This is a genomic window from Variovorax raffinosi (genome assembly GCF_051216615.1).
Lineage (GTDB): Bacteria > Pseudomonadota > Gammaproteobacteria > Burkholderiales > Burkholderiaceae_C > Variovorax.
Genome location: NZ_JBPJZR010000002.1, coordinates 1015844 through 1071811 on the forward strand (window position 1 = coordinate 1015844; position 55968 = coordinate 1071811).

General features: G+C 67.5%; 54 protein-coding genes (2 of these 54 only partly in view). 26 read left to right on the top strand and 28 right to left on the bottom strand.

Annotated elements, in window-relative coordinates; translation table 11 throughout:
* The 4 genes in view from ACSFB7_RS10645 to ACSFB7_RS10660 are tightly spaced (at most 23 nt apart) and all read left to right on the top strand, a layout consistent with a single transcriptional unit that may run on beyond the window.
* Positions 1–798, top strand: the 3' portion of a protein-coding gene (locus ACSFB7_RS10645) for an ABC transporter ATP-binding protein (RefSeq protein ID WP_435469750.1). 45 nt of this gene lie to the left of the window's left edge; only the last 798 of its 843 coding nucleotides appear in the window; the start codon falls outside the window, past its left edge; it ends in the stop codon at positions 796–798.
* A 14-nt stretch (positions 799–812) separates the two neighbouring features.
* On the top strand, positions 813–1772 hold the full coding sequence (locus tag ACSFB7_RS10650) for an MlaD family protein (protein ID WP_435469752.1): 960 nt from the start codon (positions 813–815) through the stop codon (positions 1770–1772).
* Between the two features lie 20 nt (positions 1773–1792).
* Positions 1793–2515, top strand: a complete 723-nt coding sequence (locus ACSFB7_RS10655; RefSeq protein ID WP_435469754.1) for an ABC-type transport auxiliary lipoprotein family protein — start codon at positions 1793–1795, stop codon at positions 2513–2515.
* Positions 2516–2538: 23 nt separating this feature from the next.
* Positions 2539–2760 carry a hypothetical protein gene (locus ACSFB7_RS10660; protein ID WP_435469756.1) on the top strand — a complete coding sequence of 74 codons (222 nt, stop codon included), beginning with the start codon at positions 2539–2541 and terminating at the stop codon, positions 2758–2760.
* A 12-nt stretch (positions 2761–2772) separates the two neighbouring features.
* Here ACSFB7_RS10660 and ACSFB7_RS10665 read toward each other — a convergent pair whose 3' ends face one another.
* The 3 genes from ACSFB7_RS10665 to ACSFB7_RS10675 all read right to left on the bottom strand — a co-directional run bounded on the left by ACSFB7_RS10665 (position 2773) and on the right by ACSFB7_RS10675 (position 5502).
* Positions 2773–3789: a hypothetical protein gene (locus tag ACSFB7_RS10665; protein WP_435469758.1), complete on the bottom strand. Its 1017-nt coding sequence runs from the start codon at positions 3787–3789 to the stop codon at positions 2773–2775.
* 103 nt (positions 3790–3892) lie between these two features.
* Positions 3893–4639: an SIR2 family NAD-dependent protein deacylase gene (locus tag ACSFB7_RS10670; protein ID WP_435469759.1), complete on the bottom strand. Its 747-nt coding sequence runs from the start codon at positions 4637–4639 to the stop codon at positions 3893–3895.
* A complete protein-coding gene (locus tag ACSFB7_RS10675; RefSeq protein ID WP_435469761.1) occupies positions 4636–5502 on the bottom strand; it encodes an IclR family transcriptional regulator in 867 nt (288 codons plus the stop codon). The genes ACSFB7_RS10670 and ACSFB7_RS10675 overlap by 4 nt, the downstream gene beginning before the upstream one ends.
* A 157-nt stretch (positions 5503–5659) precedes the next feature.
* On the opposite strand from ACSFB7_RS10675, the gene ACSFB7_RS10680 reads away from it, so the two are divergent.
* The 6 genes from ACSFB7_RS10680 to fahA all read left to right on the top strand — a co-directional run bounded on the left by ACSFB7_RS10680 (position 5660) and on the right by fahA (position 12238).
* Complete coding sequence (locus ACSFB7_RS10680; RefSeq protein ID WP_435469763.1) at positions 5660–6619, top strand: MBL fold metallo-hydrolase; 960 nt, start codon at positions 5660–5662, stop codon at positions 6617–6619.
* Between the two features lie 143 nt (positions 6620–6762).
* Positions 6763–8400 (top strand): FAD-dependent oxidoreductase, encoded by a 1638-nt coding sequence (locus ACSFB7_RS10685; RefSeq protein WP_435469765.1) that lies wholly within the window; start codon positions 6763–6765, stop codon positions 8398–8400.
* Positions 8397–8606 carry a DUF2783 domain-containing protein gene (locus ACSFB7_RS10690; protein WP_435469767.1) on the top strand — a complete coding sequence of 70 codons (210 nt, stop codon included), beginning with the start codon at positions 8397–8399 and terminating at the stop codon, positions 8604–8606. The genes ACSFB7_RS10685 and ACSFB7_RS10690 overlap by 4 nt, the downstream gene beginning before the upstream one ends.
* A 53-nt stretch (positions 8607–8659) precedes the next feature.
* A complete protein-coding gene (gene hmgA, locus ACSFB7_RS10695) occupies positions 8660–9970 on the top strand; it encodes a homogentisate 1,2-dioxygenase (RefSeq protein WP_435469769.1) in 1311 nt (436 codons plus the stop codon).
* Positions 9967–10947 carry a Bug family tripartite tricarboxylate transporter substrate binding protein gene (locus ACSFB7_RS10700; protein ID WP_435469771.1) on the top strand — a complete coding sequence of 327 codons (981 nt, stop codon included), beginning with the start codon at positions 9967–9969 and terminating at the stop codon, positions 10945–10947. The genes hmgA and ACSFB7_RS10700 overlap by 4 nt, the downstream gene beginning before the upstream one ends.
* 22 nt (positions 10948–10969) lie before the next feature.
* The gene (fahA, locus tag ACSFB7_RS10705; protein ID WP_435469773.1) at positions 10970–12238 is read left to right on the top strand and encodes a fumarylacetoacetase; all 1269 of its coding nucleotides are present in this window, start codon (positions 10970–10972) and stop codon (positions 12236–12238) included.
* Between the two features lie 126 nt (positions 12239–12364).
* Here fahA and mrdA read toward each other — a convergent pair whose 3' ends face one another.
* The 4 genes from mrdA to ACSFB7_RS10725 all read right to left on the bottom strand — a co-directional run bounded on the left by mrdA (position 12365) and on the right by ACSFB7_RS10725 (position 17001).
* Positions 12365–14335: a penicillin-binding protein 2 gene (mrdA, locus tag ACSFB7_RS10710; protein ID WP_435469775.1), complete on the bottom strand. Its 1971-nt coding sequence runs from the start codon at positions 14333–14335 to the stop codon at positions 12365–12367.
* A 57-nt stretch (positions 14336–14392) separates the two neighbouring features.
* Positions 14393–14914, bottom strand: coding sequence for a rod shape-determining protein MreD (gene mreD / locus ACSFB7_RS10715; RefSeq protein ID WP_435469777.1), 522 nt, complete (start codon positions 14912–14914; stop codon positions 14393–14395).
* Positions 14911–15870, bottom strand: a complete 960-nt coding sequence (mreC, locus tag ACSFB7_RS10720; protein WP_435469779.1) for a rod shape-determining protein MreC — start codon at positions 15868–15870, stop codon at positions 14911–14913. The genes mreD and mreC overlap by 4 nt, the downstream gene beginning before the upstream one ends.
* Positions 15871–15957: 87 nt before the next feature.
* Positions 15958–17001 carry a rod shape-determining protein gene (locus ACSFB7_RS10725; RefSeq protein WP_013538761.1) on the bottom strand — a complete coding sequence of 348 codons (1044 nt, stop codon included), beginning with the start codon at positions 16999–17001 and terminating at the stop codon, positions 15958–15960.
* A gap of 214 nt (positions 17002–17215) precedes the next feature.
* On the opposite strand from ACSFB7_RS10725, the gene gatC reads away from it, so the two are divergent.
* Genes gatC through gatB form a run of 3 tightly spaced genes read left to right on the top strand, consistent with a single transcriptional unit; the run spans position 17216 to position 20524 of the window.
* On the top strand, positions 17216–17515 hold the full coding sequence (gene gatC, locus ACSFB7_RS10730) for an Asp-tRNA(Asn)/Glu-tRNA(Gln) amidotransferase subunit GatC (RefSeq protein WP_435469781.1): 300 nt from the start codon (positions 17216–17218) through the stop codon (positions 17513–17515).
* Positions 17515–19032 (top strand): Asp-tRNA(Asn)/Glu-tRNA(Gln) amidotransferase subunit GatA, encoded by a 1518-nt coding sequence (gatA, locus tag ACSFB7_RS10735; RefSeq protein ID WP_435469783.1) that lies wholly within the window; start codon positions 17515–17517, stop codon positions 19030–19032. Before gatC ends, gatA begins: the two co-directional genes overlap by 1 nt.
* 1 nt (position 19033) lies before the next feature.
* The gene (gene gatB / locus ACSFB7_RS10740) at positions 19034–20524 is read left to right on the top strand and encodes an Asp-tRNA(Asn)/Glu-tRNA(Gln) amidotransferase subunit GatB (protein WP_435469785.1); all 1491 of its coding nucleotides are present in this window, start codon (positions 19034–19036) and stop codon (positions 20522–20524) included.
* Between the two features lie 40 nt (positions 20525–20564).
* On the opposite strand, the gene ACSFB7_RS10745 is transcribed toward gatB, so the two are convergent.
* Both ACSFB7_RS10745 and pyrE read right to left on the bottom strand, forming a co-directional pair.
* Positions 20565–21269 carry a DUF4124 domain-containing protein gene (locus tag ACSFB7_RS10745; protein ID WP_435469787.1) on the bottom strand — a complete coding sequence of 235 codons (705 nt, stop codon included), beginning with the start codon at positions 21267–21269 and terminating at the stop codon, positions 20565–20567.
* Positions 21270–21281: 12 nt separating this feature from the next.
* On the bottom strand, positions 21282–21965 hold the full coding sequence (gene pyrE, locus ACSFB7_RS10750) for an orotate phosphoribosyltransferase (RefSeq protein WP_435469789.1): 684 nt from the start codon (positions 21963–21965) through the stop codon (positions 21282–21284).
* Between the two features lie 13 nt (positions 21966–21978).
* Between pyrE and ACSFB7_RS10755 the strand changes: the two genes are divergently transcribed.
* Genes ACSFB7_RS10755 through ACSFB7_RS10770 form a run of 4 tightly spaced genes read left to right on the top strand, consistent with a single transcriptional unit; the run spans position 21979 to position 26970 of the window.
* A complete protein-coding gene (locus ACSFB7_RS10755; RefSeq protein ID WP_435469791.1) occupies positions 21979–22782 on the top strand; it encodes an exodeoxyribonuclease III in 804 nt (267 codons plus the stop codon).
* 15 nt (positions 22783–22797) lie between these two features.
* The gene (locus tag ACSFB7_RS10760; protein WP_435469793.1) at positions 22798–24126 is read left to right on the top strand and encodes a hypothetical protein; all 1329 of its coding nucleotides are present in this window, start codon (positions 22798–22800) and stop codon (positions 24124–24126) included.
* Positions 24093–24932, top strand: coding sequence for a DUF1266 domain-containing protein (locus ACSFB7_RS10765; RefSeq protein WP_435469795.1), 840 nt, complete (start codon positions 24093–24095; stop codon positions 24930–24932). The genes ACSFB7_RS10760 and ACSFB7_RS10765 overlap by 34 nt, the downstream gene beginning before the upstream one ends.
* A 37-nt stretch (positions 24933–24969) precedes the next feature.
* Complete coding sequence (locus ACSFB7_RS10770; protein WP_435469797.1) at positions 24970–26970, top strand: DUF4034 domain-containing protein; 2001 nt, start codon at positions 24970–24972, stop codon at positions 26968–26970.
* 27 nt (positions 26971–26997) lie between these two features.
* Here the strand turns inward: ACSFB7_RS10770 and ACSFB7_RS10775 are convergent, their stop codons facing one another.
* A complete protein-coding gene (locus ACSFB7_RS10775; protein WP_435469798.1) occupies positions 26998–27909 on the bottom strand; it encodes a LysR family transcriptional regulator in 912 nt (303 codons plus the stop codon).
* Positions 27910–28007: 98 nt separating this feature from the next.
* Between ACSFB7_RS10775 and ACSFB7_RS10780 the strand changes: the two genes are divergently transcribed.
* Complete coding sequence (locus ACSFB7_RS10780; RefSeq protein ID WP_435469800.1) at positions 28008–29243, top strand: flavin-dependent oxidoreductase; 1236 nt, start codon at positions 28008–28010, stop codon at positions 29241–29243.
* Between the two features lie 47 nt (positions 29244–29290).
* On the top strand, positions 29291–30253 hold the full coding sequence (locus ACSFB7_RS10785; protein ID WP_435469802.1) for a tripartite tricarboxylate transporter substrate binding protein: 963 nt from the start codon (positions 29291–29293) through the stop codon (positions 30251–30253).
* A gap of 144 nt (positions 30254–30397) precedes the next feature.
* On the opposite strand, the gene ACSFB7_RS10790 is transcribed toward ACSFB7_RS10785, so the two are convergent.
* The 13 genes from ACSFB7_RS10790 to ACSFB7_RS10850 form a co-directional block, all read right to left on the bottom strand.
* A complete protein-coding gene (locus ACSFB7_RS10790; protein ID WP_435469804.1) occupies positions 30398–31153 on the bottom strand; it encodes a GntR family transcriptional regulator in 756 nt (251 codons plus the stop codon).
* 29 nt (positions 31154–31182) lie between these two features.
* Positions 31183–31851 (bottom strand): cysteine hydrolase family protein, encoded by a 669-nt coding sequence (locus tag ACSFB7_RS10795; protein WP_435469806.1) that lies wholly within the window; start codon positions 31849–31851, stop codon positions 31183–31185.
* Between the two features lie 256 nt (positions 31852–32107).
* A complete protein-coding gene (locus tag ACSFB7_RS10800; protein ID WP_435469808.1) occupies positions 32108–33712 on the bottom strand; it encodes an ABC transporter ATP-binding protein in 1605 nt (534 codons plus the stop codon).
* An 8-nt stretch (positions 33713–33720) separates the two neighbouring features.
* Positions 33721–34449, bottom strand: a complete 729-nt coding sequence (gene biuH, locus ACSFB7_RS10805) for a biuret amidohydrolase (RefSeq protein WP_435469810.1) — start codon at positions 34447–34449, stop codon at positions 33721–33723.
* Positions 34450–34475: 26 nt separating this feature from the next.
* Positions 34476–35399, bottom strand: coding sequence for an ABC transporter permease (locus ACSFB7_RS10810; RefSeq protein ID WP_435469812.1), 924 nt, complete (start codon positions 35397–35399; stop codon positions 34476–34478).
* A 70-nt stretch (positions 35400–35469) separates the two neighbouring features.
* Complete coding sequence (locus tag ACSFB7_RS10815; RefSeq protein WP_435469814.1) at positions 35470–36531, bottom strand: ABC transporter permease; 1062 nt, start codon at positions 36529–36531, stop codon at positions 35470–35472.
* A gap of 16 nt (positions 36532–36547) precedes the next feature.
* Positions 36548–37666, bottom strand: coding sequence for a BMP family ABC transporter substrate-binding protein (locus ACSFB7_RS10820; protein WP_435469816.1), 1119 nt, complete (start codon positions 37664–37666; stop codon positions 36548–36550).
* Between the two features lie 52 nt (positions 37667–37718).
* Positions 37719–38102 (bottom strand): oxalurate catabolism protein HpxZ, encoded by a 384-nt coding sequence (hpxZ, locus tag ACSFB7_RS10825; protein ID WP_435469818.1) that lies wholly within the window; start codon positions 38100–38102, stop codon positions 37719–37721.
* Entirely contained in the window at positions 38099–38932 is an 834-nt protein-coding gene (locus ACSFB7_RS10830) for an ABC transporter ATP-binding protein (protein ID WP_435469820.1), read from the bottom strand. Before ACSFB7_RS10830 ends, hpxZ begins: the two co-directional genes overlap by 4 nt.
* Entirely contained in the window at positions 38929–39756 is an 828-nt protein-coding gene (locus ACSFB7_RS10835) for an ABC transporter permease (RefSeq protein ID WP_435469822.1), read from the bottom strand. The genes ACSFB7_RS10830 and ACSFB7_RS10835 overlap by 4 nt, the downstream gene beginning before the upstream one ends.
* Positions 39757–39758: 2 nt before the next feature.
* Positions 39759–40760: an ABC transporter substrate-binding protein gene (locus tag ACSFB7_RS10840; RefSeq protein ID WP_435469824.1), complete on the bottom strand. Its 1002-nt coding sequence runs from the start codon at positions 40758–40760 to the stop codon at positions 39759–39761.
* A gap of 13 nt (positions 40761–40773) precedes the next feature.
* Positions 40774–42495, bottom strand: coding sequence for an allophanate hydrolase (atzF, locus tag ACSFB7_RS10845; RefSeq protein ID WP_435469826.1), 1722 nt, complete (start codon positions 42493–42495; stop codon positions 40774–40776).
* Positions 42496–42932: 437 nt separating this feature from the next.
* Positions 42933–43790, bottom strand: coding sequence for a M48 family metallopeptidase (locus ACSFB7_RS10850; RefSeq protein ID WP_435469828.1), 858 nt, complete (start codon positions 43788–43790; stop codon positions 42933–42935).
* A 58-nt stretch (positions 43791–43848) separates the two neighbouring features.
* Here ACSFB7_RS10850 and ACSFB7_RS10855 point away from each other — a divergent pair, with 58 nt between their 5' ends.
* From ACSFB7_RS10855 to ACSFB7_RS10880, 6 genes are all read left to right on the top strand, one after another.
* On the top strand, positions 43849–45471 hold the full coding sequence (locus ACSFB7_RS10855; protein ID WP_435469977.1) for an AmpG family muropeptide MFS transporter: 1623 nt from the start codon (positions 43849–43851) through the stop codon (positions 45469–45471).
* A 417-nt stretch (positions 45472–45888) separates the two neighbouring features.
* Complete coding sequence (locus ACSFB7_RS10860) at positions 45889–47097, top strand: beta-ketoacyl-[acyl-carrier-protein] synthase family protein (protein WP_435469830.1); 1209 nt, start codon at positions 45889–45891, stop codon at positions 47095–47097.
* On the top strand, positions 47094–47927 hold the full coding sequence (locus tag ACSFB7_RS10865; RefSeq protein WP_435469832.1) for a beta-ketoacyl synthase chain length factor: 834 nt from the start codon (positions 47094–47096) through the stop codon (positions 47925–47927). Before ACSFB7_RS10860 ends, ACSFB7_RS10865 begins: the two co-directional genes overlap by 4 nt.
* A 177-nt stretch (positions 47928–48104) precedes the next feature.
* A complete protein-coding gene (locus tag ACSFB7_RS10870; RefSeq protein WP_435469834.1) occupies positions 48105–48827 on the top strand; it encodes a response regulator in 723 nt (240 codons plus the stop codon).
* Positions 48828–48834: 7 nt separating this feature from the next.
* Positions 48835–50031, top strand: a complete 1197-nt coding sequence (locus tag ACSFB7_RS10875) for an ATP-binding protein (RefSeq protein ID WP_435469836.1) — start codon at positions 48835–48837, stop codon at positions 50029–50031.
* A 67-nt stretch (positions 50032–50098) separates the two neighbouring features.
* Entirely contained in the window at positions 50099–51349 is a 1251-nt protein-coding gene (locus ACSFB7_RS10880; protein ID WP_435469838.1) for an O-antigen ligase family protein, read from the top strand.
* A 41-nt stretch (positions 51350–51390) separates the two neighbouring features.
* On the opposite strand, the gene ACSFB7_RS10885 is transcribed toward ACSFB7_RS10880, so the two are convergent.
* Genes ACSFB7_RS10885 through ACSFB7_RS10895 form a run of 3 tightly spaced genes read right to left on the bottom strand, consistent with a single transcriptional unit; the run spans position 51391 to position 52983 of the window.
* A complete protein-coding gene (locus tag ACSFB7_RS10885) occupies positions 51391–51810 on the bottom strand; it encodes an ABZJ_00895 family protein (RefSeq protein ID WP_435469840.1) in 420 nt (139 codons plus the stop codon).
* A gap of 4 nt (positions 51811–51814) precedes the next feature.
* The gene (locus ACSFB7_RS10890; RefSeq protein ID WP_435469842.1) at positions 51815–52024 is read right to left on the bottom strand and encodes a zinc-finger domain-containing protein; all 210 of its coding nucleotides are present in this window, start codon (positions 52022–52024) and stop codon (positions 51815–51817) included.
* Between the two features lie 5 nt (positions 52025–52029).
* Positions 52030–52983, bottom strand: a complete 954-nt coding sequence (locus ACSFB7_RS10895) for a branched-chain amino acid transaminase (protein WP_435469844.1) — start codon at positions 52981–52983, stop codon at positions 52030–52032.
* Between the two features lie 130 nt (positions 52984–53113).
* Between ACSFB7_RS10895 and ACSFB7_RS10900 the strand changes: the two genes are divergently transcribed.
* A complete protein-coding gene (locus ACSFB7_RS10900; RefSeq protein WP_435469846.1) occupies positions 53114–54112 on the top strand; it encodes a recombination-associated protein RdgC in 999 nt (332 codons plus the stop codon).
* A gap of 21 nt (positions 54113–54133) precedes the next feature.
* Here ACSFB7_RS10900 and ACSFB7_RS10905 read toward each other — a convergent pair whose 3' ends face one another.
* Together ACSFB7_RS10905 and ACSFB7_RS10910 are read right to left on the bottom strand one after the other, a co-directional pair.
* Positions 54134–55339, bottom strand: coding sequence for a M20 aminoacylase family protein (locus ACSFB7_RS10905; protein ID WP_435469848.1), 1206 nt, complete (start codon positions 55337–55339; stop codon positions 54134–54136).
* 38 nt (positions 55340–55377) lie between these two features.
* Positions 55378–55968, bottom strand: partial view of an MFS transporter gene (locus ACSFB7_RS10910; protein ID WP_435469850.1) — the end only. The gene runs 741 nt beyond the window's last position; only the last 591 of its 1332 coding nucleotides appear in the window; the start codon falls outside the window, past its right edge; its stop codon occupies positions 55378–55380.

Here is a 55968-nt window from a genome sequence, read left to right on the forward strand (position 1 = left end):
ATCCGCGGCCTGTGGACCGTGTTCACGAACGCCGAAGGCGAGCAGGTGGTGCACCGCGACCTGAACCTGCACATCGACCGTGGCGAAGTGCTGTCGCTGGTGGGCGGCTCGGGCACCGGCAAGACGGTGCTGCTGCGCCAGATCCTCGGGCTGGAAAAGCCGACGCGCGGCGTGGTCGAGGTGCTGGGCCAGCCGCCCGGCGAACTCAGCGCCACCGGCGCGGCCAACGTGGGCATGCTGTTCCAGCATGGCGCGCTGTTCTCGGCCTTCAGCGTGCTGGAGAACATCGCCTTTCCGCTGCGCGAGCTGAAGCTGCTGCCCGACGGACTCATCCGCAATGCGGCGCTGGTGAAGCTGCAGATGGTGGGCCTGGAGCCCCGGCACGCGAACATGAGCCCGTCGGATCTGTCGGGCGGCATGATCAAGCGCGTGGCGCTGGCGCGCGCACTCATCATGGACCCGCCGCTGCTGCTGCTCGACGAGCCCACCGCCGGCCTCGACCCCGAGGCATCGGACAGCTTCTGCAACCTGCTGCGCAGCCTGCACCGCGAGCTGGGCCTGACGGTGGTGATGGTCACGCACGACCTGGACACGCTGTTCGACCTGAGCACCCGCATCGCGGTGCTGGCCGACCAGAAGGTGATCGTCACCGGCGCGGCGCGCGAAGTCATCGCCTACCCGCACCCCTTCATTCATGAATACTTTCTCGGCGGGCGCGGACAGCGCGCCCTGGAGGCCCTGCATGAAAACCCCACCGAAGCCACACCGCCGCCCGCCACCAGCGCGGGCGCACGCTGAAAGGTAGCCCCATCATGGAAAACAAGGCCCATGCCCTCGCCGCCGGCGCCTTCGTGCTCGGCCTCATTGCCGTGCTCGTCGCCCTGGTGATCTGGTTCACGCGCGACAACACCGTGCGCAACGTCTACGAACTGTCCACGCGCGAGGCTGTCAGCGGCCTGCAGCCGCAGGCCATGGTGCGCTACCGCGGCATCGCGGTGGGCAAGGTGGCGTCGATCGACTTCGACCCCAAGGTCAAGGGCAATGTGCGGGTGCGCATCACCGTCGACGAGCGCGTGCCGCTCACCACCTCCAGCTTTGCCACGCTGAGCTACCAGGGCGTGACCGGCCTGGCCTTCATCGCGCTGGACGACAAGGGCGAATCGACCGTGTCATTGAAGCCCGACAACGACGACCCGCCGCGCATTCCGCTCAAGCCCTCGATGCTGGCGCAGCTGCAGGACCGTGGCGAAGCCATCATCAACCAGGTCGAAGAAGTAACCAAGCGCGCCAACCAGTTGCTGAGCGACCCGAACCAGAAGCGCGCGGCCGATGCGCTGGAGAACATCGCCGCCGCCTCGGCCAGCGCCAACACGCTGCTCAAGACGCTCGACAGCACAGTGAAGACGGGCCTGAACCCGGCCCTGACCAAGCTGCCTGACACGCTGGCTTCGGTGAAGAAGGCGGCAGGCGACGTCTCGCGCGTGGCCAACAACTTCAACACCACCGTGGGCCGCCTGAACGCACCCGACGGCCCGATGGAACGGCTGGGCGACGGCACCAAGGCGCTGGCGCAGGCGGTCGATTCGTTCAACTCGGCGACGCTGCCGCGCGTGAACCGGGTGGCCGACGACACCTCGCACGCCGTGCGCCGGCTGGGCCGCGCGGCGGACAGCATCAACGACAACCCGCAATCGCTGCTGTTCGGCAACGGCGGCGCGGCCGCGGGCCCGGGCGAACCCGGTTTTGCCGCGCCGGCGGCCACGCGTCCCTGAGGGAAGGCAAGAGCACCACCATGAACGCCATTCGATCCACCCTGAACACCCACGCGCGCCGTGCACGCCGCGTGGGCGCCGCGGCGCTCTTCTTCGGCATCGCGCTGCTGGCCGCCGGCTGCGGCGCGCTGCCCGACAAGCCCGCGCGCGCGGCGCTGTATGACTTCGGCCCCGGCGCCACGGCCCCGGTTGCCACAGCGGCGCCCGCTGCTGCAACGCAGTTGCCCACGCTGGCACTGGCTGAGTTCGAGAGCAACACGCGCATCGACGGCACGCAGATCCTGTACCGCCTGGGCTATGCCGACGCCAACGAGCTGCGCCCCTACGGCCAGTCGCGCTGGAGCCAGCCGCCCGCGCAACTGCTGCGCCAGCGGCTGCGCGACACGCTGGCGCAGCAGCGCACCGTGCTCGGCCCGGAAGAGAGCGCGACCATTTCGCGCGCCAAGGGTGAAGTGCCCGACACGCTGCGCATCTCGCTCGACGAGTTCAGCCACTACTTCGATTCGGCCAGCAGCAGCGTGGGCCTGGTGCGCCTGCGCGCCACGCTGATCCGCGGCACGGCCGGCGGCGACCGCGTGATGGGCCAGCGCATGTTCACCGTGCGCCGCCCCGCGCCCAGCGCCGATGCGCCCGGCGGCGTGAAGGCGCTGATCGCGGCCAGCGACGGCGCGGTGGCCGAGGTGGTGCAGTGGGTGGATCAACTGCAGAAACAGCAACCGCAATCGCAACAGCCGCGACAGTAGATCGCTGAACGGAGGGCCGCCCCATGAACGTCACGCGCATCGTCGGCATCCTGCTCATCGTGGCGGGCATCGCCGCACTGACCATGGGCAGCTTCAGCTTCACCAAGGAAACCCATCAGGCCAAGCTGGGCCCACTGGAGTTCTCGGTGAAGGAAAAGCAGACCGTCAACTTCCCGGCCTGGGCCGGCGTGGCCGTGATCGTGGTGGGCGGCGCGCTGGTGCTGCTGGGCGGCCGGAAGGGCTGAGCCCCGTCCGGCTCAATCGCCCGAAGGCGCGGGCGCCGCGCCCAGCTTCTGCCGCACCGCCTGCAGCATGCGATCGCCCAGCAGCAGCTGGCCGTGCATCGAGATGTGGGTGTCGTTGGGGAAGTAGAAGTCCTTCATCTTGACCTTCTCTTCCTGCGTGAAGCTGAAGAGATCCGGCCCCAGGTCGGTCTGCTTGAGCGCCGTCACGAAAGCCTGTGAATGCGCCGGGTCCAGGTAGGTGGTCCATTTGTTCGGCACCACCATCCACAGGATCGGCACCTTGGACTGCGATTTCGTGAAGGCCTGCATCTGTGCAACGTCCTTGGGCGTGAGTTCGCCCATACCCTTGTCGCCAGCCAGGAACAACGCCATGTCGCAGCGGCGATGGCTGAACAGCTGGCAGCCGTTTTCAACCGGGAACGCCAACGCCTCCTGGTTGCATTCGCTGCGCTTCTTGCCGGCAATGGCCGCACGGGTGCAACGCGATGTGAGCCAACCCGAAATCAGCTGTCCGTCCCAGTTGAGGGCGAAGCCCGGCACATGCTCGGGCGGTGGCGATAGCGGCCCGGGCTGCGACTCGAGCGTGTGCGGCATGGTGCGGCACTTTTGCGTGTTGGTGAGCCGCCAGGCGAGCAGCCGCTCCACGCTTTCTATGACCACCAGCTTGCCGCGAAAGCCCGCCTTGGCCACCCAATCATCGAAGTCATCGCACAGCGCTTCGTGTTCCTTAACCCAGAAGGTGGTGGTCACGGCGTAGCCGGCCTTGGTGAGCTGCGATTGCCAGCGCGAGGTAGCCGAAAAGCTGTCACCGATCACCAGGATGTCGGCCTTGTCGATCGGCACGCCTTCGAGCAGGTCAGCATCGACCTGCGGCGGCTCGATGCGCCAGCCGAAGTCGTAGTCGGAAATACGGCCGATGCGCGCCAGATCGCCATATGCAGCGGTGGTGAGCAACGTCTGGATCAGCAGTCCGGTGAAGACGGCAAAGGCCGTCAGGAATATCGACAACCAGAGTTTTGCGGGCGTCATCTTTTGAAATAGGTATACGGAAGCGCGAACTCGCGACGCCTCATGGGGCGCACGAGTTTAGACCGTCGCCCGGGCGAAAGTGCCCGATGGTGGTGCGGGGGCTTCAGCCCAGCCCCGCCAACAGCCGCGGCAACAGCTCTTCCGACGTCCCACGCAGCACCACCGAAGCCGCATCGTCCAGATGCGGCAGCGGCTCCAGGTTGAGCGTGACCAGCTTCGCGCCGTGGGCCAGCGCGGTCTGCGGCAGCTCGGCGGCCGGGTAGACGATGGTCGTGCTACCGACCACCAGGAACAGGTCGCACTCCTGCGCCGCCACCTGGGCGTCGAGCAGCACGCCAGAATTGAGCATCTCGCCGAACATCACCACGTCGGGCCGCGCGTGCGAACCGCAGCGGAGGCACCGGTGGAAGGGCCACGGGCCGCTGCGGTTGCCGCAGTGGTCGCAGCGCCAGCGGCGCAGCGAGCCGTGCAGCTCGAGCACGTCCTGCCCGCCGGCCAGCGTGAGGAGGCCGTCGACGTTCTGTGTGACCAGCCGCGTGGCGGGCCGCAGCCGTTGCAGTTGCGCCAGCGCGTCATGGCCCGGGTTGGGCTGGGCCGACTCGACCACCGACAGGCGCTGCGCCCAGAATTTCGTGAAGCCGGACGGGTCGCGCTGCAGGTCTTCGGCATGGGAGAACTGCAGCGCGTTCTGGCTCTTCCAGAGGCCGTCGGCATCGCGGTAGGTCGGGATGCCCGAGGCGCGCGAGAGGCCGGCGCCGGAAAAAACCACGATGCGCCGGGCATCGCGCAGCAGCGCCATGGCGGCATCGAGAGAAGAAGAAAGAGATGTATCGGGACTGACTGGCGTCATCGTTCGGTTCTGGAAAGACTGGTGGCGGCTGGGGCCACGGTGGCGCCCAGCCGCTGGGAGACGGTGTCCGCGCAGGCCTTGAGGGCGCGCGAGATCTCGCCGTCCCACGCGGTGTCGAAGATGCCGGCCGGGCCGATGGCGGTCACGGACAGCACGATGGCGCCGGTGTGGTCGAACACCGGCGCGGCCATGGCGCTCACGCCCTCGATCACCTCGCCGTCGGAGCGGCTGATGCCGTGGTCGCGCACTTCCTGGAGCTGGCGCTCGAAGTCGCTCCAGGAAGGCAGCGGCTGCACCGGCGGCATGCCGGGGGGCGGCGCCGGTTCAATCGCGCCCTTGCGCGACTTCTGTCGCTGGCGCTCCTCTTCGAGCAGCGCCCGCACCACGGCTGCATCGAGGTACGTGGCAAAGACCCGGCCCGAGGCCGTGTTGGTGAGCGAGAACACCGTGCCGTGCCGCATGTTCACATGCACCGGCGAGGGCGACTCGGCCGTGCGCACGATGGTCGCGCCGCGCGCACCCCACACGGCCAGCGCCACGGTGTGGCCGGTCTGCTGGGCCAACTGGGCGATCAGCGGCGTGGCGATGTGCACCGGGTCGGCCTGCTGCAGGCTGATCAGCCCCAATTGCAAGGCCAGCGGCCCGAGCAGATAGTGGCCGCTGGCACGGTCCTGCTCGATCAGGCCCAGGCGCCCGAAGCTCACCATGTACGGATGCGCCTTGGCAGGCGTCATGTCGGCCTCGCGCGCGAGATCTTTCAGCGCCATCGGCCGGCCGTGGTGCACCAGCGCGCGCAGCAGCTGGCCGCCGACCTCGATGCTCTGGATGCCGCGCTGGGCGCGGTCGGTGTCATTCGCTGCCATGGCCCGCCTTGCCGTCTGGTTGTTCGTTCATGAAGAAGGGATTAGACATGAACTGATCCGAGGCTTACACTGCTGGAATTCGTTATTTGCGAACTCGTTCGCCCTAAACGAATCTCCCGCCCCACCAGATACCCCACCCGCAAACCGGAGACACACGATGAGCCAAGCCAAGAAGTTCGCCAGCCAGGCGGACATGGAAGAAAAGAAGATCACCTTCAGCCAGATCTCGGAACACGCCTGGGCCTACACCGCCGAAGGCGACCCGAACACCGGGATCATCATTGGCGACGACTGCGTGCTGGTGGCCGACACCCAGGCCACGCCCGCCATGGCCGCCGACGTGGTGCGCCGCATCCGCGAAGTGACCGACAAGCCCATCAAGTACGTGGTGCTGACGCACTACCACGCGGTGCGCGTGCTGGGCGCGGCGGGCTACGGCGCCGAACACGTGCTGGCCAGCCAGGACACGCGCGACCTGATCGTCGAGCGCGGCGAGGAAGACAAGGCCAGCGAAATCGGCCGCTTCCCGCGCCTGTTCCAGAACGTCGAGACCGTACCCCCGGGCCTGACCTGGCCCACCATGACCTTCACCGGCAAGATGACGCTGTGGCTGGGCAAGCTCGAAGTGCAGCTGATCCAGCTCGGCCGTGGCCACACCAAGGGCGACACCGTCGTCTGGCTGCCGCAGGAGCGCACGCTGCTGTCGGGCGACCTGGTCGAGTTCGGCGCTACGCCCTACGCCGGCGACGCCTACTTCAAGGACTGGCCGCAGACGCTGGACAACATCGCCGCGCTGAAGCCGGCCGCACTGGTGCCGGGCCGCGGCGCCGCGCTGACCACGCCCGAAGCCGTGGCCGAGGGCCTGACCGGCACGCGCAACTTCATCTCCGACGTGTACGCCAGCGTGCAGGAAGGCGTGAAGGCCGGCCGCGACCTGAACGCGGTCTACAAGGACACCTACGAAAAGCTCAAGCCCAAGTACAGCCAGTGGGTGATCTTCGACCACTGCATGCCGTTCGATGTGAGCCGGGCTTATGACGAAGCGTCGGGTCATGCCGATCCGCGCGTGTGGACGGCGCAGCGCGACATCGACATGTGGAAGGCCCTCGAAGGCTGATCCCGCATGGCTCCCTCCCCCGCTGGGGGAGGGCTGGGGTGGGGGCAGGCAGAGCGCCGGTTTCGAGCGCCGCCGAGCCCCCATCCCGACCTTCCCCAGAGGGGGAAGGAGCAATACAAGACCAAGGACACGGAGACAAGTACGTGATCGACTATCAAAGTCTGCGCTTCGACTACAAACGCCACGCCGACCAGGACGCGGCCCCCCCTGCCCATCACCCGGTCGTGATCGTCGGCGCCGGCCCCGTCGGCCTCACGCTCGCCATCGACCTCGCGTTGCGCCAGATTCCCGTGGTGCTGCTCGACAACGACAACACCCTGTCCAGCGGCTCGCGCGCGATCTGCTTTGCCAAGCGCACGCTCGAAGTGTTCGACCGCCTGGGCTGCGGCGACCGCATGGTCGACAAGGGCGTGTCGTGGAACGTCGGCAAGGTGTTCTTCCATGACGAGCAGGTCTACCGTTTCGACCTGCTGCCCGAGCCCGGCCACGAGCGCCCGGCCTTCATCAACCTGCAGCAGTACTACGTCGAGGGCTACCTCGTCGAGCGCGTGGCCGAGCTGCCGCTGATCGACCTGCGCTGGAACAGCAAGGTCACGGGCATCGAGCAGCGCGACGACGGCGCGGTGCTGACGGTGGAAACGCCCGAAGGCAACTATCAGCTGCAGGCCGGCTACGTCGCCGCCTGCGACGGCTCGCGCTCCAACCTGCGCCAGTTGCTGGGCCAGGAGGCCAAGGGCCGCACCTTCCGCGACCGCTTCCTGATCGCCGACATCACGATGGACGCGCAGCTCCCCACCGAGCGCCGCTTCTGGTTCGACCCCTCGTTCCACCCCGGCCAGAGCGTGCTGCTGCACAAGCAGGCCGACGGCATGTGGCGCGTCGACTTCCAGCTCGGCTGGGACGCCGACCCGGTGGAAGAGCGCAAGCCCGAGAACATCACGCCGCGCGTGCGCGCCCTGCTCGACAGCATCGGCTTCGAGGGCGTGCAGTTCCAGATCGGCTGGGCCAGCGTCTACACCTTCGCCTGCCAGCGCATGGCGCACTTCCGCCATGGCCGCGTGCTGTTCGCGGGCGACTCGGCGCACGGCGTGTCGCCCTTCGGCGCGCGCGGCGCCAACTCGGGCGTGCAGGACGCCGACAACCTCGCGTGGAAACTCGCGGCCGTGGTGCGGGGCGACGCGCCCGATGCGCTGCTCGACAGCTACGCCAGCGAGCGCGAATTCGCGGCCGACGAGAACATCCGCAACTCGACGCGCGCCACCGACTTCATCACGCCCAAGAGCGAGGTGAGCCGGCTCTTTCGCGATGCGGTGCTGGAGCTGACCCGGCGCCACGCCTTCGCGCGCACGCTGGTCAACAGCGGGCGTCTCTCTGTGGCCACGGTGCTGCGCGATTCGCCGCTCAACACGCCCGATGCCGAGGCCTTCGCGGGCGCGATGGTGCCCGGCGCCGCCGCAGCCGACGCACCCGTGCTGCGCGCCGACGGCAGCACCGGCTGGCTGCTGCGCGAATGCGATGCGGCGCGGTTCACGGCCCTGGTGTTCGGCGCCGGCGAGGCGGCCGCGCGCAGCCTGCAGGCGCTGAAGGCCAGCGACGTTGCGCTGCACATCGTGCAGGTGCGGGCCAGCACGCCCGCCGGCGAACTCGCGGCGCAGCGCTACGACGCGCAACCGGGTACCGTCTACCTCCTGCGGCCCGACCAGCATGTGTGCGCGCGCTGGCGCCAGCCCACGGCGGACCACATCCGTGCGGCGACCCACCGCGCACTGGCAAAGGCATGAACGCCATGCAACAACAGCAATCACTGATCACCACGCCGAACCTCGACGCACCCGACGATTTCTACGAAGCGCTGATCGAGGCCCACCAGGGGCTTTCCACCGAAGAGAGCCACGCCTTCAATGCGCGCCTCGTGCTCGTGCTGGCCAACCATGTCGGCGCGCTCGCCGTGCTGCGTGAGGCTTTCGACGCCGCGCGCAGCGCCTGAACGCAACGCGCCGCATCATTTCCATCTCATCGCGATTTTCGAAAGAGAACACCATGACCCCATCCACCCCCACCACCGAGCGGCGCTACCAGAGCGGCTTCGGCAACGAATACGCATCCGAGGCCGTGGCTGGCGCGCTGCCCCAGGGCCGCAACAACCCGCAGCGCGGTCCGTTCGACCTGTACACCGAGCTGATCTCGGGCACGGCCTTCACGGCGCCGCGCCATGAGAACCGCCGCACCTGGCTGTACCGTCGCCAGCCTTCGGTGGTGTCGGGCCGCTACCAGCCTTATGCGCAACCGCACTGGACCACCGGCGCCGACCGGGAAATTGCTCCGCCGCCCGAGCCCCTGCGCTGGCATCCGCAGCCGCTGGACGGTGCCGCCGAAGCCGACTTCATCGATGGCATGCACACCATCGCGGCCAACGGCGATGCCGAGTCGCAGGTCGGCATCGGCTCGCTGATGTACCTGGCCGGCCGCTCGATGGAGCGCCGCGCTTTTGTCAACGCCGACGGCGAGATGCTGGTGGTGCCGCAGCAGGGCCGCCTTGTCATCACGACCGAACTGGGCGTGCTCGACGTCAAGCCCGGCGAGATCGCGCTGCTGCCGCGCGGCATGGCCTTCAAGGTCGCGCTGCCCGATGGCCTGTCGCGCGGCTATGTCTGCGAGAACTACGGCGCGCATTTCCGCCTGCCCGAGCTGGGCCCCATCGGCTCGAACGGGCTGGCCAACGCACGCGACTTCCAGGCGCCGGTGGCGGCGTTCGAGACGGAAGAAGGCGCCTACGAACTGGTCAAGAAATTCGCCGGCCGCTTCTGGAAGGCACCCGCCAGGCAGTCGCCCTTCAACGTGGTCGCATGGCACGGCAACCTCGCGCCGCTGAAGTACGACACGGCGCACTTCATGGTGATCGGCTCGATCAGCTTCGACCATCCCGATCCGTCGATCTTCACCGTGCTGACCTCGCCCAGCGACACGCCCGGCACCGCCAATTGCGACTTCGTGATCTTCCCGCCGCGCTGGATGGTGATGGAAAACACCTTCCGCCCGCCATGGTTCCACCGCAACCTCATGAGCGAATTCATGGGCCTGGTGCTGGGCGAGTACGACGCCAAGCCGGGCGGCTTCAAGCCCGGCGGCGCGAGCCTGCACAACTGCATGGTGCCGCACGGCCCCGACGAGGAAGCCTTCGACAAGGCCACGCATGCCGACCTGAAGCCGCACAAGCTGGACAACACGCTGGCCTTCATGTTCGAGAGCCGCTATCGCTTCATTCCCACCGACTTCGCCCTGAAGAGCCCCGCGCTCGATACCGACTACGCCGATTGCTGGGCCGGCCTGAAAGACCAATTCAAAGCATGAACAAGACAACCGCTTTCGTCATCACCCGCCGCGCCGCGGCCGTCGCCCTGCTCACAGTGCCCTTCTTCGCGCAGGCTGCCGACTACCCGAGCAAGCCGATCCGCTTCGTCGTGCCCTACACGCCCGGCGGCACCACCGACCTGGTGGCGCGCACCGTGGGCCAGAAAGTGTCGGAGAAGCTGGGCCAGCCGGTGCTGATCGACAACCGCGGCGGCGCGGGCGGCAACATCGGCATGGACGCCGTGGCCAAGGCCGCGCCCGATGGCTACACCATCGGCTTCGGCGCCATCTCGACCAATGCGCTGAACCCGCACATCTACAAGTCGATGGCCTTCGATCCGCGCAAGGATTTCACCGCCATCAGCCTGCTGGGCACCTCGACCATCGTGCTCGAAGTGCCGGCCGCCTCGCCGGTGAAATCGGTGGCCGACCTGATCGCGGCCGCGAAGAAGAACCCCGGCATGCCCTACGCCACCGCGGGCGCCGGCACCTCGATGAACCTGGCCGGCGTGATGTTCGCGCAGATGACCGGCACCGACCTCGTGCACGTCGCCTACAAGGGCAGCGGCCCGGCCATCACCGACATGCTGGGCAACAACATCGGCGCGATGTTCGACAACCTGCCGGCGTCGCTGCCGCACATCCAGGCCGGCAAGCTGCGCGCGCTCGCCGTCGCCGGACCGGCGCGCTCGCCGTCGCTGCCCGACGTGCCGACGATGGCCGAAGCCGGGCTCAAGGGCTATGCGCTCGATCCGTGGTTCGGTGTTTACGGGCCGGCGAAGCTGCCGGCGCCGATCGTGAAGGCGCTGAACGAAGCCTTCGTGGAAGCGCTGGCCATGCCCGACGTGAAGGCCAAGCTGCAGCAGGCCGGCTTCTCGCCGCGCGGCTCGACGGCGCAGGAGTTGACCACGCTGACCGACACCGAATACAAGCGCCTCGGCGAAGTCGCCAAGAAAGCCGGCATGACAGCCGACTGAACAGATTCACAGAAAGACAGACATGACCGCACTGAACGCCACCCATGACCCGAAGCTGCGCAGCTGGGTCGCCTCGGCCAATGAAGCCGGCACCGACTTCCCGATCCAGAACCTGCCCTTCGGCCGCTTCCGCACCGCCGGCAGCAGCAGCGAAGGCTTTCGCGTCGGCGTCGCCATCGGCGACCAGGTGCTGGACCTGAAGGCCACGGGCCTGATCGACACCGACGACATGAACGCGCTGATGAGCGCTTCGGTGAAAGACCGCCAGGCCCTGCGCGCCGCGATCTCCGCCGGTCTTGCCGAAGGCAGCGACAAGCAGGCCGCATGGTCGAAGGCACTGCTCGCACAGGCCAAGGCCGAGATGACCGTGCCTTGCCGCATCGGCGACTACACCGACTTCTACACCGGCATCCATCACGCGACCACCATCGGCAAGCTGTTCCGCCCCGACCAGCCGCTGATGCCCAACTACAAGTGGGTGCCGATCGGTTATCACGGCCGCGCCTCGTCGATCGGCGCGAGCGGCCAGACCTTCAAGCGCCCGCAAGGCCAGACCAAGGCGCCCGACGCCGTCGCGCCGAGCTTCGGTCCCTCCAAGCGCCTGGACTACGAACTGGAGCTGGGCTTCCTGGTCGGCCAGGGCAATGCGCTGGGCGAGCCCATCGCCATCGGCGAGGCCGAAGATCACCTGTTCGGCGTGACGCTGCTCAACGACTGGTCGGCGCGCGACCTGCAGGCCTGGGAATACCAGCCGCTCGGCCCGTTCCTGGCGAAGAACTTCGCCAGCACACTGTCGCCTTGGATCGTGACGATGGAAGCGCTGGCACCGTTCCGCGCGAAGTTCGAGCGGCCCGCGGAAGACCCGCAGCCGCTGCCGTACCTGGACTCGGCATCGAACCGCGAAGGCGGCGCGCTCGACATCACGCTCGAAGTGCTGCTGCAGACCGCGAAGATGCGCGCAGCCGGCGAAGCGCCCACGCGCCTGACGCGCGGCAACACGACCGAGGCCGCCTACTGGACCGCAGCGCAGCTCATCACGCACCACACGGTGAACGGCTGCAACCTGCAGCCGGGCGACCTGCTCGGTTCGGGCACGCTGTCGGGGCCGAAGCCCGACGAAGCCGGCTCGCTGATGGAGCTGACGCTGGGCGGCAAGCAGCCGATCACGCTGCCGAATGGCGAGAAGCGGACGTTCCTGGAAGATGGGGACACGCTGGTCATGCGTGGGTACTGCGAGCGCGCGGGGGCTGTGCGTATCGGTCTGGGTGAAGTTGCCGGTACGGTGGTCTGAGGTTTTTTCCCCTCTCCCTCTGGGAGAGGGCCAGGGTGAGGGCAGTCGGCCTCACAACATCGTGCGGCCTTCATCGCCGCACACCCTCACCCCAACCCTCTCCCCAAGGGGAGAGGGAGCAAGACATCAGGGCGCGGGCGCCGTCGTGCTCGCAGCCACCGGCCACGCCACTTCGCTAGCCACGCGCGGCTTGCCGATCGGCGCGGTCGCCTTGCCGATCTTCATGGCCGCCAGATCGGCCTCGCTCGGGTACTGGTTCGCCAGCCAGTAATCGAACACGCGGCGCGCGATGGGCGCCGCGGCACCCGCACCCCAGCCCGCGTTTTCCACGATCACCGCCACGGCGATCTTCGGATCGTTCACCGGCGCAAAGCCCATGAAGAGCGCGTGATCGCGCTGGTGTTCTTCCAGCGCCCGTGCGTTGTACTTGGTGTTCTGCGCCTGCGTCACGGCCTGCGCCGTGCCCGTCTTGCCGGCAGCCTGGTAGAGCGCACCAGCGAACACGCCGCGCGCCGTGCCGCTGGTGACCACGCTGGTCAGGCCTTCGCGGATCACCGAAATCGCGGCCGGCGTGTAGCCGAGGTTTTCCGCCGGCGGCTGCGGCAGCGGCACCACCTGCCCGCTGACCGTGTCGCGCGTGGCCAGCACGAGGTGCGGCTTGTGCTTGATGCCCCCGTCGGCCACGATGGCCGTGGCCTGTGCCAGTTGCAGCATCGTGAAGGCGTTGTAGCCCTGCCCGATGCCCAGCGAGATGGTTTCGCCGGCGTACCACTTCTTGGCCTCGGGCCGCTTGTAGGCGTTGCGCTTCCACTCGGTGCTCGGCAGCACGCCGCGCACTTCGCCGCCCAGGTCGATGCCGGTGATCTGGCCGAAGCCCAGCGGCTTCATCGCGTCGTGGATCATGTCCACGCCCATCTCGTTGGCCAGTGAATAGAAGTAGATGTTGCTCGACAACTGGATCGCGCGGCGCATGTCGACGCCGCCCAGGTAGCCTTCGGGGCTGCCGAAGCGGTGGCCGCCGAAGTTGAAATAACCGGGGTCGTTCACCACCACGCTGGGGCCGCGCTTGCCGGTCTGCAACGCCGCCAGCGCCATGAAGGGCTTGTAGGTGGAACCGGGCGGATAGGTGCCGCGCAGGGCGCGGTTCAGCAGCGGCTTGTCGAGCGATTCGGTCAGCGCCGCCCAGCTTTCGGTGTCGATGCCTTCGACGAAAAGGTTGGGGTCGAAGGTGGGCTTGCTCACGAAGGCCAGCACTTCGCCGGTCTTCGGGTCGATCACCACCACCGCGCCACGCCGCTCGCCGAACATGTCTTCCACCAGCTTCTGCAGCTTGATGTCCAGCGCCAGCATCACGGTGTTGCCGGGCGTGGCCGGATGGCTCGCAAGGCGGCGCACGGCACGCCCGCCGGCCGAGGTTTCCATCTGCTCGACGCCGGTTTGCCCGTGCAGCGTCTTCTCGTAGCTCTGCTCGATGCCCAGCTTGCCGATGTAGTCGGTGCCCTTGTAGTTGGCCTGCTCGTCTTCGTCCCAGTCTTCCATCGCGGTCTTCTCGCGCTGGTTGATGCGGCCGATGTAGCCGAGCACGTGGGAGGCCAGCTCGCCCTGCGGGTAGTTGCGGAACAGGCGCGCCTTGATTTCCACGCCCGGGAAGCGATAGCGCTGGGCCGCGAAGCGCGCCACTTCCTCGTCGCTCAGGCGGGTGCGGATCGGGATGGAGTCGAAGCTGCGCGAGTCTTCGCGCAGGCGCTTGAAGCGGCGGCGGTCGCGCGGCGAAACTTCGAGCACCTGCGTCAGGCTGTCGATGGTTTCCTCGACGTCGCCCACCTTCGAGGGCGTGATCTCCAGCGTGTAGGCCGAGTAGTTCGAGGCCAGCACGATCCCGTTGCGGTCGAGGATCAGGCCCCGGTTGGGCACCACCGGCACGATGGCCGTGCGGTTGCTCTCGGCCTGTTCGGCCAGATCTTCATGCCGCGTGACCTGCAGGTAGACCAGCCGCGCGCACAGCAGGCCGAAGGCGAACAGCACCGCCAGGCCGATCACGATCACGCGGCGCTTGAAGCGCGCGAGGTCGGCGGCAACGTTGCGGATTTCGGTCATGGCGATCGGAGCTTAGGCGCGTGCAAGTGCGAAGGCAAATGCGGCAGCAGGCTTGAATTAGAGGGGCCGGTTCTCGTCGGGTTCCGGCGTGCGGCGTTGCGGTGCCAGCAACAGGGCCGAAGCCAGCGGCCAGAGCGCGGCTTCGATGCCCGGCGAGATCAGCACCGTCCAGCCGGGGAACACGCCGCCGCCGATCATCCGCGTGATGACCTCGATCAACTGCGACAGCGCAAAGAGCGGCAGCACCTGCAGCGCCTGCGACAGCACCGGATACCAAAGCAGGCGCCGGTGGATCGTGATCGCGAAGAAGCCCAGCGTGGTGTAGGACAGCGCATGCTGGCCCAGCATCGACGACTGGTGCACGTCCATGCACAGGCCGAACACGAAGGCCGCGCCAATGCCCACGCGCGCCGGCTGGTGCACGCCCCAGAACACGATCACCAGCGCCAGCAGGTCGGGCATCCAGACGGCGCGGCCGATCGGCACCATGTTGACCAGCAGCGCCACGACGAGGCTGGTCCACATGAAGAGCGGGCTGACGGGCAGCAGGAGCTGCTGCTGGCCGGGTCGCTTGATCATCGGCGTTCTCCGGCCTTCTTTTCGTTCTTGCCCGCGCCGGGCTTGCCGTCGGGGCGCTTGCGCTGGGTGGTCACGGGCGCGGCGGGCGGCGGGGCCGTCGGCGCGCCGGTGGGTTCGAGCACGAGCACGTAGCGCGCGGCCGTCACATGGGCGAGCGGCACGCAGTAGATGCGGGCAAAGGCCGAGTCGGCGCGGCGCTCGATGCGTTCGATCTTCGCGACCGGCAGGCCGGCCGGGTAGATGCCGTCGACGCCGCTGGTGGACAGCAGGTCGCCTTCCTGCAGGTCGGCGTTGGCCGCCATGAAGCGCAGCTCCAGGCCGCCGCCGTGCGCCGAGGCGTCGCCAAAGGCCACGCTGCGCACGCCGGTGCGGGTGTTCTGCACGGGAATGGCGAGGTCGCGGTCGATCACCAGCGTCACTTCGCTCGTGAAGGGCAGCACCTGCGTGACCTGGCCGAGCACGCCGCGCGCATCGATCACCGGCGAGCCGGCCACCACGCCCTGCGTCATGCCCTGGTCGATGACGATCTTGCGGGTGTAGGGGTCGGCCGCGTCATACAGCACCTCGGCCGCGCGGCCCGGCGTCTGCGTGGTCTGGCGCAGTTCGAGCAGTTCGCGCAGGCGGGCGTTGTCCTGTGCCAGCGTGTCGGCCTGGCTGGCGCGCTCGGCCTGCATCATCAGCGCCTTGCGGGCATCGGCTTCATTGCGTTGCGCGGTCTGCAGGTCTTCGAGGTAGCGTCCGCCGCCCATCATGATCTGCACCGGCTTGAGCGCCACCCATTGCACCGGGTAGAGCACCGCGCCAAGGGCGGCGCGGATCGGCTGCACGATATGAAAGCGTGCATCGGCCACCATCAGGAAGAGCGACAGCGCGCCGAAGAAGATCAGCTTGCTGAGTGCCGACTGCCCCTGGTTGAACAGGGGTGGCGCTGTGCGATCGAGCGTGCCCAGAGGCATGAATTCAGACCCGGCTGTGGTGCGGAATCAAATAACAAAAAGCCGGCCCGCGCAAGCAGAGGCCGGCCGATGAGGGCAGCAGCCTGTTTACTCGCTCGTGAAGATGCTGCCGAGACGGTCCATGCGCTCCAGCGCAATGCCGCAGCCGCGCACCACGCAGGTCAGCGGGTCTTCGGCCACGAGCACCGGCAGGCCGGTTTCCTCGGCCAGCAGGCGGTCGAGGTCGCGCAGCAGGGCGCCGCCGCCGGTCAGCATCATGCCGCGGTCGGCAATGTCGGCGCCCAGCTCGGGCGGCGTCTGCTCCAGCGCGTTCTTCACGGCCGAGACGATGTTGTTGAGCGGGTCGGTCAGGGCTTCCAGCACTTCGTTGCTGCTGATGGTGAAGCTGCGCGGCACACCTTCGGACAGGTTGCGGCCCTTGACTTCCATCTCCTTGACCTCGGAGCCCGGGAAGGCCGAACCGATGGTCTTCTTGATGACTTCGGCCGTCGGCTCGCCGATCAGCATGCCGTAGTTGCGGCGGATGTAGTTGATGATGGCTTCGTCGAAGCGGTCGCCGCCCACGCGCACGGAGCCCTTGTAGACCATGCCGCCCAGCGAGATGACGCCCACTTCGGTGGTGCCGCCGCCGATGTCCACCACCATCGAGCCCGAGGCTTCGCTGACGGGCAGGCCGGCGCCGATGGCCGCGGCCATGGGCTCTTCGATGAGGTAGACGGAGGTGGCGCCAGCGGCTTCGGCCGCGTCCTTGATGGCGCGGCGCTCGACCTGGGTCGAGCCGCAGGGCACGCAGATGATGATGCGCGGGCTCGGCGTGAGCAGCGTGCGCGGGTGCACCATCTTGATGAACTGCTTGATCATCTGCTCGGTGATCACGAAGTCTGCAATGACGCCGTCCTTCATAGGGCGGATCGCCTCGATGTTGCCGGGCACCTTGCCCAGCATGGCCTTGGCCTCGCGGCCGACGGCCTGGATCACCTTCTTGCCGTGGGGGCCACCTTCGTGGCGAATGGCGACTACCGAAGGCTCGTCCAGCACGATGCCCTTGTTACGGGCAAATATCAGGGTGTTGGCGGTGCCGAGATCGATCGCAAGGTCGGTGGAAAAGTACCGACGGAAAGCTCCAAACATGTGCGAAATCCTCTGGAGCACGGCCTGCGCATCGGCAGGTCGTCGCTCTGTTTTTGGGTCGTTTGACGGGGTGAATTGATCGTTTTTGACGCAAAAGCCGGCGCGTTCGCGGGGGTTGCGGCAAAGGCGGGATAATACCCGAATCCCCTCTGATTCCTGTATTAGCACCCTCTTCGGCGTGCGATTACCTCGGCTTTTTTGGCCACCCGACCCTATGTCACTATCTGCTTCCGATATTGCGCGCATTGCCTCGCTGGCAAGGCTGCAGCTTGCTCCTGACGAAAGCGAGCGCATGCTCAGCCAGATCAACGGCTTTTTCGACTTAGTCGAACGTATGCGTTCGGTGAACACCGAAGGCGTCGAGCCGCTGGCCCATCCCGTGGCGGCCCTCGAGGACATCACCCTGCGTCTTCGCGACGACGTGGTGAGCGAGCCCGACAACCGCGAAGCCAACCAGAAGAGCGCCCCGGCCGTCGAAGCCGGCCTGTTCCTCGTGCCCAAGGTGATCGAATGATGAGCAGCGGTGAATTGCACCAATTGAGTGTGGTTGCGCTGGCCAAGGCGCTGGCCGACCGCAAGGTCTCGGCCGTCGAGGCCTCGCAGGTTTTCCTGGGCCGCATGAAGGCGCACGAGTCGCTCGGCACCTTCGTCGACGTCAATGAAGAAGTCACGCTGGCCCAGGCCCGCGCGGCCGACGCGCAAATTGCAGCCGGCAACGCCCCCGCGCTGGCCGGTGTGCCGATTGCGCACAAGGACATCTTCGTCACCACCGATTTCGCCACCACCGCCGGCTCGAAGATGCTCGCGGGCTACCGCTCGCCCTTTGACGCGACCGTGGTGCGCCGCCTGGCCGAAGCCGGCGCGGTCACGCTCGGCAAGCTGAGCTGCGACGAATTCGCGATGGGCTCGGCCAACGAGAACATCGCCGTGCCCGCCGTCGGCCACGACAAGGCCGTGCCGGTGCAGAACCCGTGGAACCGCGAACGCATTCCGGGCGGCTCGTCGGGGGCCAGCGCGGCGGCTGTGGCAGCGCGCCTCGCGCCCGCAGCCACCGGCACCGACACCGGCGGATCGATCCGCCAGCCCGCGTCGTTCTGCGGCGTGACCGGCATCAAGCCGACCTACGGACGCGCCTCGCGCTACGGCATGGTGGCCTTCGCATCGAGCCTCGACCAGGCCGGCCCGATGGCCCGCTCGGCCGAAGACTGCGCGCTGCTGCTGTCGGCCTTCTGCGGCCCCGACCTCGACCGCGATTCGACCTCGCTCGACAAGCCCGCCGAGAACTTCAGCCGCTCGCTGAACGACTCGCTCGAAGGCCTGCGCATCGGCGTGCCGAAGGAGTTCTTCGGCGAAGGCGTGGCACCCGGCGTGCGCGCGGCGATTGATGCAGCGCTGTTGCAGTATGAAAAACTCGGCGCGAAGCGCGTCGAGGTCACGCTGCCGCGCACCGAGCTGTCGATTCCCGTGTACTACATCCTGGCTGCTGCAGAAGCGTCGAGCAACCTGAGCCGCTTCGACGGCGTCAAGTTCGGGCATCGCACGCAAGCCTCCTACGATCCGAAAGACAAGCGGGAGAGAAGCGCTCTGACCCAGATGTACGAGCGCACGCGCGCCGAAGGCTTCGGCGACGAAGTCAAGCGCCGCATCATGATCGGCACCTACGTGCTCTCGCACGGCTACTACGACGCCTACTACCTGCAGGCGCAGAAGGTGCGCCGCATGATCGCCGACGACTTCCAGCAGGCCTTCAAGCAATGCGACGTGATCGCCGGCCCCGCCGCTCCGACCACTGCATGGAAACTCGGCGAGCACGGCGACGACCCCGTGGCCGACTACCTCGCCGACATCTTCACGCTGCCCGCATCGCTGGCCGGCCTGCCCGGCATGAGCGTGCCCGCGGGCTTCGACAGCGGCATGCCCGTGGGCCTGCAGCTGATCGGCAACTACTTCGGCGAAGCGAAGCTGCTGAACACGGCGCACCGTTTCCAGCAGGCCACCGACTGGCATGCACGCACGCCGGAGGGCTTCTGAAATGAGCGAGACCGTGAACACATTCGAAGCACAACAACAGGGCCGCCCGACCGGCCCGCTGGTGCGCGGCTATGAAGTCATCATCGGCTTCGAGACGCACGCGCAACTGTCGACCGCCAGCAAGATCTTCAGCCGCGCGTCCACCGCCTTCGGTGCCGAGCCGAACACGCAGGCCTGCGCGGTCGACCTGGCACTGCCCGGCACGCTGCCCGTGATGAACAAGGGCGCGGTCGAACGCGCCATCAAGCTGGGTCTGGCGCTGGGCTCGCACATCGCGCCGCGCAGCGTGTTCGCACGCAAGAATTATTTCTACCCCGACCTGCCCAAGGGCTACCAGATCAGTCAGTTCGAGATTCCCGTGGTGCAGGGCGGCTCGGTCTCGTTCTTCCTCGGCGAAGAACACAAGACCGTGCGCCTCGTGCGTGCCCACCTCGAAGAAGACGCGGGCAAGTCGCTGCACGAGAACTTCATCGGCCAGAGCGGCATCGACCTGAACCGCGCCGGCACGCCGCTGCTGGAGATCGTGACCGAGCCCGACATGCGCTCTACCGCCGAGGCCGTGGCCTACGCGAAGGAGCTGCACAAGATCGTCACATGGATCGGCATCTGCGACGGCAACATGCAGGAAGGCAGCTTCCGCTGCGACGCCAACGTGTCGGTGCGCAAGCCCGGCGACAAGCTCGGCACGCGGCGCGAGATCAAGAACCTGAACAGCTTCAAGCACATGCAGCAGGCGATCGACTACGAGATCCGCTGGCAGATCGAAGAGATCGAGGACGGCCGCAAGATCGAGCAGGCCACCGTACTGTTCAACGCCGACACCGGCGAGACGCGCGCGATGCGCGCCAAGGAAGACTCGGCCGACTACCGCTACTTCCCCGATCCCGACCTGCCGCCGCTGGTGATCGCCGCCGACTGGATCGAGCGCGTGAAGGCCACCATGCCCGAGCTGCCGCGCGCGATGGCCGAGCGCTATGTGCGCGACCACGGCCTGTCCGAATACGACGCGGCGCAGCTCACGCACAGCACCGCGCTCGCAAGCTACTTCGATGAAGCCGTGCGCGCGGGCGCCGCGCCCAAGCTCGCAAGCAACTGGATCACCGGCGAGATGGCGCGCCGCCTGAACGCCGCCGAAATCGGCATCGAGGCTGCGCCGGTCAAGGCATCGCAACTGGCCCACCTGGTGAAGCTCATCGCCGACGGCACGCTGCCGAACAACGCGGCGCGTCAGGTGTTCGATGCGCTGTGGACCGGCGAAGGCAGCGACGTCGACGCGATCATCGAAGCCAAGGACCTGAAGCCGATGGCCGACACCGGCGCGCTCGACAAGATCCTCGACGAGGTGATTGCCAAGAACGCGAAGAACGTCGAGGAATACCGTGGCGGCAAGGAAAAGGCGCTCAACGGCCTCGTGGGCCAGGTCATGAAGGCCAGCGGGGGCAAGGCGAACCCGGCGCAGGTCACCGAACTGCTGAAAGCCAAGCTGGGCTGATCGAAAGAAACCGGGGCCTTGCAACAAGGCCCCGGCAGGTTCAGCGTGGTGTGCCGCCGTTCTGCGGCGACCAGAGCAACTTGAGCCGCCCGCGCTCTTCATCGAAGCGCGCATTCACGCGCTTCTTTTCTTCATCCTGCTCGGCGATGAAGCGGTTCTGCACCGCCACGCTCTGCGTGTTGTCTTCGAGCTTGCGGCGCACCGCGCCGGGCGCCTTGCTCGTGTCCGCCTTGTAGAACTCCAGCTCCTCGTCGATCTTCTTGCGGTCTTCGCCCAGCTCGGCGATGCGCTTCTTCGCCGCCTGGATCACCGCGTCGATCTGCACCAGCGCCTCGTTGCGTTCGCGGTCGTGCGTGGCGGCATTCGGGTAGCGCACCAGCAATGCGCGCTCGCGGCGGCGTTCGTCGGTGACACGCGCCGCCTGAATGGCGGCTTCGCGCGCGCGGTCTTCACGCTCGGCCAGTTCGCGCGCCGTGTAGGTGGGCTCGATCTTGCGGCGGATGGAGCCGCTGGGGTTCAGCTCGCGCTGCTCGCGGTCGTTGCATTCGGCAATCGGGCGGTCGGCCGTCAGCGTGCGGCCGCGCGAGTCGGTGCAGGTGAAGATGCCTGCCGCAGCGGCGCCGTCCGTCTTCTGCTGCTGCGCATGCACCGCGCCGCAGAACGTGGCCAGCAGCAGCAGAAGGGATGTTGTTGTCGATGCCACCGCCAGCAGGCGGGCCGGCTTGCCGTGATCGCGTGCGTGCATCGGCGTCGTGCCTCAGCTCGCGCCGTAGCGCGTGCGGTAGGCCAGCACGCGTTCGCGGTGCGCGCCGAGGTCGGCCGCCGCATTGCCCGAGAGGTAGCTCAGCAGGTCGTCCAGCGTGGCAATGGCAATCACCGACAGGCCGAGCTGGTTGCGCACGTACTGCACGGCGCTGTGGGCCACGTCGACGCCGTTCTCGGTGGCCTTCTCCTGCCGGTCGAGCGCGATGGCCACGGCATGCGGCGTGGCACCGGCGGCCTGGATCGCCGCGATCGACTCGCGCACCGCGGTGCCGGCCGACATCACGTCGTCGACGATCAGCACGCGGCCCTTGAGCGGCGCGCCGACCAGGTTGCCGCCTTCGCCGTGCGCCTTGGCTTCCTTGCGGTTGTAGGCAAAGGGGTAGTTGCGGCCCCGGCGGGCCAGCTCGGCGGCCACCGTGGCGCCCAGCGGGATGCCCTTGTAGGCGGGGCCGAAGATCATGTCGAATTCGAGGCCGCTCTCGATCAGCCGGTCTGCATAGAATCCGGCCAGACGCGCGATCTTGCCGCCGTCGTCGAAGAGTCCCGAATTGAAGAAATAAGGACTCATCCGACCGGCTTTTGTCTTGAATTCGCCGAAGCGAAGTACGCCGGCATCCAACGCAAACTGGACGAAGTCCTGTGCGACCGCGCTGCTTTTCTCACCATCTACAGCCATCGGGAATTTCCTTGTGTTCAAACTGACCAGTCTCAATCTCAATGGCCTGCGCTCGGCCGCTACCAAAGGCGTGGCCGACTGGGTGGCCGAACTTGCGCCGGATTGTATTTGCATGCAGGAGATCCGGGTCCAGGCCAGCGACGTCGAAGGCCGCTTCGAGGAGATGGCCGGCCTGAAGGGCCACTTCCATTTCGCCGAGAAGAAAGGCTACGCCGGCACCGCTGTCTACACGAAGCACGCACCGAGCCAGGTCGTGGTCGGCTGGGGCGACGCCGAGTTCGACGCCGAGGGCCGCTACCTCGAACTGCGCTTCGACACGCCCAAGCGCAAGTTCTCCGTCATCAGTTGCTACTTCCCGAGCGGCAGTTCGGGCGAAGAGCGGCAGGCTGCCAAGTTCCGCTTTCTCAAGGGCTTCTTTCCGCACCTCTTGGCGCTCAAGAAAGAGCGCGAGTTCGTCCTGTGCGGCGACATCAACATCGCGCACCAGCAGATCGACCTGAAGAACTGGCGCGGCAACCAGAAGAACAGCGGCTTCCTGCCCGAAGAACGCGCCTGGATGACGAAGCTGCTGGACGCCGGCACCGACGGCGCGGGCCTGGTGGACGTGTACCGCAAGCTCAAGCCCGAGACCACCGACGAGGCCTACACCTGGTGGAGCAACCGCGGCCAGGCCTACGCCAACAACGTGGGATGGCGGCTCGACTACCACCTGGCCACGCCGGCCGTCGGCGCGCTGGCGCGCACCGAGGCGATCTACAAGACCGTCAAGTTCAGCGACCACGCGCCGATCACGGTGGAGTACGACTTCACGCTGTAAGCCGCGCCGCCGCCGATGCCCATACCGACACCCGCGCCCGCCGCCTCAACGGCGGTGTACCTGCCGCGCGACGTGGTGAATGCGCCCGAGGTCAAGGCCGCGATCGCGCGCCGCAGCGCCGAGCGCGGCGACGACGCCGACATGGCGGCCTGGCTGCTGAACCACTTCTTCCGCTGGGCCATCGGCAGCTTCGACAACGTGCTGCCAGTGCAGTCGCCCGCCGACTACCTGGCCGCGGCGGGCCCCGACAAGCCGGTGCCGGAGTGGCTGGCAAAGCAGCTCCAGCCGCGAGCGCCGGCCACCGCGCCCACGCCCGCACAGGACGACAAGGAAAAGGCCAGGACCAAGGCCGAGCCCCAATCCGCCGGAGCCGCCCCGAAGACCTTCTACTACCTCGATCCCGAGCACCTGCTGCTGGTCGACCGCGAACGCATGCTGGTCGAGTTCTTGCGCTCGCGGCGCGGCACGCGGCTCGAACAGAAGCTGCAGCGCATCACCTGCTTCATGGCCATGGCCATGTGGGAGCAGGAGCACCAGCGCATGCAGGCCAAGCGCAACAAGGGCTGGGTGCCCAGCAGCGGCCTGGCGCTGAAGGAGCTGCTGCGCACGCCCAACGGCGTGATCTTCGAGTTCATCGGCAGCCATGCGGCATTGCGCGAGGAAATGGCCTACGAGTCCTTCCACATGCAGCATTGCCTGGGGCAGTTCGCCAACATCAAGAAGCTCAACGGCGGCTACGGCGAGCAGTACGCCAGCGCCGCGCAGAGCGGCCGGCTGCGCCTGTTCACGCTGCGCAGCGCGGGCAACCTGCCGCACGTGACCATCAGCCTCGAAGTGCATGCCGACGGATTGCGGGTCGACCAGATCAAGGGCAAGCAGAACCGCCACCCGGTGCGCAAGTACGCCGACGACGTGCTGCAGTTTCTGCGCACGCTGCCGCCGCGCGGCGAGCGCCACAGCGACTGCGAAGGCATGGGCCTGGTGTTCGAGCCCGAGACGGCGGACGACGCCGCCAGGGGGCAATGGAAGTTCGTCACCGACGTGCAAAGCCCCGACTTCCTGCTCAGCGTGATGAGCGGCAACTTCCACCTGATCGAGCACTTCGAGCAGCCGCCGCCGGCATTGCAATGGCTGCTGCTGCGCATCGCGCCGCACGAGCTGGCGCGGCTGCGGCAGATGGACGTGGCCGTGGCGGCCGCCGCCCGCCTGATGCTGCCCGCGAACCGGCTGCCGCCGTCGCTGCAGGCGCCGCCGCAGGATGCGCCTGCGTCGATGGTCGAGATCGAAGGCATCTCGCTGAGCGCCGCCGTGTGCGCACCACCCGCCGGCGTTGCATTGCCATGATGCAGGCCATCCTCGTGCTGGTGCTGCTGGGCTTGCTGTACCTCGGCCTGCGCGTGGCCTGGTTCATCGTGCGCACGTCTTTCCGCATCGCCACGCGCGGCGCGGACAAGGCGATCAACCACATCGAAAAGGCCAACACCGACCTCTCGGCGCGCATGGCGCAGGCCAGGGCCCAGTCCGAAAAAATCGCACCCAACCGCCGCCGCTGGGCACTGGCGCTCGGCGACATCCTGCTGCTGCGCAACGGCCTGCGCTGCGACAGCGACGCGCTGGCACTCGATCTGCCCGCCGAGCAGCGCCAGCGGCTGGCCAAGCAGGTGCTGCGCGAAATGAACATGGCCGCCGACCTGCCCGAGCGCGACATCGCCACGCAGATGCAGGCCGCGCTGGTCGGCTGGGTCGGCGGGCTCGGCCGCACCCACGCCAACTTCTACGAACAGCTCGCGGCCGAGGGCAAGGTGCGCGACGCGCTGGCCTTCGACTGCGCGCGCACCGCCTTCCTGGTGCGCTGCATCGCGCTGCTGGGCTGGGTGCCCGAGTCGCAGGCCTGGCTGGTGCTGTTCCTCAATGCGCAGCGCGCGCAGGACAGCTTCGAGAGCTGGGAAGACTTCGGCCACGCCTACGCACGGGCGCGGCTGCACTGGCTGCGCATCAGCAGCCAGGACGGCCCCGCCTCTTCGCGCGCCACGCTGGAAGTGCAGGAACACCTGCAGAACACGCAGGGCAACTGGCTCACGCTGCCGTGGAAGCGCTACCGCATCTTCGACCCTCAACCCACCACCACCGCCCCCGTCGCGACGGCCTGAATCGGCCCGAATCAGCCTGACGCGCGACCGACCGCCCATGACCACAGACACGCCCCCCGTCGCAGCGAACGTGATTCCCCCCGCCCCCGCGCGCTGGAAACTCTGCGACATCGACGCCCTGCTGCGCGCCGGCGACTACGCCGCACTCGACCAGCGGCTCGACGACGCGCTCGCCGCCAGCTTTCACGACCGCGACGACGAAGAGCGCTACTACGGCGCGCTGCCCGACGACATGGCCGGCTGCACGGCGGACGGTGCGCAAGGGCTGGCCCGCCTGCTCGCCTGGCAGGCCGCCAATCCGCAATCGGCCCACGCCTGGCTCTGCGAGGCGCACTACTGGTATCACTGGGCGTACGAGTACCGCGGCTCGGGCTGGGCCAATTCGGTCACCGCGCTCGGCTGGGAATGCGCCCATGCCTGTGCCACGCGCTGCGCGGTCGCGGCCTTGCGGGCATTGACGCTTGCACCCACGATGTGGACCACCTGTGCCCTGCTGCTGCAAAGCACCTCGGCCTTCAACGAGCCCGACTGGCTGACGGAGCTGGTGCGCGGCGGCCGCTGGCCCGACAGCCCGCTGCAGCACGAGTTCTCGCTGGACGACCCGGCCGCGCGCGAAGAGCTGCTGGCCATGCTCGCGCGCTCCGGCCTCACGCACGACGAGCGCATCGCCTGCCCCGAGGAAACGCCCGTCGCGCTGCCCTCGCCGGTGCAGGGCAAGAAGATGATCAGCGGCACGTCTTACTGGATTCATGCCACGCTGCACGTGCACCCGCGGCTGTTCTTCTTCATGCGCCAGTGCGTCTGGTTCCAGCAGCCGCGCTGGGGCGGCAGCCACGAACGCGTGCGCGCCTTCATCGCCTCGCCCGCCTGCGCCCACCTGAACGAGGTCGAGAAAGACCGGCTGCGCCACGAGATCTGGCGCGACGTCCACCAGGGCCACGCGGTCGACAAGGACGACGAGCCGGCCGACGCGCAGCAGCGCATGGCTGCCACGCGCCAGCGCGCGAACGAGGCGCTCCACCCCTACCACCGCTGGGAAACCCTGCGCTGGCTGGCCGTGAGCCACTACATGCTCGACCAGCATCCCGAAGCGCTGGCCTGCCTGCGCGAAGCCGAGAGCCACCACCCCATCGACGACGAGTACGCGATGAACATGGCGGTGCACCTCGCACTCGAACAGGAGCCCGAAGGCCACTGGCTGGGCCAGGCCATCTGCAACAGCGCCAACGCCTACGAGTCCAACACCGCGCTGATGCTGCATGGCTACTGCAGCCTCAAGGGTGCCTTCGGCTTCGTGCCCAACGAGGCAACCGGCAACGCGTGGCTGGCCGCCGCGCGCGAGCGTGCCGCCGGCACCGAGCACTGGGACGACCTGGCGCGCGCGCTGTGGCGCGTGCCGCTCAACAAGCAGGCCTTCGAGATGCTGGAACTCGGGCTGGCGGCGGGCGACACCTCGTGCCTGCTCACGCTGGGCATCTTCCATGCCGGTGGCCTGCATGGCCAGCAAGACCGGCAGCAGGCCCTTCGCTGCTACGACCAGGCCATGAACGCCGGCAACAGCCTGGCGGCGTACAAGCTCGGCTACCTCTGCCACGACATGGCCTGGGAAGACGCCACCCCTGTGGCCCAGCGGCCGGCGCTGCAGGTGCAGGCGGTCGAAGCGATGTTGAAGGCGCACGAACTGGGCCGCGAGGACGGCACCGAAGGCGCGCTGATGTTCATCAGCGACCTGTCGGACATCACCGCGCGGCACCGCTACCTGGATTTCGTGCGCGAGCATGCGACGAACGGCGACGCCGCCGCCATGGCCACGCTGTCGGTGCTGCTGGCCGACAGCAACGACAAGGTGCTGTACGACTACCGCGAAAGCGTGCGCTGGATCATGGGCGCCCAGGCCGTGGCGCCCGAAGACGAATTCGTGGTGAACGCGACGAAGAACGCGCACCAGGACGGCTTTCTGGCCTCCACGCTCTACAAGCTCACGCGCCGCCAGATCAAGGCACACGAGATTCCGGGCGGCGACAACGCGATGGTCTGAGCGCCGGCGGGCCGAAGCCCGCTATCGCTATCGAGACAACGCGGGCAGCGCCTTCACCAGCGTGGCGACGAAGGCCTGCATGGCTTCGGTCTCGTGCGCGCCGCGCTTGGTGATGCGGTAGAAATCCAGCCCGGCCTTCGGCTTGGTCAGCACGTCGGTGCGCACCCGATGGCGGCGGCAGGCCGCGAGCGCGAAGGTCGGCATCACGGCGGTGCCGAAGCCGGCCTCCACCATCGAGATCAGCGTGCCGAAGAAGTTGAACGCGGGCCGCTGCGCGTCGGCTGTGCCGATGGTGCTGGCCAGGTGCTGGTCGATCACTTTCTGGATCGGGTTGCCCGGCGGCAGGCCGATGAGCCCGACGCCGCGCAGCGCCGACCAAGGCGCGGTGCCGATGGCGGGTGGCTCGACGGCGTCGTCCGCCAGGGGCGCCACGCGCATCAGGTGGAAGCGCCCGACCGGCGTGCGGTCCAGCCCCGCCGCGGCCTTGAAGAAGAAGCCCAGGCCCATGTCGGCGTCACCGGCCGTCACCATGGCTTCGACGTCGCGCAGGTCGGCATCGAACAGGCGCAGGCTCACCTGCGGATGGGCCTGCCGGAAGGTGTTGAACACCTGCGGCAACAGGTGCGACGACACCAGCGGCGTGGCCGCGATGCGCAGGGTCTGGCGCGCCTCGTCGCCCTCGGCGCCGAGCTGTGCGGCCACGTCGTCCAGGTCGGTGATGAGCCGCTCCACCACCGGCAGCAGGCGCCGCCCGGCCGGCGTGAGGCTCACCACGCGCGTGGTGCGGTCGAACAGCCGGCAGCCGAGCTGCTTTTCCATCTCGCGGATCAGGATGCTCAGCCCCGCCTGCGTGATGTGCGCCTGCTCGGCCGCGCGCGTGAAGTTGCCGATGCGCGCCACATGCAAAAAGGCGCGCATCTGGCGGGTCGAGAGGTTCATAAGGATTCATGATAAATCCATATCACATCTAAATTTCCCAAATGGTTCGCGCGCGTTCCTAATGCGGCCGGAGACACAACACAACACCACGAACGACCATGAACGAAGTCATCATCCTGGGCGCCGGCATCGGCGGCCTGACCCTGGCGCTGAGCCTGCACCAGGCGGGCATTCCCTGCCGCGTGTACGAGGCCGTGCCCGAACTCAAGCCGTTGGGCGTGGGCGTGAACCTGCTGCCGCATGCAGTGCGCGAGCTGACCGAGCTGGGCCTGCTGCCGCAGCTCGACGCCGTGGGCGTTCGCACCAAGGAATCGATCTTCTTCACCGAGCACGGCCAGTTGATCTTTCGCGAAGCGGCGGGCGAGCATGCGGGTTACGACTGGCCCCAGTTCTCGATCCATCGCGGTGACCTGCAGACCGTGCTGTATGAAGAGACGCTCAGGCGCTTGGGCCCCGACAGCGTGGTCTGCAACCACCGCTGCACCGGCGTGACGCAAGACGCCGAAGGCGTGACCGTGCATTTCGCGAACGCACCCTCGGTGCGCGGCGCGATCGCGGTCGGCTGCGACGGCATCCACTCCGCCCTGCGCAAGCAGCTCTATCCGAACGAAGGCGCGCCGCGCTATTCGGGCGTGAACATGTGGCGCGGCACCGCGCGCTGGAAGCCCTTCCTGTCGGGCGCGAGCATGGTGCGCGCGGGCTGGCTGTCGGTCGGCAAGATGGTGATCTACCCGATCCGCAACGACATCGATGCCGAAGGCCATCAGCTCGTGAACTGGGTGGCCGAGATCCATGCGCCGCAGCCCGCGATGCGCGACTGGAGCCGCGCCGGCCGCGTCGAAGACTTCCTGCCCGCGTTTGCCGACTGGCATTTCGACTGGCTCGACGTGCCGGCGCTGATCCTCGCTTCTGACACCATCCTCGAATACCCGATGGTCGACCAGGACCCGCTGCCGCGCTGGACGCACGGGCGGCTCACGCTGCTGGGCGACGCCGCGCATCCGATGGTGCCGCGCGGCTCCAACGGCGCGGGCCAAGCCATCATCGACGCGCGCTTTCTCGCGGGCGCGCTCAAGGACCTGGGCGTCGGCAACCCCGCGCTGGAAGACTACGACCGCGTGCGCGTGAAGGCCACCACCAACGTGGTGCTGACCAACCGCAGCAATCCGCCCGATGCGATCCTGCGCGAAGTCTTCGAGCGCTCGGGCGGCCAGCGCTTCAAGCAGATCGAAGACGTCGTGACCACGGCCGAGCTGCAGGCCATCTCGGACAACTACAAGCGCGTGGCCGGCTACGACCCGGTCGCGCTGAAGGCGCGCGCTTCGTACCTCTGAGCGCCGACACACACCCATCCACAAAAAAGAAAACGGAGACCCACACCATGCGACTGCTCACCCGCACCCTTGCCGCCCTGCTCGTTTCAGCCACCGCCATGGCCGCCCATGCGTGGCCCGACCAGCCGATCACGCTGGTGGTGCCCTACACGCCCGGCACCGGCATCGACCTCGTGGCACGCCAGCTCTCGGCCCGCCTGCCGGCCCTGCTGGGCCAGCCGGTGATCGTGGACAACGTGGCCGGCGCCAGCGGCAACATCGGCAGCGAGAAGGTCGCGCGCGCCAAGCCCGACGGCTACACGCTGATGGTGCAGGTCAATACGCTGGTGATGAACCGCAGCCTCTACAAGTCGCTGAGCTACGACCCGGTGAACGACTTCACGCCCGTCTCGCTCACCTCCTGGGGCACGCTGCTGCTGGTGACCAACCCGAACGTGCAGAAGGCCGCCACGGTGGCGCAGATGGTGAGCGCGGCCAAGGCCAACCCCGGCAAGCTGACCTATGCCACGCCGGGCGTCGGCACGCCGCATCACCTGTCGATGGCGCTCTTCATGCAGGGCACGGGCACCGAGATGCTGCACGTGCCATACAAAGGCACGGCCGGCGCGGTGACCGACCTGCTGGGCGGGCGCATCGACTACATGTTCCTGCCTGTGCACGTGGCGCTGCAGCACATCCAGGTCGGCAAGCTCAAGGCCATTGCCACCGGCAGCAGCAAGCGCCTGCCGCAACTGCCCGATGTGCCGACGCTGGCCGAGGCCGGTGCGACGACCGACAACGTGGACATGTGGTACGGCGTGCTCGCGCCCAAGGGCACGCCGCCCGAGGTGGTGGCGCGGCTCAACAAGGAGATTGCGGCGGTGCTGAAACAGCCCGAAGTGGCGAAGTCGTTCGAGTCGCAGGGGATGGTGCCGGCGAGTTCTACGCCGGCTGAGTTTGGGGCGCTTATCAAGAAGGATGCGGACCGATGGGCTGGGGTGGTGAAGCGGGGGAATATCACCGCTGACTGAGTTGCGGTTTTTCTCCCTCCCCCCTTTGGGGGAGGGTTGGGGTGGGGGCACGCGGCCTTTGCGAAGGCTGCAGCGTGGCAAAGGCCGAGAGCCCCCATCCCAGCCTTCCCCCGGAAGGGGAAGGAGCGATGCAATACCTGCGGCTCAGCGCGGACCCAACGCCTTGCCTGCGTGCCGCGCCAGATGCACCTGATGCAGCGTGATCTTGCGCACCTCCGCCTGGCTGGTCTCGATGTGCGCGCGCAGCAGCATCGCCGCCTGGTCGCCCCGGTTCGCGCGCACGGCCTTCAGGATCTTCCCGTGCTCTTCGTAGGTGGCGTCGATGCGCGGTTGCTTGGTGAAGTCGAGCCGGCGGATGATGCGGATGCGGTCCGTCACGTCGCCATGCACGCGCGCCATCTCGGCGTTGCCGGCAGCGGCCACCAGCGTGCAATGAAAGGCCTCGTCCCATTGCGCGACCTGGGCGGTGTCGGCGCTGCGCTGCGCCACGGGCACCAGCCAGATGTCGGCCAGCGCCTCGATCAGGCCACGGTCGATGTGGCGGTCGGTTTCGCACAGGCGGTGCACGGCAGTGGTCTCCAGCACCATGCGCAGGTCGTAGAACTGCTCGAACTGGTCGAAGTCGAAAGGCAGCACCCGCCATCCGCTGCGGAACAGCACTTCGACAAAGCCTTCCTGCTGCAGCCGGAACAGCGCCTGCCGAACAGGCGTGCGCGACACACCAAGCCGGTCGCTGATCTCGTTCTCGGTGAAGCGGTCGCCGGGCACGAGGATGAAGTCGGCCACGTCGCGCTTGAGCTGCGCGTAGACCTCGTCGGCCCGCGTGCGGAAAACGGCCGCATCGGCAGCAGTGGCGGCGGCTGGGGCTGGTGAAGCGGAGCGGGGTCGAACGGTAGACACGTGGGGAATGGTAGTCGCTGGCGCCTGCGTCACGCCGCGTGATTCAACGCCGCGAGCAGCGCGGCGCTGGGCGCGGTCCAGCCGACGATGGCGCCCTGGGCACGCACCATGTCGAGCGTGGCCGCCTTGAAGGCCGGAAAGTAGCTCTCGGTGCAGTCTTCGAGCAGCAGGCTGTCGTAGCCCCGGTCGTTGGCTTCGCGCATGGAGGTCTGTACGCAGACCTCGGTGGTGACGCCGCCGAACAGCAAGTGGGTGATGCCGCGTTGCTGCAGCAGCGCGTGCAGGCCGGTGGCGTAGAAGGCACCCTTGCCTGGCTTATCGATGACGATCTCCCCGTCGATGGGTGCGAGCGCGTCGATGATCTGGTTGCCAGCCTCACCCGCCACGAGAATGCGACCCATCGGGCCTTCGTCGCCGATGCGCAAGGCGGGGTTGCCACGGTTGCGCTTGGCGGGTGGGCAGTCAGACAGGTCCGGAGAATGCGACTCCCTCGTGTGAACCACAAGGCCACCTGCATTTCTCCACGCCCGCAAGACTTCCTGTGTTGCCGGCACGATGGCCTGGAGCAACGAAACGTCGTTGCCCAGCGTCTCACCAAACCCACCGGGCTCCATGAAGTCCCGCTGCATGTCGATAAGAACCAGCGCGGCACTCTTCAGCTCGAAGTCGTAGAAAAAGGGTGCCGCTTCTATACGCATGGCCGTTCTCGCTTTCTTTCGGGACAGAGAAAAACACGCCACCCCGGAGCCCGGTATGCGGTGCGGGGTGGTCGTCCCCTCTGCGCCGCCGAGGAGCGCAGCGTTTCGCGGATCAGGGCTCGCAGCTGTTTGAGCGCAGCGAGTTCTGCGAGACCCCGCGAAATGCGAGCACCGCAGGGAAGCCGCGAAGCGGCCGGCGCAGTGGGGGCGACCGCACCGCGCCGCATACCGGGCGCCCCCAAGTTCGCCGGAGCACTCATGCAGCAGCCTCCACAGAAGCCCCAGAATGCCCACCCCCCATGTGCCCCCCGATCACATGCCGCTCAGCCCCCGCAGCAGAAGTCTCGAACACCAGGCGCCCTTCGCTCATCACGACGATGCGATCCGCCAGCTCCAGCAGTTCATCGAGGTCTTCGCTGATCAGCAGCACAGCCCCGCCCTTCTCGCGCACTTGCACGATGCGCGAGTGAATCTCCGCCACAGCCGCGAAGTCGAGGCCAAACACCGGATTGGCAGCGATCAGCACGTTGATATCGCCAGCAAGCTCGCGCGCCAGCACCGCCCGCTGCACATTCCCGCCCGACAAACTGCGAATCGCCGCGCCCTCCCCTTGCGTCTTGACGCCGTACGCTGCAATCCACTCGCGCGCCCGACTGCGCCAGAAAGGAAAGTTGAGCACCCCGCCGCGCGACAACGGCGGCCTGTCGAAATCGCGCAGCGCCATGTTCTCCGACACGCTGAGATCGCCCACACATGCGTTGCGCAAAGGCTCCTCGGGCAGGCTGCGGACCTTGAGGCTGCGGTTCTCCGCACGCCGTGCGTTGTAAGGCAGGCCCATCACCGTCACGCGCCCCGCCAGCCGTGGCCGCTGCCCGACCAGCGTCTCGACCAGCTCACGCTGGCCGTTGCCGGAAACGCCAGCCACGCCAAGGATCTCGCCAGCCCTCACAGACAAGCTCAGGTCGTGCAACGCCAGCGTGCCCCGGTCGCCCTGGGCCTTGAGCCCTTCCACCTTCAGCGCGACAGGCGCACTCGCGTCCACCGGCCTTCTGGCCACAGGTGAAGAAGCCGGCGAAGAAGCCACCGTGCCCTCGCCACCCATCATGGCCTGCGCAAGCTGCGACGGACTCGTGCCCACCACGCGACAGTGATGCACCGCCTTGCCGCGCCGCAACACCGTCACGCTGTCGGCATACGCCATCACCTCGCGAAACTTGTGCGTGATGATGAGCACCGTGCACCGCCCGCTGCGCGCGAATTCGCGCACATGGCCCAGCACCTCGTCGGCCTCCTGCGGCGTCAACACCGAAGTCGGTTCGTCGAGGATCAGCAGGCGCGGCTGCAGATAGAGCTGCTTGAGCAGTTCGAGCTTCTGCTTCTCGCCCGCCGCCAGCTCCGAAGGCCTCGCGTCGAGATCGAGGCTGAAGGGCGTGGTCGCAAGAAAGTCTTCCAGCTCGGCGCGCTTTTTCTTCCAGTCGATCAGCGCGGGTGTCTTGCCGCCGGCCAGCAACAGGTTCTCGGCCACCGTTATGCCGGGCGCCAGCGTGAAGTGCTGGTAGACCATGCCGATGCCGAGCGCGCGTGCCACGATCGGATTGGCGATGTCCTGCTCGCGGCCATCGATCAGGATGCTGCCTTCTTCCGCGCGCTGGAAGCCGGCCACGCACTTCACCAGCGTGCTCTTGCCCGCGCCGTTCTCACCGAGCAGCGCATGCACCGAGCCGGGCTCGACGCGCATCGTCACGCGGTCCATCGCGGTGAAGCTGCCGAAGCGCTTGGTCAGCTCATAGGTGTCGAGCGCGAGCGCACCGGTGCCGGCAGGCAGGCCGCCGATGGGTTGAGCGGAAAGAGCGGCAGCCATGTTGCGCGTCAGGCCGTGGCCGTTTCGGGCGCGAGCGTGGCCAGCAGCGCCTGCGAGGTGGTGTGCGCACCGAACACGCCACCCTGCATCGTGATCATCTTCAACGCCGCCAGATGGTTGCCATGGTCGGTGGCCGCCGTGCAGTCGGACAGCAGCAGGCACTCAAAGCCACGGTCGTTGGCGTCACGCATCGTGGTGTGCACGCACACGTCGGTCGTGATGCCGGCAAGGATCAGGTTGTCGATGCCGCGCGTGCGCAGGATCAGTTCGAGGTCCGTCGCATAGAACGAGCCCTTGCCCGGCTTGTCGATCACCACCTCGCCGGGCAGCGGTGCGAGTTCGGGAATCAGCTCCCAACCCGGCTCGCCGCGCACCAGGATGCGGCCGCAAGGCCCGTCGTCGCCAATGCCCACGCCATTCGCGCCGATCTGCCGCGAGCGCCAGCGCTTGTTGGCCGGCAGATCGGCAAGATCGGGCCGGTGGCCTTCGCGCGTGTGGATGATGTGAAAGCCCAGTGGCCGCAGCGCCACGAGCGTGCGCGCGATGGGCTTGATGGGCGCCTGCACCAGCGACAGGTCGTAGCCCATCACGTCGACATACCCGCCCTTGCCGCAGAAGTCGGTCTGCATGTCGATCACGATCAGCGCGGTGTTGTCGGGCCGCAGTGCGCCGTTGTAGGGCCAGGCATAGGGCTCGGCGGCGACATGGCGTTCGGTGGTGTTGGCGATGGTGGTCATGGCTTGGGTTCGGCCTGCACGGGCACTCAGTTTTTTGTCGATGAAAGTTCACCGGGGCTGCCGATGGCGGCGCTGCCCGGCTTGCAGGTGAACACCAGGATCACCAGCGTGAGCACGTAAGGCACGGTGTTGAACAGGTGGTAGCCCCAGCCGACGCCGATGGACTGCAGCGCCGGCCCGATGGCGCCCGCGCCGCCGAAGAGAAACGCCGCGCCCACGCAGCGCAGCGGGCTCCAACGCGCGAAGATCACGAGTGCCACGGCGATCAGGCCTTGCCCGCTGGAGATGCCTTCGTTCCAGCTCCCCGGATAGAACAGCGTGAGTGACGCACCGCCAAGCCCCGCGATGAAGCCGCCCGCCGTGGTGGCCGCGATGCGCAGGCCCGAAACCGAGTAGCCGAGTGCGCGCGTGGCCTGCGCCGAATCGCCCGCCATGCGCACCAGCAGGCCGGCACGCGTGCGCGCAAAGCCCCACCACAGCAGCACCGCCAGCGCCACGCCGATAGGCACCAGCGCGTTGAGCTGCAGAGCCGAGCGCACCACCGTGTTGTCGCTCCAGAAGCCCAGCGGGATCGCGGGAATCTGCGGCGCCTGCGGCTGGATCAACGGCTTGCCGAGATAGAAGGCGAGCCCGGTGCCCAGCAGCATCAGCGCGATGCCGGTGGCCACGTCGTTCACGCGATCGAGCGAACACAGCAGGCCGTGCAGCAGCGCCAGCGCCGCGCCCGCCGTGGCGCCGATCAACACGCCGAGCCAGGCCGAATCGGTGAGGTATGCGCCGCCGAAGGCAGCCATGGCCGAGAGCACCAGCACGCCTTCGAGCCCGAGGTTGATGCGGCCCGACTTCTCGGTGAGGCACTCGCCCAGGCTCACGAACAGGAAGGGCGCGCCCACGCGCAATGCGCCGCCGACGATGCCGGCGACCAGGGCGATCCATTGGTCGGCTGTCATTCAATACCCTCCGCGCTGCGGTGGTCTGACTCCCTCTCGCAGAGGGAGAGGAGACAAGGCGAAGGGCGCTTCATGTGTAGCTCCTGGCCTCGGGCAGCATGCGGTCGCCGACCGACTTCCAGTTGACCGTGCGCAGCCCCTCACTCGCCAGGATCAGCACGAAGGCAATGCCCTGCAGCACCAGCACCGACGCATCGGGCAAGCCGAGCCGCCGCTGCAGCAGGCTGCCGGCCGCACCGAAGCCGCCGAACAGGATCGCCACCGGCACGATGGCCACGGGGTTGTGCCGCGCGATGAACGACACGAGGATGCCCGCGTAGCCGTATCCCGCGATCAGCGAAGCGTTGGCGTTGGTGTGCACCGCCGCCACCTCGACCGCGCCCGCGAGCCCCGCGCATGCGCCGCCGAGTCCGCAGGCGGTGAGGATCAACCGCGTGGCCGGCAGGCCGACGAGTTGCGCGGTGCGCGGATTGCCACCGACCACGCGCACCGAAAAACCCGAAGCCGTCGCGCGCAGCCACCAGCCGAGCAGGAGGCACGCCACGACGCCGATGGCCAGGCCCCAGTGCACGTCAGAACCCCCGATGCCGCCGATCAGCATGCCGTCGTTCAGCGCATGGGTCGATGGCTTGTTGAGGCTCGCCGGATCGCGCAGTGGCCCTTCGACCAGATGCTTGAAGATGCCGATGGCGATGTAGGCCAGCAGCAGGCTGCTGATGGTTTCGTTGATGCCTCGGTACTGCCGCAGCCAGCCCGCGAGCATGATCCACAGCCCGCCGGCGATGGCGCCCGCGATGCAGACCACCACCGTGCCGACCACATTGCCGGGCAGCGGCACCGCTTGCGCGAGCGCCGCGCAGGCCAGCCCGCCCAGCACCAGCGCACCTTCGCCACCGATCACGATCAACCCGGCGCGCGCGGGCAACGCCACGCACAGCGCAGTGAGCATCAAGGGCGCCGCGCGCTGCAGCGTGTTCTGCCACGAGAACCAGTCGCCGAACGCGCCCTTGAACAGCGTCGTCCATACCTCTACCGGATCGACGCCGGCAAAGGCCACCAGCAAGCCGAACAGCAGCAGCGCCGCCGCGATGGCGAACACCGGCAGGGCGAATTCCTTGAGCGCGTGGCGCATGGCGGGGCTCTGCGGATCAGACCTGACCGACCACGCCTTCGACGAGGTAGTTCATCTTCTCCAGCTCCAGGTCGGTCTGCTTGAGCACCTTGCCGGCCGGCACCACCACGGCGCCCTTGTTGTCCTTGATGCCGTCCTTGAAGATGTCGAAGGTGCCCGCGATCATCTTTGCCTTGATCTCGTCGGCCTGCTTCTTCGCTGCGTCCGGCACCATCGGGCCGTAGGCCGACATCTTCACGTAGCCTTCCTTCAGGCCGCCGCGCAGGAAGTTGGGGTGCGGCTTGCCGGCCTGCGCGGCGTCGATGGCGGTCTTGTAGGCGGTGACCCAGTTCCACTCGGCACCGGTGAGGTAGGCGTTGGGCGCGAGCTTGGCCTGGCTCGCGTGGTAGCCGCAGACCATCTTGCCGCGCTTGGCGGCGGTCTCGACCACCACCTTGGGGCCGTCGACGTGCATGGTGAACACGTCGCAACCCTGGTCGGCCAGGCTGTTGGTGGCTTCGGCTTCTTTCACGGCCATCGACCAGTCGCCCGTGAAGATCACGCTGCAGGTGATGTTCGGCTTGACCGAGCGCGCACCGAGCGTGAAGGCGTTGATGTTGCGCAGCACCTGCGGAATCGGCTTGGCGGCGACGAAGGCGATCTTGTTGCTCTTCGTCATGTGCGCGGCGATCACGCCATTGAGAAACTGGCACTCGTCGATGTAGCCGAAGAAGCTGCCGACGTTTTTCGGATGCTTGCCTTCGGTCCACAGGCCGCCGCAGTGCGAGAAACGCACGTCGGGGTACTTGGGCGCGACCGCGAGGATGTGCGGATCGAAGTAGCCGAACGAGGTGGGAAAGAGCAGCTTGGCGCCGTCCTGCGAGATCATGCCGGCCATGGTCTTCTGCACGGCGGCGGTCTCGGGCACGTTCTCTTCTTCCACCACCTTGATACCTGGCAGCTTCTTGATTTCGGCGGCGGCCATGGCGTGGGCCTGGTTGTAGCCGTAGTCGTCGCGCGCGCCGACGTAGATCACGCCGACGGTGAGCGGCTTGGCCTGCGCGCTGGCCAGTGCACTCCAGCCTCCGAGCGTGCCGGCGGCGCCCAGCGCGGCCAGGGACTTGAGGGAATCACGGCGATTGAGTTGGCTTGTCATGGCGTTCTTTCGAGGAGTTGAAGGAGGTGCAAAAAATGTGCCGACGCATCCGTCATCCGACCGGCAAGCTCACGTGGGCGGCGACCACGCGCCAGCCTTCGGCGGTGCGCAGCCAGGTCTGGCTCTGACGGCCGATCTCGCGGCTGCCTTCGCGGCGGAACTCGACGTTGGCGGTCGCGAAGTCGCGGCCGTAGGTGGTGATGACGGTGCGCAGCAGTTCGCGCGGCGGGCTCTGCACCGGCAACGACGCACGAAAGGCGCGAATGTCGGCGTGGCCGTAGTGGTTCTCGGAGAAGCCGTAGCGCAGCGTGTGCGGGCTGTTCCAGAACAGCTCGTCGAGCACCTCGCGCCGGTTGCCCACGAGCGCTTCTTCATAGCGCGCAAACACGGCGCTCACCTCGGCGTGCACCTCGGGAATGTTGATCTCGGGTGTCATCGGCGCACCTCCCGCTGGAAGATGTCTAGGCTCAGCTTCTTCATGGCGACGAAGCTCTCGGTGCTCAGCGTCTCGACGGTGCGCGGGCGCGCGTCGCCGTAGCGCAGGATCTCGGCCACCCGGGTCGGCCGCTTGGTCAGCAGCAGCACCTCGTCGGCGAGGTACACCGCCTCTTCGAGGTCGTGCGACACCAGCAGCATGGTGGTGCCCGTCTGCATGAACACCTCTTGCAGCTTCTCGCGGATGAAGAGCGTCATCTCGAAGTCGAGCGCGGAGAAAGGCTCGTCGAGAAACAGCACTTCGGGGTTGGGTGCGAGCGCACGCATGATCGATGCGGTCTGCTGCTGCCCGCCCGAGAGTTCGTAGGGAAAGCGCTTGAGGTCGAACTTGACGTCGAACGAAGCCACCAGCTCTTCCATGCGCCGGTCGACCTCGGCCTTGCTGCGCCCTTCGAGCTTCAGCGGATAGGCGATGTTGTCGATGGTGCGCATCCACGGGAACATTGCCTCGCGGTAGTTCTGGAACACGTAGCCGATCTTGGTGTCCTTGCGCTGCTTGCCGTCGAACAGGATCTCGCCCGCATCGATGGGCACGAGCCCCGCGATCATGTTGATCAGCGTGGACTTGCCGCAGCCGTTGGGCCCGAACACCGACACGATGCGGTGCTTGGGAATGTCGAGATCGAAGTTCTCGTACAGCGGCCAGCCCGCGAAGTACTTGGTCAGGCCGCGGATGGTGATGTGCGTGCCGGCCGGGCCGGGCTTGAAGACCGGCTTGGGCACATCGGCATACACCGGGCCGTTGATGACGATGTCCTGCGTGGCTTTCATCGTCCGCTCCAATGCACGATGCGGCGCTCGGCCACAAGAAAGAGGATGTTGAGTGCGTAGCCCAACGCACCGGCCGCAAGGATCGCGGCGTACATGCTCTTGACGTTGAGCACCTGCTGCGCGTCGATGATGCGGTGGCCCAGGCCCGTGTCGGAGCCGATGAACATCTCGGCCACGATGACGATCACCAGCGCCATCGACACCGCCGAGCGCAGGCCGACGAAGCTGGGCTGAAGGCTCTCCCAGATCAGCACGTCCTTGAAGACCTGCCAGCGCGAAGCGCCCATGACCTTCGCCGCCATCACGCGCTGCTTGCGGGCGTTCATGACGCCGTAGGCGCTGTTGAACACCACGATGAGCAGCGCGCCGAAGGCCGCGATGGCCACCTTGTTGACGTCGCTCACGCCGAAGATCAGCAGGAACAGCGGAATCAGCGCGGACGATGGCGTCGAGCGGAAGAAGTCGATCAAAAACTCGACGCTGCGGTAGGCCTTCTCGTTGCTGCCGAGCAGCACGCCCAGCGGCACGCCGACCACCGCCGCAATAGCGAAGGACTGCAGGGTGCGCCACACCGTCATCGCGAAGTCGGTGAGCAGCGGGCCGCCCGCGAGCCCCGTGATCAGCGCCGCGATGGTGTCGGCGGGCGTGGGCAGCAGGATGGGCTTGATGAAGCCGAGCCGCACCACCAGGTCCCACACGATAAACAGCACCACGGGGCCGATGAAGGGCAGCAGGCGGTCGCGCAACGGCTGCCTGGGCGCGGCAGCGTTGAGACTGGCCGGCGGGGTCCACGGCGCGGCCGTGGTCGGGCTTGCGTCGGCCATGGTCAAGCTTTGTAGAGAAGGCCGTCCACGGGCACCTTCTTCTCGAAGATGCCTTTCTCGGTGAACAGGTCGTAGAACTTCTGGAAGTACGCAACGTCGCTGGTCTTGAACTCGTTGTAGAGCATGTACGACGCGAGCGGCACCTCGGCCGTGAGCTTGCCTTCGATGGCGGTGTAGCCCTTCATGTGCTGGCGCGCGTCGTCGGGCTTGGTGCGCACCAGCTCCACGCCGCGCGCGTAGGCGGCGATGTACTTCTTCGCCACCTCCGGGTTCTTCTTGATGAACTCGGTCGTGAGGCTGGCCGCGCCGCCGTGCCACGGCGCCATCGGGTCGCCGAGGATGTACTTCGCGACCACGCCTGCTTCGATGACGCGCGTGGTGCCGTTCATGCGGCCCACGGTGCCGGTGGGCTCCAGCGTGTAGCACGCATCCACCTGGCCCGCGACCAGCGCGGCCACGTGCTGGCCGATGGGCAGCTCGCTCACGGTCGCGCCCTTGGCGCCCGCGCGCTCGAGCATGGTCTTGCACAGCGTGACGTTCTGGATGCCGGGGCCCGATGCGACTTTCTTGCCGGCCAGCTCGGCCATGGTCTTGATGGGGCTGTCTTTGGCGACGATGAACTCGTCGAGCACGAACTTCGCGTTGCTCGGGTTGGTGCAGAAGATCTTGAAGAGCCCCGGCTGCGCGATCTCGCCGATCGCGAGGTTGGCCGAGCCGGTGCCGTTGGCGCTGCCGTCGCAACGGCCCGCGAGCATGCCTTCCATGACCTGCTGCGCACCGGCGAACTTGAGCGGCTCGACATCGAGCCCCGCCTCCTTGAAGTAGCCGCGATCGACCGCCGCGAAGAAGGGCAGGCCCGCGGCCACGGGCCAGAAGCCGATGCGCAGCTTGGGGGCGGCCTGCGCGCGCACGATGGCGGGCGCGGCCAGCACGGCGAGGCCGGCCGCGCCAGCCTGCAGCAACTGGCGGCGCGATGCGGAAGATTTCTCTGGGGTGCTCGTCATCGGAACTCCTGGATCAATGGGAAGGGGGTGCAGAAGCGGTGCGGCTCGCGATGTACGCGCGCCAGCCGCCGTGATGGGTCACGTCTTGTGCGCCCGCGAGTGCGTGGCCTTCGCAGATGAAGCCGTGCACCCAGCTGCCATCGGCCAGCTCGACGCTGCCGAGGCCGAGTGGCGGTGGGATCAACGCGAGGAAGCTGCCGATCTGCGCGAGGGGCACGGCCCACACTTCGAGTGCGATGGCGGTGCCGCCTTCGGCCACGCGCTGCAGGCCGGGCTTCGGCGGCGTGGTGCCGGGCAATGCATGGAGGCGATAGGCGGTCGCGGTCGTTGTTGCGCGCAGCAATGTGGCGCCGCGCTCGGTGAGCTGGCCGTTGAGTGGCATGCCCGAGAGGTGTGCGCCGACCACCGCGATGGGCAGCATGTCAACCGCCGGAGCAACGAGGCCGGGCACCGTGCGCGGCGCGGGCAAGGGCTTGCCGGTCGCGCCCTGTGCGAGGCCGGTGGCGTGGTGGTAGCGCTGGCCCAGGTCGGCCAGCGCGAGGTCGCTGCCGCACGGGCCGATCAACGTGATGCCGAAGGGCAGGCCATCGGCGCGCAGGCTGCTCGGCACCGAAAGCGCGGCGTAGTCGAGCAGGTTGACGAAGTTGGTGTACGCGCCGAGGTTGCGGTTGAGCGCCACCGGATCAGCGCGCATCTGCTCGCGGCTGTAGTGCGTGGGCGCGGTGGGCACCAGCAGCACGTCGATGTCGCGCCACATCGGCTCGACCTGCTGTGCGATGGCACGCAGGCGCGTTTGTGCGTCGAACACGTCGGCGGCCGTGTAGTTGCGGCCGCTCGCGAGGATGCTGCGCACGGGCTCGATCACTTCACTCTCGTGGACGTCGAAGAACTCGCGCACGGCGGCGTAGCGTTCGGCGACGAGTGCGCTCTCATAGAGCAACGCGGCGGCTTCGGCCAGCGGCGCATAGGGAATGGTGACGGGCGTGCCGCCCAGCGCGATGAGCTTCGCCTGGGCATCGGCGAAAGCCTGCTCGGCGGCGGTGTCGCCGAAAAAAGCCAGCGTGTCGGGCACGCCGAAGTGGAACCGCGCGGGCAGCGGTTGACGGCGCAGCGCGAGGTCGCGCGAGTACGGATCGCGCGCGTCGTGTCCGGCCGTGGCGAGCAGCACATCGACCGCCAGCGCCACGCTGCGCGCAAAGATCGACACGCAATCCGCGCTCTGCGCCGCAGGCACCACGCCGAAGGTACTCAGCAGTCCGCGCGAGGGCTTGAGGCCGACGATGTTGTTGAGTCCGGCGGGCACGCGGCCGGAGCCGGCGGTGTCGGTGCCGAGTGCGAAATCGACTTCTCCGGCCGCGACCGCATAGGCCGAGCCCGAGCTGGAGCCGCCCGAGACAAGGCGCGCGTCGAAGGCGTTCGGCACTTCGCCATAAGGAGAGCGCGTGCCGTTGAGGCCGCAGGCGAACTGGTCGAGGTTGGTCTTGCCGACCAGCGATGCACCGGCGTCGAGCAGGCGCTGCACCACGGCAGCGTGGGCGGTCGGCAGGCGATCGAAGGCCGGGCAGGCGACGGTGGTCGGCACGCCGGCGACGTCGATGTTGTCCTTGACCGCGAAGCGCAGGCCGGCGAGCGGGAGCACTGCACCGAGCGCGTCGTTGGTCTGCGCGCCGGTGAGGGGCATCGCGAATTTCGCGATCCAGGCGGCGGCGGGCGATCCGTTGTCTTCATGCACCATCTTTAGGCATCCAAACTTGTGTACAAGTCGAGATGCAAGCGGCGTGCCAGCGGGCTCGATGAGGCGCCGGGCCTGATGAAGCCTGCTTTTTATTTGTCTCGTGGTTTGGTCGCGGCGCGGTTTTTAGCGCTGCTGTTCAGGGCGGCACTCACGCCGACACGGTGCTCTTTTTCGCGAATGTCCCCCGCTTCGCTCCTCCTTTATTTCGCGAAAAAGAGCCCCGTATCGACGTGAGCGCTCAGAGCAGTCGTTGATCCGCCGCAAACGCAGAGCGTGTCCTGTGCGAATGACACCAGGTGCTCCCCGCAGCGAAATAAAGGAGGAGCGAAGCGGGGGACATTCGCGGAGGGGAGCTCCTGGTGTCATTCGCACTCGCCCTGAATGAACCCGAACCCGAACCCGATCCCGACCCCAAGCCCGAAAAAGAGCGAAAAAACTCAGCCTTTCTTGGCGTCCCGATAGAGCTTCTCGACCTTCGGCAGATTCGCCTCCAGCTTGGTGATGCGGTCCGGCCCCGTCGGGTGCGTTGACAGGAAGCTCAACCCGCCCTGGTTCTTGGACGCCGCAGCCATCTTCTGCCAGAGCGTCACTGAAGCCTTCGGGTCATAGCCCGCGCGCGCCGCGAGTTCGAGCCCCACGAGGTCCGCCTCGGTCTCGTCGCTACGGCTGAACTTGAGGGTGATGAGCTGCGTGCCCGCACGGGCCGCAAGATCACCCACCTGCCCCAACCCCAGCAGTTGCGCGCCAATAGACAGCGCCGCCCCCGTGCCCGCGCTCTTGGCCATGCGGGCGCGGGCGTGTTCGCGCAACGCATGGGCCATTTCGTGGCCCATCACCATCGCGACCTCGTCGTCGCTCAGCTTGAGCTGCTCAAGGATGCCGGTGAAAAAAGCGATCTTGCCGCCGGGCATGCAGAAGGCGTTGATCTGCTTGCTGCCGATCAGGTTGACCTCCCACTTCCAGTCACGCGCGCGCGAATTCCACGGCGTGGCGAAAGGAATGAGCCGCTGCGCGATGGCGCGCAGGCGCTGCAGTTGCGGGTTGTTGTCGCCCGCCAGCGCACCCTTGGCGCGCGCCTGTTCGAGCAGCTCGCCGTACTGTTGCACGCCGGCCGCCTCGATCTTGTCGGCCGGCACGAGATTCCGCGCCACCGAGGCACTGCCGACATTGACCTGCGCCAGCGCCGGCCCGGCCAGCACCGCGCCCGCCGCAGCCAGCAGGAAGGCCCGCCGAGGCTGCCAGGGCGAGGCAGCGGAGACGGCAGCGGAAAGGGGGCGTTCGCATCGTGTGCACATGGAGCCGGATCATAGGAACAAATGAAAGCAAATGGCCGGACGATGCCCCCGTGCACTCATGGACAATCCGGGGCTCATGTCCGCCCCGCCTGTCGAAACCCCCACCGCCCCCTCACCGCCCTGGCGCGATTCCCTGAAGGTCTACCTGGAGCCCGCCACGCTGCGCATGCTGGCGCTGGGCTTCTCGGCCGGGCTGCCGCTGCTGCTGGTGCTGGGCACGCTGAGCTTTCGCCTGCGCGAGGCCGGCATCGACCGCACCACCATCGGCTACCTGAGCTGGGTCGGGCTGGCCTACGGCTTCAAGTGGGTCTGGGCGCCGCTGGTCGACCGGCTGCCGCTGCCGCCGCTGACCACGCTGCTGGGACGGCGGCGCGGCTGGCTGCTGTTTGCACAGGGCATGGTCATCGCGGGCCTGATCGGCATGGCAATGAACGATCCGCGGCTCGGACTCACGCCGCTGATCTGGTGCGCGCTGCTGGTGGCCTTCGGCTCGGCCACGCAAGACATCGCGCTGGACGCCTTTCGCATCGAATCGGCTGAAACGCGCAAGCAGGCGGCGCTCGCGGCGGCCTACCAGACCGGCTACCGGCTCGCGATGATCTGGGCCGGCGCCGGCGTGCTGTGGGTCGCGGCCTGGGCCGAGGTGGCGCCGGTGGCCGCCGCCACGGGCGCGGCCGCGTATCAGAACGGTGCCTGGAAGACTGCATACCTGGTCATGGCCGCCTCGATGGCGGTCGGCGTGCTCACTGTGCTGCTGTCGCCCGAGCCGGCCCAGAAAGCGCGCCAGATCGAAACGGCCGCGGTCGCCGCGACGCGAGAGCAGATCGCAGCGACCGGAATCCCCGTCTATGGGGCGATGCTGGCGCTGGCCGTGGTCCTGCTTTTTCCGACCGTCGTGGTGCTGCACGCGTACCTCTTCGTTCTGATGGTGCTGCTGTTCATCGTGTCGCCCGGCGTGCTCGTGTACGGGGCACTCGTCGCCTGGGTCGCGCACAAGAAATGGCGCATGCGCATTCCATCGCGAATGATCCCCCTGGTCGTCTGGTTCATTCACGCGTTCTACAAGCCCTTTGCAGACTTCATCAACCGCTACAAGTGGCAGGCGGCACTGATCCTCTCGCTCATTGCCATCTACCGCATCAGCGACGTGGTGATGGGCATCATGGCCAACCCCTTCTATGTGGACATGGGCTTCACCAAGGACGAAGTGGCCACGGTCAGCAAGATCTACGGCGTGGTCATGACGCTGGCCGGCGCCTTCGTCGGCGGCGTGCTGTCAATGCGGCTGGGCGTGATGCGCGTGCTGATGCTGGGCGCGGTGCTCAGCGCGGGCAGCAACCTGCTGTTTGCCTGGCTGGCCTCGCGCGGGCACGACCTGACGGCGCTGATCGCGGTGGTCTCTGCCGACAACCTGGCCGGCGGCATTGCGTCGGCGGCCTTCATCGCCTACCTGTCGAGCCTGACGAACATCAGCTATTCGGCCACCCAGTACGCGCTGTTCAGCTCGCTGATGCTGCTGCTGCCGAAGTTCATTGCCGGCTACTCGGGCGCCTTCGTCGATGCCTACGGCTACAGCACCTTTTTCACCGCCACCGCGGTGCTGGGCCTGCCGGTGCTGGTGCTGGTGGCGCTGGCCTCACGGCTGACGACGACCACCACAGGCACCACCGACCGTCAATAGGGCCCTCGCCTAGGGCCTGTTCACACTATGCAAGGGGTCGCGTTGCTTCGCAAAGGGGCTGGCTGCAAGGCGCCCGGGCGCAGCAAGGCTGAAGCCTTGCAAGCGCGGGCAACGCCACAGACGGCCCCTTTACGAAGCAACCCGAAGGGAAGCTCGCCACAGCCCGCCCATCAAGGCGCGTGACGCCGTGCGTGCGTTCGCACGCACAAGGAGCGCAACGCCGAGGGGCGGGCTGTGGCGAGCTTCGCGACCCCTTGCATAGTGTGAACAGGCCCTAGCCCGTCACCTGTCGAAAACGGCCGACGCGGCGGCGCGCACACTGCTGGTAGGCTGTGACATTCATTGCGGGAAAATTACGCCTGCCCGTCTTGCGCCCGCCCGACGCCCTTTCGCTTGCCGCCTGCCCCAACAACCATCGTGCCGTCCAGAATTTCCCCCCTTCAAATCAGCGCCTTCACGGCGACTTCCGCCGTCGGTGTCGGCAAGGAATCGCTTGCCGACGCGCTCGCGCAGTCGCGCAGCGGCCTGCGCGCCAACGATTTCGGCGATGCGCCGCTGCCCACCTGGATCGGCCGCGTGGACGGTCTCGAAGACGTCCATCTGCCCGAGGCGCTCATGCGCTGGGACTGCCGCAACAACCGGCTCGCATGGCTGGGCCTGCATGCCGACGGCTTCATCGAGGCGGTGGCCGCCGCGCGTGAAAAGTACGGCGCCTCGCGCATCGCGCTGGTGCTGGGCACCTCGACCGCCAGCATCGGCGAGACCGAACTGGCCTACACGCAGCTCGACGCCGAGGGCATGTTCCCCATCAACCAGCGCCGCGCCGCGGTGCACACACCCCATTCGCTGGCGATGTTCACGGCGCAGGTGCTGGGCATCAGCGGACCGAGCGAGACGATCTCGACCGCCTGCTCGTCCAGCGCCAAGGTGTTCGCCTCGGCCGAACGGCTGATCCGCCTGGGCCTGGCCGACGCGGCCGTGGTCGGCGGTGCCGACACGCTGTGCGGCAGCGTGCTGTTCGGCTTCAACTCGCTCGAACTGGTGTCGAGCGAACCTTGCCGGCCTTTCGACGCCGGCCGCAAGGGCATCAGCCTGGGCGAAGCAGCGGGCTTTGCGCTGGTCGAGCGCGTGCAGAGCGGCGCCGATGCCGCGCCGATGCACCTGCTGGGTTATGGCGAAGCGAGCGACGCGCACCACATGTCGACGCCGCACCCCGAGGGCCTGGGCGCCGAACGCGCGCTCGACGAGGCGTTGGCGCGCGCCGGCCTTGCGCCCGAGGCCATCGACTACATCAACATGCACGGCACCGCGAGCCAGAAGAACGACGAGGTCGAAGGCGCGCTGGTGGCACGCCGCTTCCCGGCCCGCACGCACGCCAGTTCGACCAAGGGCTTCATGGGCCACACGCTGGGCGCCGCCGGCATCGTCGAAGCGGTCATCAGCCTGCTGGCGATCGAGCGCGGCCTGATGCCGGGCACCGTCAACACGAGCACGCTGGACGAAGGGTTCGGTGCGCAGATCAAGCTGCAGCCCGCGCGTGGCGAGGTGCGCTATGCGTTGTCCAACTCCTTCGGCTTCGGCGGCAACAACTGCTCGCTGGTGTTCGGCAAGGCCCAAGCAGCATGAGCACGACCGTGACACCCCCTACCCTCTACATCGAAGGCCCGGCCTTCTGGACGCCCACGCTGCCCGGCTGGGACGCCGCGCGCGCCGCCTTCCGGGGCGAAGGCACGCTGACCGATCCGCCCGCCAAGCGCCCGTCGCCACAAGTGCTGGCACCGGCCGAGCGCCGCCGCGCGCCCGACACCGTGGCGCTGGCGCTCGAAGTGGCCGCCGCCGCGATGGTGGCCTCGGGCCGCAACGCGGCCGACGTGCCCTGCGTGTTCACGTCGGCGCACGGCGACCTGTCGATCAACGACTACATGTGCAGCACGCTCGCGACCGATCCGAAGATGCTGTCGCCCACCAAGTTCCACAACTCGGTGCACAACGCAGCCGTGGGCTACTGGACCATCGGCACCGGCTGCATGGCGGCCAGCAACGCGGTGTCGGCCTACGAACACAGCTTTGCCTCCGGCCTGCTCGAAGCGGCCGTGCAGTGCGCGGCCGACCAGGAGCCGGTGCTGCTGGTGGGCTACGACACGCCCACCGTCGGCCCGCTGACCTCGGTGACCGACAGCCGCGGCCTGCTCGCGGTGGCGCTGGTGATCGCGCACGAGCGCACCGAGCGCACCGTGGCATCGCTCGACTGGTCGCTGCTGGCCACCGATGCGGCCAGCGCGCCGGCGGCACCGCGCTCGGCTGCCGCACGCACGCTGGTCGGCATCAACCCGATGGCCGATGCGCTGGGCCTGTTCGAGGCGCTGGCGCAGGTCGAAGGCAGCGCCGGCACACCGATCGAGCTGCCACTGTCGGACGCGCTCGCGCTGCGCCTGCAGCTGCGGCCCGCAGGCTGACGGCCGGGGCGGTCGGCGCGCTCCGTCACCCGCGCGTTGGTAGTCAAAGAAGCACATGGCGCCCATGAATACTGGGCAGGGCGCTATGTTTTTCGCAGTGCGCCCGGTTGACAGCCCGGTGCTGCGTTTACCCAACTTTACGGAGCGTTCAAGCCCGCTTGCTCCCCGTGGACGACCATGAAGCGCATGAGCACCCCCCAACTCCTGATGATCGAAGACGACGCCCGCCTGGCACAGATGGTGGGCGAATACCTGACGCAGTCGGGCTTCGCCTTCAACCATGCCGGCGACGGCACCAGCGGCCTGGAGCAACTGCAGCAGCACGCGCCCGACCTCGTGATCCTCGACCTGATGCTGCCCGACACCGACGGACTGGAAGTCTGCCGCCGCATCCGCGCGCTGCCCGGACCCCTGTCCAAGGTGTCGGTGCTGATGCTCACGGCCAAGGGCGATCCGATGGACCGCATCATCGGCCTGGAGATCGGCGCCGACGACTACCTGCCCAAGCCCTTCGAGCCGCGCGAGCTGCTGGCGCGCATTCGCGCCGTGCTGCGCCGCCGCAGCGAGACCGCCACCGAATCCGAAGCCTCCACGGTGATGCGCTTCGGCACGCTGGAGATCGACCGCAACGCGCGCACCGTGTCGGTGGCCGGCGCGCTGGCCGACCTCACCTCTTATCAGTTCGACCTGCTGGTGGCGATGGCCGAGCGCGCGGGCCGCGTGCTCACGCGCGACCAGATCATGGAAGCCGTGCGCGGCCGCGAGCTGGAAGCCTTCGACCGCTCGATCGACGTGCACATGGGCCGCATCCGCGCCGCCATCGAGGTCGATGCGAAGAACCCGAAGCGCATCCTGACCGTGCGCGGCGTGGGCTACGTCTTCGCCAAGCAGCAGGACTGAACGCACGATGCTGCGCAGTCTCTACTCCCGCCACCTCTACGTCCGCATCTGGCTCGCGGTGGTGGGCGGCGTGGTCATCCTCACGCTGATGGCCAACTGGGTCGTGCGCGAGGCCGCGCAGGCCGAGCGCGAGCGGCTGATCAACGTGCCGCGCGAAGTGACGGTGCTGGACGCGCAAGACAAGCCGATCGGCACCGGCCAGGCCATGCGCGTGCCGGGCAAGGGCTGGGAGTTCGACGTGACGCTCAGCGACGGCAAGGTCATCACGCTGCAGATGGCGCCGCGCGTGCGGCCCACGGGCGCGTCCGACTTCGCGCCGTGGCGCACGCCCTTCGGGCTGGGCTGGATGATCGCGCTGGTGGGTGTGGCGGTGGCGCTGGCCGTCTATCCGATCGTGCGGCGCATCACGCAGCGGCTGGAATCGCTGCAGCGCGGCGTGCAACGTTGGGGCGAAGGCGATCTGTCGGTGCGCGTGACCGAAGAAGGGCAGGACGAAGTGGCTGATCTCTCGAAACGATTCAACGCGTCGGCCGAGCGCATCGAACAACTGGTGCGTTCGCACAAGTCACTGCTGGCCAATGCCTCGCACGAACTGCGCTCGCCGCTCACCCGCATCCGCATGGGCCTGGAGCTGATGGGCGAACGCCCGAGCCCGGCCGCGCGCGACGAAATCTCGCGCAACATCGGCGAGCTGGACCAGCTGATCGACGAGATCCTGCTGGCCAGCCGGCTCGATGCCAGCGAAGCCGACCTGGGCACCATCGAGGCGGTCGACCTGACGGGTCTTGCGGCCGAAGAGTGTTCGCAGGTGAACGCCGAACTCGACCTTGCGGAAGGCACCGACAACGCGGGCCTGACCGTGCCCGGCGTGTCGCGCCTGCTGCGCCGCGCGATCCGCAACCTGCTCGAAAACGCCCGCCGCTACGGCGCCGGCGAAATCGCGGTGGAGCTGGGCAGCGCCAACGGCTTTGCCACCGTGCGCGTCAACGACCGGGGGCCGGGCGTGCCGCCCGCACTGCGCGAACGCATCTTCGAGCCCTTCTATCGCCTGCCCGGCGCCAGCGAGCGCAACGGCGGCGTCGGCCTGGGGCTGTCGCTGGTGAAGTCGATCTCCGAACGCCACGGCGGCTCGGTGCATTGCGAAGACCGGCCGGGTGGCGGCGCGAGCTTCGTGATCCGCCTTCCCGTTGCGCGCGGGCACTGAGAGCACCCCGCGGCTGCGAGGGCGTAGTCAGCTTGGGGCCACAGGCCCCACCTAAAATCCGCCCCCTATGCAGAGATCGCACATCGTTCGGCCCGCGGCCATGTTCTGGGGGCTGGTGGTGTTCATGCCGGTCGGCGTCACCTACCTGTCGGCCATTCTTCTCCTGCTCACGCTGATGCTGGCTGGCGACACGCGCGAACGCTTCACGCGGCTGCGCGCCAACCCGCTGTGGTGGCCGGTGATGGCCTACCTGGCCTGGACCCTCCTGGTGCTGGCCTTCGGACGGCACTATCCCGAAACCGGCTCCAACCTGTTCCACGGCTTGCGCATCGGCCTCACGATATTGATGGCGATGGCGCTCACGCGCGAGGAAGCGATATGGGCGCTGCGCGGCTTCCTGCTGATCGCGGCGCTGAACATCGTGCTGATCGTGCTCCATTACGCCATCGGCTTTCCCATCTGGTCACCGCTGCGCGCGGTGGTCATGGAGGTGGGCAACAAGTCGATCAGCAATGCACTGCTGTTCAGCGTGGTGGCGTCCACGGCCGCCGTGTGGGGCATTGCGCAGATCGCTGGTCACAAGCCGCTGCGCGCCATTCCCGCCTTCGTGCTGGTGCTCGGGCTGGGCCTGGTGGTGGCGCTGCCGCTGACCTCGCGCACCTCGGTGCTCGCGCTGCTGCTGGTGATTCCGGCCGTGTGCATCCACCAGTGGCGCAATCACCTGAAGATGCTGGTGGGCTCGCTGGTGCTGGGCACCGTGGTGCTGGGTGCCGGGCTCTACCAGTTGCCGCAACTGCAGCAAAAGGTCGAGACCGGCGTGCAGGAACTCGAGAAGGCGGAGGCCGGCGCCGTCTTCAAGGGAAGCTGGGTCATCCGCTACTACATGTACCGTGACACCGGCCTCATGATCGCCGACCGGCCGCTCACCGGCTGGGGCATCGGCGGCTGGACCGAGCAATGGCACAAGCGCGGCCCGGCGCTGTTCGCCGACTCGAACATGCCGCACAACGACTTCCTGTGGGTCGGCTCGCAGGGCGGACTGCCGGCCTTGCTGAGCCTGCTGGTCATCATGGCCGGCGCGGTCTGGCAGGCGTGGAAACGGCCCGACATCGCGGGCCGCTACGCGCTGGCGGCCACGCTGATCGCGCTGATCGCGTCGAGCGTGAACTCGGCGCTGCGCGACGCGCAGATCGGCCTGGCGCTGCTGTGGATCTCGCAGGTCTACCTGCGGCTGGCGCTGGAATCGAAAGACCCGGCGCCGTGGCGCGACCTGTGGCCGTGGCCGGGAAAACCGGCGCTTGCGGCACAACAGGCCTGAGAAAAATCGCCTGATGGGCGCACGCGCCGCGCCCTGACGACTCAACCGTTCTTGTTGTTGCGCCTGGCCTCGGCCGCCGCGTGTTGCTTGCCGGCGAAGCCGACGAAGAACCAGATCACCGCCGCGTGCAGCACGCCGACGAACAGCAGCACCAGCGCTGTCGCCCCGAGCGACAGGGCAGGCTCGCCGGAGAGCGGGCCGGTCGCCACCGTCACTGCGGCCTGCATGGCCATGTCGATGACCAGCATGCCCAGAATGGCGCGCTTCTTCTCGTCGGGCGTGAAGTAGCGGCCGTTCTTCTTGGCGAAGTCCATGCACACCCAGGTCACGGCCGCCAGCAAGGCGGCCACGTTGCCGCTCGTGTGCGAACTGGCGCCCGCCAGGTTCAGCACCACGGCAACGACGATAAGCAGGACCACGTAGGCCGCCGCAAAGCGGCACAGGAGGCCCCGCAGCGTCATCACGTCAGTGACGCGCCGAAACCGCTTCGCCGGCCTTCAGCCGGTACACCGTGCCGCAGTACGGGCACTTGGCTTCGCCGGTGCGGGCCACATCGAGGTAGACCTTCGGGTGGTTGTCCCAGAGCTGCATGTCCGCCTTGGGATTGGGGCAGAACACGCCGCCCTGATGGTTGAGCTCCTTGGCCAGGAGTTCGACGACTGCATTGGTAGACATGGGGTTCAGACTTTCGTGAGCCAGTGGGCGTACTTGGGATTCTTGCCGTTCACGATGTCGAAGAAGGCAGACTGGATTTTCTCGGTGATCGGGCCGCGCGAGCCGCCGTCGCCACGGTTGCCGATTTCGACGCGGTCGAGTTCGCGAATCGGCGTCACTTCAGCGGCGGTGCCGGTGAAGAAGGCTTCGTCGGCAATGTAGACCTCGTCGCGCGTGATGCGCTTTTGCACCAGCTCAAGGCCCAGGTCCTTGCACACGTGCAGGATGGTGTTGCGCGTGATGCCGTTGAGCGCGCCGGCCGACAGGTCGGGCGTGTAGACCACGCCGCCCTTGACCACGAAGATGTTCTCGCCCGCGCCCTCGGAGACGAAACCGCTCGCGTCGAGCAGAAGTGCCTCGTCATAGCCGTCGTCCAGCGCTTCCATGTTGGCCAGGATCGAGTTGGTGTAGTTGCTCACCGTCTTGGCCTGCGTCATCGTGATGTTGACGTGGTGGCGGGTGTAGCTCGACGTTTTCACGCGGATGCCGCGCTTCATGCCTTCTTCGCCCAGGTACGCGCCCCAGGACCAGGCCGCGACCATGGCGTGGATCTTGTTGCCCTTGGGGCTCACGCCCAGCTTTTCGGAGCCGATCCAGATGAGGGGGCGCAGGTAGCAGCTTTCGAGCTTGTTCTCGCGAACCACCTGTTTCTGGGCTTCGTTGAGCTGTTCATGCGTGAAGGGGATCTTCATGCGAAGGATTTTTGCGCTGTTGAACAGGCGCTCGGTGTGCTCTGCCAGCCGGAAGATTGCTGTGCCGCCGTCCGCCGTCTTGTAGGCGCGTACGCCCTCGAAGGCGCCGCAGCCGTAGTGCAGCGTGTGGCTGAGCACGTGGATCTTGGCGTCGCGCCAGTCCACGAGTTCGCCGTCCATCCAGATCTTGCCGTCACGGTCGTCCAGCGAGGGGGGGATCGAGCTCATTTCCTGATTCCTTTGGAAGCGGTGGGGTGCGACCGGGGGGATGTCGCAAAAGCTTTCGATTTTACGGCGGCGACCGGAACGGGGTGCCCGACAATGCCCGGTTGTCCCAACCAGTGGAAAAAGGGTTCCCGTGTCCGTATTCAAGAACGTCATCGTCTATCGCATCGAACCTGCCTGGTCCCAAACACTGACCGAGGCGGAAGAAGGGCTCGGCAAGCAGCGCTTCGAGCCTTGCACCCCTTCGCAGGAAAAATCCGCCGGCTGGTCCGAGCCCCGCGGCGAGGCCAACGGCCCGTTGGTCGAATCCATCGACGGCCAGTGGCTGGTCGAGTACATGATCGAGAGCAAGACGCTCCCCGGCTCCGTGGTGCGCCGCAAGCTCGACGAGCGCTGCGCGCAGATCGAGGCCACCACCGGCCGCAAGCCCGGCAAGAAGGAAAAGAAGGAGCTCAAGGAAGACATCACCCTGGAGCTGCTTCCGATGGCCTTCACGCGCAATGCGCGCGTGGCGGTGTGGATCGACCAGGCCGAGCGCCGCCTCGTCATCAACAGCGCCAATGCGGCGCGCGCCGACGAAGTGGTCACCAGCCTCGTGAAGTCGCTCGACGGTTTTGCCGTGAGCCTCATCAACACGCAGATCGAACCGGCCGCCGCCATGGCCGAATGGCTGCTCACGCAGGAACCACCAGCCGGCTTCACCATCGACCGCGAGTGCGAGCTGAAGGCTTCGGACGAATCGAAGGCCGTGGTGCGCTACGCCAAGCACCCGCTGGACATCGAAGAGGTCAAGCAGCACATCACCGACGGCAAGCGCCCCACGCGCCTGGCCATGACCTGGGACGACCGCGTGTCCTTCGAGCTGACGCAGGGCATGCTGATCCGCAAGATCGTGTTCCTCGAAGGCACGGGCGATGGCGCAGCAGGCGGCAAGAAGGAAGACAACTTCGACGCCGACGTGGCGATTGCCACCGGCGAGCTGGGCCAGATGGTGCCGGCGCTGCTGGATGCGCTCGGTGGCGAAGCGGCGTTCTCGGCTGCGCTGCCGGACGAAGCACCGAAGGCCGCCGCGTCGACATCGACCACCAAGACCACAGCCGATGCCGTCGAGGCAGAAGACGCGCCGTTCTGACGCGCCTTCTTCCAGCGTCGCTCAGGCGACCAGGTAGGTCTGGGCCAAACGGACCCAGCAGGCGGCCCCCAGCGGCAGCACCTGGTCGTTGAAGTCGTACCCGGGGTTGTGCACCATGCAGCCCCCGAACTCGCCCTCCCCGTTGCCGAGCATCAGGTAGCAGCCCGGCAACGCGGCGAGCATCCAGGCGAAGTCTTCGCTGCCCGCAAAACCCTTGGGCACCTGCGTGACGACGTTCGCCTCGCCGACCAGCTCGGTGCAGACCTGCGCCATCAACTGCGTTTCGGCCACGGTGTTGACCACCGGCGGCACGAGCTGGCGATAGTCGATCTCGGCTTCCACGCCATGCGCCTGCGCGGTGAAGCTCACGATCTCGCGGATGCGCTGCTCGACCAGCACGCGCGTCTCGGGCCGTGCCGCGCGCACGTTGAGGCCGAGCGTGACCGACTGCGGAATCACGTTGTGCGTGGCGCCGCCACGGATGAAGCCGACCGACACCACCGCCGTGTCGTCGGGCGCCACGTTGCGCGCCACCACGGTCTGCAGCGCCGTCACCACGGCGGCGGCCGCAGCAACGGGGTCTCGCGCGCGATGCGGCATTGCGCCATGGCCGCCCACGCCCTTGATCGTGACGTCGGCCACATCGGACGACAGCGTGACCGGCCCCGCCACCACCAGCGCCGTGCCCAGCGGCACGCCCGGTGCGTTGTGCAGCGCGTACACCGCATCGCAGGGGAAGCGCTCGAACAGGCCGTCCTCGATCATCGCGCGCGCGCCGCAAAGGTTTTCTTCGTCGGGCTGGAAGATCAGGTTCAGCGTGCCGTCGAAGTCGCGCGTGCGCGCCAGCGCCTTCGCGGCGGCCAGCAGGATGGCCGTGTGGCCGTCATGGCCGCAGGCGTGCATGCGGCCGGGGTTGCGGCTCGCATAGGGCAGGCCCGTGGCCTCGACGATGGGCAGCGCGTCCATGTCGGCGCGAATGCCCAGCCTGCGCGTGCCGTTGCCGAGCTTGAGCTGCGCCACGATGCCGGTCTTGCCGATGCCCGTGTGCACGTCGTAGCCCCATTCGCGCAGCAGGTTGGCGACCAATGTGCTGGTGGCGTTCACCTCGAAGCCGAGTTCGGGATTCGCGTGGATCTGGCGGCGGATGTCGATGAAGGCTTGCGTGTCGGCGGGCGGCAGCAGGCGGGACAGAAGCTTGGTGGTGTGAAGGCTGAGTTCGCGGGTCATGAAGAGCGTTCGGTTCGTTCGGGAGGAAAGAAGGAAATTCAATCGGCCTTGCGTTCGCGCATCGCCACGAGCGCCACGAGGCTCAGCACGCCGCAGACCATCATGTAGAAGGCCGGCGACATCGGGTTGCCTGTCCTGGCGAGCAGCCAGGTCACGATGAACTGCGAGGAGCCGCCGAAGACCGTCACGCCGATGCTGTAGATCACCGAGATGCCGCTGGCGCGCACGCCGATCGGCAGCATCTCCAGCATCATCAGGAACATGGGCGTGGTGCCGATGTTCACGCTCGCCGTGAGCAGCGCCGACAGCGCCAGCACCAGCGGCACGCTCGGGTAGTGGCTGATGAGCCAGAACACCGGGTAGACCGCGATCACGCTGAACAGCAGCGAGCCGATCACCAGCGGCTTGCGGTTGGGCAGCCGGTCGGCCAGGCGCCCCGCCACCAGCGAGACGACGAACAGCGTGATGCCGGTGACGCAACCCGACAGCAGCGACAGCGAAGGCGGCATGTGCAGCACGCGGATCATGTAGGTCGGCATGAAGAACACGACCAGGTACATGGTGGCCGTGCCCGCCGTGGTGGCAAAGATGCCCTTGAGCACCGTGCCGCCATGCGCGCGCAGCAGCCG

Bases quoted from the DNA above. Each gene is read 5' to 3' on its own strand.
- ACSFB7_RS10660 (WP_435469756.1), top strand. From the start codon at position 2,539: ATGAACGTCACGCGCATCGTCGGCATCCTGCTCATCGTGGCGGGCATC.
- ACSFB7_RS10775 (WP_435469798.1), bottom strand. From the start codon at position 27,909: ATGAACCTCTCGACCCGCCAGATGCGCGCCTTTTTGCATGTGGCGCGC.
- ACSFB7_RS10810 (WP_435469812.1), bottom strand. From the start codon at position 35,399: ATGACAGCCGACCAATGGATCGCCCTGGTCGCCGGCATCGTCGGCGGC.
- biuH (WP_435469810.1), bottom strand. From the start codon at position 34,449: ATGACCACCATCGCCAACACCACCGAACGCCATGTCGCCGCCGAGCCC.
- ACSFB7_RS10670 (WP_435469759.1), bottom strand. From the start codon at position 4,639: ATGACGCCAGTCAGTCCCGATACATCTCTTTCTTCTTCTCTCGATGCC.
- ACSFB7_RS10820 (WP_435469816.1), bottom strand. From the start codon at position 37,666: ATGACAAGCCAACTCAATCGCCGTGATTCCCTCAAGTCCCTGGCCGCG.
- ACSFB7_RS10650 (WP_435469752.1), top strand. From the start codon at position 813: ATGGAAAACAAGGCCCATGCCCTCGCCGCCGGCGCCTTCGTGCTCGGC.
- ACSFB7_RS10745 (WP_435469787.1), bottom strand. From the start codon at position 21,269: ATGCACGCACGCGATCACGGCAAGCCGGCCCGCCTGCTGGCGGTGGCA.
- ACSFB7_RS10875 (WP_435469836.1), top strand. From the start codon at position 48,835: ATGCTGCGCAGTCTCTACTCCCGCCACCTCTACGTCCGCATCTGGCTC.
- gatC (WP_435469781.1), top strand. From the start codon at position 17,216: ATGTCACTATCTGCTTCCGATATTGCGCGCATTGCCTCGCTGGCAAGG.
- mreD (WP_435469777.1), bottom strand. From the start codon at position 14,914: ATGATCAAGCGACCCGGCCAGCAGCAGCTCCTGCTGCCCGTCAGCCCG.
- hpxZ (WP_435469818.1), bottom strand. From the start codon at position 38,102: ATGACACCCGAGATCAACATTCCCGAGGTGCACGCCGAGGTGAGCGCC.
- ACSFB7_RS10725 (WP_013538761.1), bottom strand. From the start codon at position 17,001: ATGTTTGGAGCTTTCCGTCGGTACTTTTCCACCGACCTTGCGATCGAT.
- gatA (WP_435469783.1), top strand. From the start codon at position 17,515: ATGAGCAGCGGTGAATTGCACCAATTGAGTGTGGTTGCGCTGGCCAAG.
- ACSFB7_RS10870 (WP_435469834.1), top strand. From the start codon at position 48,105: ATGAAGCGCATGAGCACCCCCCAACTCCTGATGATCGAAGACGACGCC.
- ACSFB7_RS10865 (WP_435469832.1), top strand. From the start codon at position 47,094: ATGAGCACGACCGTGACACCCCCTACCCTCTACATCGAAGGCCCGGCC.
- ACSFB7_RS10690 (WP_435469767.1), top strand. From the start codon at position 8,397: ATGAACGCCATGCAACAACAGCAATCACTGATCACCACGCCGAACCTC.
- atzF (WP_435469826.1), bottom strand. From the start codon at position 42,495: ATGGTGCATGAAGACAACGGATCGCCCGCCGCCGCCTGGATCGCGAAA.
- ACSFB7_RS10800 (WP_435469808.1), bottom strand. From the start codon at position 33,712: ATGGCTGCCGCTCTTTCCGCTCAACCCATCGGCGGCCTGCCTGCCGGC.
- ACSFB7_RS10850 (WP_435469828.1), bottom strand. From the start codon at position 43,790: ATGTGCACACGATGCGAACGCCCCCTTTCCGCTGCCGTCTCCGCTGCC.
- ACSFB7_RS10665 (WP_435469758.1), bottom strand. From the start codon at position 3,789: ATGACGCCCGCAAAACTCTGGTTGTCGATATTCCTGACGGCCTTTGCC.
- ACSFB7_RS10675 (WP_435469761.1), bottom strand. From the start codon at position 5,502: ATGGCAGCGAATGACACCGACCGCGCCCAGCGCGGCATCCAGAGCATC.
- ACSFB7_RS10840 (WP_435469824.1), bottom strand. From the start codon at position 40,760: ATGACGAGCACCCCAGAGAAATCTTCCGCATCGCGCCGCCAGTTGCTG.
- ACSFB7_RS10655 (WP_435469754.1), top strand. From the start codon at position 1,793: ATGAACGCCATTCGATCCACCCTGAACACCCACGCGCGCCGTGCACGC.
- ACSFB7_RS10855 (WP_435469977.1), top strand. From the start codon at position 43,849: ATGGACAATCCGGGGCTCATGTCCGCCCCGCCTGTCGAAACCCCCACC.
- ACSFB7_RS10770 (WP_435469797.1), top strand. From the start codon at position 24,970: ATGACCACAGACACGCCCCCCGTCGCAGCGAACGTGATTCCCCCCGCC.
- ACSFB7_RS10890 (WP_435469842.1), bottom strand. From the start codon at position 52,024: ATGTCTACCAATGCAGTCGTCGAACTCCTGGCCAAGGAGCTCAACCAT.
- fahA (WP_435469773.1), top strand. From the start codon at position 10,970: ATGACCGCACTGAACGCCACCCATGACCCGAAGCTGCGCAGCTGGGTC.
- ACSFB7_RS10885 (WP_435469840.1), bottom strand. From the start codon at position 51,810: ATGACGCTGCGGGGCCTCCTGTGCCGCTTTGCGGCGGCCTACGTGGTC.
- mreC (WP_435469779.1), bottom strand. From the start codon at position 15,870: ATGCCTCTGGGCACGCTCGATCGCACAGCGCCACCCCTGTTCAACCAG.
- pyrE (WP_435469789.1), bottom strand. From the start codon at position 21,965: ATGGCTGTAGATGGTGAGAAAAGCAGCGCGGTCGCACAGGACTTCGTC.
- ACSFB7_RS10905 (WP_435469848.1), bottom strand. From the start codon at position 55,339: ATGACCCGCGAACTCAGCCTTCACACCACCAAGCTTCTGTCCCGCCTG.
- ACSFB7_RS10700 (WP_435469771.1), top strand. From the start codon at position 9,967: ATGAACAAGACAACCGCTTTCGTCATCACCCGCCGCGCCGCGGCCGTC.
- ACSFB7_RS10895 (WP_435469844.1), bottom strand. From the start codon at position 52,983: ATGAGCTCGATCCCCCCCTCGCTGGACGACCGTGACGGCAAGATCTGG.
- ACSFB7_RS10780 (WP_435469800.1), top strand. From the start codon at position 28,008: ATGAACGAAGTCATCATCCTGGGCGCCGGCATCGGCGGCCTGACCCTG.
- mrdA (WP_435469775.1), bottom strand. From the start codon at position 14,335: ATGACCGAAATCCGCAACGTTGCCGCCGACCTCGCGCGCTTCAAGCGC.
- ACSFB7_RS10795 (WP_435469806.1), bottom strand. From the start codon at position 31,851: ATGCGTATAGAAGCGGCACCCTTTTTCTACGACTTCGAGCTGAAGAGT.
- ACSFB7_RS10830 (WP_435469820.1), bottom strand. From the start codon at position 38,932: ATGAAAGCCACGCAGGACATCGTCATCAACGGCCCGGTGTATGCCGAT.
- ACSFB7_RS10835 (WP_435469822.1), bottom strand. From the start codon at position 39,756: ATGGCCGACGCAAGCCCGACCACGGCCGCGCCGTGGACCCCGCCGGCC.
- ACSFB7_RS10815 (WP_435469814.1), bottom strand. From the start codon at position 36,531: ATGCGCCACGCGCTCAAGGAATTCGCCCTGCCGGTGTTCGCCATCGCG.
- ACSFB7_RS10785 (WP_435469802.1), top strand. From the start codon at position 29,291: ATGCGACTGCTCACCCGCACCCTTGCCGCCCTGCTCGTTTCAGCCACC.
- gatB (WP_435469785.1), top strand. From the start codon at position 19,034: ATGAGCGAGACCGTGAACACATTCGAAGCACAACAACAGGGCCGCCCG.
- ACSFB7_RS10680 (WP_435469763.1), top strand. From the start codon at position 5,660: ATGAGCCAAGCCAAGAAGTTCGCCAGCCAGGCGGACATGGAAGAAAAG.
- hmgA (WP_435469769.1), top strand. From the start codon at position 8,660: ATGACCCCATCCACCCCCACCACCGAGCGGCGCTACCAGAGCGGCTTC.
- ACSFB7_RS10760 (WP_435469793.1), top strand. From the start codon at position 22,798: ATGCCCATACCGACACCCGCGCCCGCCGCCTCAACGGCGGTGTACCTG.
- ACSFB7_RS10880 (WP_435469838.1), top strand. From the start codon at position 50,099: ATGCAGAGATCGCACATCGTTCGGCCCGCGGCCATGTTCTGGGGGCTG.